At 62.0% G+C, this 56666-nt stretch carries 52 protein-coding genes, 4 tRNA genes and 1 riboswitch (2 of these 57 only partly in view); of the genes, 39 read left to right on the top strand and 17 right to left on the bottom strand.

Going from position 1 to position 56666, the window contains the following annotated elements; translation table 11 throughout:
• The 4 genes from OC537_RS13985 to OC537_RS13970 all read left to right on the top strand — a co-directional run.
• Nucleotides 1–1858, top strand: the 3' portion of a protein-coding gene (locus tag OC537_RS13985) for a patatin-like phospholipase family protein (protein WP_111911098.1). 449 nt of this gene lie to the left of the window's left edge; the window shows 1858 of its 2307 coding nt (coding positions 450–2307); its start codon lies off the left edge, out of view; it ends in the stop codon at nt 1856–1858.
• A 229-nt stretch (nt 1859–2087) separates the two neighbouring features.
• Nucleotides 2088–4685 (top strand): bifunctional aconitate hydratase 2/2-methylisocitrate dehydratase, encoded by a 2598-nt coding sequence (gene acnB, locus OC537_RS13980; protein ID WP_262112077.1) that lies wholly within the window; start codon nt 2088–2090, stop codon nt 4683–4685.
• 238 nt (nt 4686–4923) lie between these two features.
• The gene (locus OC537_RS13975; RefSeq protein ID WP_262112241.1) at nt 4924–6501 is read left to right on the top strand and encodes a cyclic diguanylate phosphodiesterase; all 1578 of its coding nucleotides are present in this window, start codon (nt 4924–4926) and stop codon (nt 6499–6501) included.
• Between the two features lie 92 nt (nt 6502–6593).
• Nucleotides 6594–8177 carry an EAL domain-containing protein gene (locus OC537_RS13970; RefSeq protein WP_262112075.1) on the top strand — a complete coding sequence of 528 codons (1584 nt, stop codon included), beginning with the start codon at nt 6594–6596 and terminating at the stop codon, nt 8175–8177.
• 107 nt (nt 8178–8284) lie between these two features.
• Here the strand turns inward: OC537_RS13970 and OC537_RS13965 are convergent, their stop codons facing one another.
• On the bottom strand, nt 8285–9034 hold the full coding sequence (locus tag OC537_RS13965) for a 3-oxoacyl-ACP reductase family protein (protein WP_262112073.1): 750 nt from the start codon (nt 9032–9034) through the stop codon (nt 8285–8287).
• A 176-nt stretch (nt 9035–9210) separates the two neighbouring features.
• Here OC537_RS13965 and OC537_RS13960 point away from each other — a divergent pair, with 176 nt between their 5' ends.
• Nucleotides 9211–10134 carry a LysR family transcriptional regulator gene (locus OC537_RS13960; RefSeq protein ID WP_262112072.1) on the top strand — a complete coding sequence of 308 codons (924 nt, stop codon included), beginning with the start codon at nt 9211–9213 and terminating at the stop codon, nt 10132–10134.
• A gap of 69 nt (nt 10135–10203) precedes the next feature.
• Here the strand turns inward: OC537_RS13960 and OC537_RS13955 are convergent, their stop codons facing one another.
• On the bottom strand, nt 10204–11112 hold the full coding sequence (locus tag OC537_RS13955; RefSeq protein WP_262112070.1) for a LysR family transcriptional regulator: 909 nt from the start codon (nt 11110–11112) through the stop codon (nt 10204–10206).
• A 76-nt stretch (nt 11113–11188) separates the two neighbouring features.
• Between OC537_RS13955 and OC537_RS13950 the strand changes: the two genes are divergently transcribed.
• The 4 genes from OC537_RS13950 to mdtD all read left to right on the top strand — a co-directional run bounded on the left by OC537_RS13950 (nt 11189) and on the right by mdtD (nt 16060).
• A complete protein-coding gene (locus tag OC537_RS13950) occupies nt 11189–11806 on the top strand; it encodes a LysE family transporter (protein ID WP_262112068.1) in 618 nt (205 codons plus the stop codon).
• Nucleotides 11807–11922: 116 nt separating this feature from the next.
• Nucleotides 11923–13329, top strand: coding sequence for a D-arabinono-1,4-lactone oxidase (locus OC537_RS13945; protein ID WP_262112065.1), 1407 nt, complete (start codon nt 11923–11925; stop codon nt 13327–13329).
• 123 nt (nt 13330–13452) lie between these two features.
• Nucleotides 13453–14580: a CobW family GTP-binding protein gene (locus OC537_RS13940; RefSeq protein WP_262112063.1), complete on the top strand. Its 1128-nt coding sequence runs from the start codon at nt 13453–13455 to the stop codon at nt 14578–14580.
• Between the two features lie 61 nt (nt 14581–14641).
• Nucleotides 14642–16060, top strand: a complete 1419-nt coding sequence (gene mdtD / locus OC537_RS13935) for a multidrug transporter subunit MdtD (protein WP_163148435.1) — start codon at nt 14642–14644, stop codon at nt 16058–16060.
• 63 nt (nt 16061–16123) lie between these two features.
• Here mdtD and OC537_RS13930 read toward each other — a convergent pair whose 3' ends face one another.
• From OC537_RS13930 to folB, 3 genes are all read right to left on the bottom strand, one after another.
• Nucleotides 16124–17896 carry a methyl-accepting chemotaxis protein gene (locus OC537_RS13930; RefSeq protein ID WP_410050480.1) on the bottom strand — a complete coding sequence of 591 codons (1773 nt, stop codon included), beginning with the start codon at nt 17894–17896 and terminating at the stop codon, nt 16124–16126.
• A gap of 297 nt (nt 17897–18193) precedes the next feature.
• Complete coding sequence (folK, locus tag OC537_RS13925) at nt 18194–18712, bottom strand: 2-amino-4-hydroxy-6-hydroxymethyldihydropteridine diphosphokinase (RefSeq protein WP_163154556.1); 519 nt, start codon at nt 18710–18712, stop codon at nt 18194–18196.
• A gap of 52 nt (nt 18713–18764) precedes the next feature.
• Nucleotides 18765–19136 carry a dihydroneopterin aldolase gene (folB, locus tag OC537_RS13920; protein ID WP_106885677.1) on the bottom strand — a complete coding sequence of 124 codons (372 nt, stop codon included), beginning with the start codon at nt 19134–19136 and terminating at the stop codon, nt 18765–18767.
• A gap of 171 nt (nt 19137–19307) precedes the next feature.
• Between folB and plsY the strand changes: the two genes are divergently transcribed.
• From plsY to OC537_RS13880, 8 genes are all read left to right on the top strand, one after another.
• Nucleotides 19308–19970, top strand: a complete 663-nt coding sequence (gene plsY / locus OC537_RS13915; RefSeq protein WP_159392282.1) for a glycerol-3-phosphate 1-O-acyltransferase PlsY — start codon at nt 19308–19310, stop codon at nt 19968–19970.
• A gap of 47 nt (nt 19971–20017) precedes the next feature.
• Nucleotides 20018–20093, top strand: a tRNA-Phe gene (locus OC537_RS13910).
• 50 nt (nt 20094–20143) lie between these two features.
• Nucleotides 20144–20219, top strand: a tRNA-Thr gene (locus OC537_RS13905).
• Nucleotides 20220–20222: 3 nt separating this feature from the next.
• Nucleotides 20223–20298, top strand: a tRNA-Phe gene (locus OC537_RS13900).
• A gap of 8 nt (nt 20299–20306) precedes the next feature.
• Nucleotides 20307–20382 (top strand) — tRNA-Asn (locus OC537_RS13895).
• 272 nt (nt 20383–20654) lie between these two features.
• The gene (locus tag OC537_RS13890; RefSeq protein ID WP_111911078.1) at nt 20655–21659 is read left to right on the top strand and encodes an OmpA family protein; all 1005 of its coding nucleotides are present in this window, start codon (nt 20655–20657) and stop codon (nt 21657–21659) included.
• 326 nt (nt 21660–21985) lie between these two features.
• A complete protein-coding gene (locus OC537_RS13885) occupies nt 21986–23329 on the top strand; it encodes a potassium channel family protein (protein ID WP_262112054.1) in 1344 nt (447 codons plus the stop codon).
• 238 nt (nt 23330–23567) lie between these two features.
• A complete protein-coding gene (locus OC537_RS13880; protein WP_106885681.1) occupies nt 23568–24167 on the top strand; it encodes a Yip1 family protein in 600 nt (199 codons plus the stop codon).
• Between the two features lie 125 nt (nt 24168–24292).
• Here the strand turns inward: OC537_RS13880 and OC537_RS13875 are convergent, their stop codons facing one another.
• Both OC537_RS13875 and OC537_RS13870 read right to left on the bottom strand, forming a co-directional pair.
• Nucleotides 24293–24625, bottom strand: a complete 333-nt coding sequence (locus OC537_RS13875) for a hypothetical protein (protein WP_171276924.1) — start codon at nt 24623–24625, stop codon at nt 24293–24295.
• 357 nt (nt 24626–24982) lie between these two features.
• On the bottom strand, nt 24983–25849 hold the full coding sequence (locus OC537_RS13870; protein ID WP_171276923.1) for an EamA family transporter: 867 nt from the start codon (nt 25847–25849) through the stop codon (nt 24983–24985).
• 106 nt (nt 25850–25955) lie between these two features.
• Between OC537_RS13870 and OC537_RS13865 the strand changes: the two genes are divergently transcribed.
• Nucleotides 25956–26414 (top strand): Lrp/AsnC family transcriptional regulator, encoded by a 459-nt coding sequence (locus OC537_RS13865; RefSeq protein ID WP_163137562.1) that lies wholly within the window; start codon nt 25956–25958, stop codon nt 26412–26414.
• Nucleotides 26415–26540: 126 nt separating this feature from the next.
• On the opposite strand, the gene OC537_RS13860 is transcribed toward OC537_RS13865, so the two are convergent.
• The 4 genes from OC537_RS13860 to treR form a co-directional block, all read right to left on the bottom strand.
• Nucleotides 26541–27152, bottom strand: coding sequence for a sugar O-acetyltransferase (locus OC537_RS13860; RefSeq protein ID WP_171276921.1), 612 nt, complete (start codon nt 27150–27152; stop codon nt 26541–26543).
• Nucleotides 27152–28816 carry an alpha,alpha-phosphotrehalase gene (treC, locus tag OC537_RS13855; protein WP_262112048.1) on the bottom strand — a complete coding sequence of 555 codons (1665 nt, stop codon included), beginning with the start codon at nt 28814–28816 and terminating at the stop codon, nt 27152–27154. Before treC ends, OC537_RS13860 begins: the two co-directional genes overlap by 1 nt.
• Nucleotides 28817–28898: 82 nt before the next feature.
• Nucleotides 28899–30329, bottom strand: coding sequence for a PTS trehalose transporter subunit IIBC (gene treB / locus OC537_RS13850; protein WP_005323487.1), 1431 nt, complete (start codon nt 30327–30329; stop codon nt 28899–28901).
• 187 nt (nt 30330–30516) lie between these two features.
• Complete coding sequence (treR, locus tag OC537_RS13845) at nt 30517–31464, bottom strand: trehalose operon repressor TreR (protein ID WP_106885687.1); 948 nt, start codon at nt 31462–31464, stop codon at nt 30517–30519.
• Between the two features lie 135 nt (nt 31465–31599).
• Between treR and OC537_RS13840 the strand changes: the two genes are divergently transcribed.
• Complete coding sequence (locus tag OC537_RS13840; protein WP_106885688.1) at nt 31600–32550, top strand: AEC family transporter; 951 nt, start codon at nt 31600–31602, stop codon at nt 32548–32550.
• A gap of 131 nt (nt 32551–32681) precedes the next feature.
• Here OC537_RS13840 and OC537_RS13835 read toward each other — a convergent pair whose 3' ends face one another.
• Nucleotides 32682–33974, bottom strand: a complete 1293-nt coding sequence (locus OC537_RS13835) for a PTS sugar transporter subunit IIC (protein ID WP_106885689.1) — start codon at nt 33972–33974, stop codon at nt 32682–32684.
• A gap of 263 nt (nt 33975–34237) precedes the next feature.
• Between OC537_RS13835 and OC537_RS13830 the strand changes: the two genes are divergently transcribed.
• From OC537_RS13830 to ansB, 9 genes are all read left to right on the top strand, one after another.
• Nucleotides 34238–34543 (top strand): PTS sugar transporter subunit IIB, encoded by a 306-nt coding sequence (locus OC537_RS13830; protein WP_041204936.1) that lies wholly within the window; start codon nt 34238–34240, stop codon nt 34541–34543.
• Between the two features lie 40 nt (nt 34544–34583).
• Complete coding sequence (locus tag OC537_RS13825; RefSeq protein WP_262112041.1) at nt 34584–35909, top strand: PTS sugar transporter subunit IIC; 1326 nt, start codon at nt 34584–34586, stop codon at nt 35907–35909.
• Between the two features lie 54 nt (nt 35910–35963).
• Nucleotides 35964–37349, top strand: coding sequence for a glycoside hydrolase family 1 protein (locus OC537_RS13820; protein WP_262112039.1), 1386 nt, complete (start codon nt 35964–35966; stop codon nt 37347–37349).
• Between the two features lie 69 nt (nt 37350–37418).
• Nucleotides 37419–37730, top strand: a complete 312-nt coding sequence (gene chbA / locus OC537_RS13815; protein ID WP_106885692.1) for a PTS N,N'-diacetylchitobiose transporter subunit IIA — start codon at nt 37419–37421, stop codon at nt 37728–37730.
• A gap of 11 nt (nt 37731–37741) precedes the next feature.
• Entirely contained in the window at nt 37742–38671 is a 930-nt protein-coding gene (locus tag OC537_RS13810) for an ROK family protein (RefSeq protein ID WP_262112036.1), read from the top strand.
• A 226-nt stretch (nt 38672–38897) separates the two neighbouring features.
• Nucleotides 38898–40037, top strand: coding sequence for a carbohydrate porin (locus OC537_RS13805; protein WP_168235880.1), 1140 nt, complete (start codon nt 38898–38900; stop codon nt 40035–40037).
• A gap of 127 nt (nt 40038–40164) precedes the next feature.
• Nucleotides 40165–41127: a LacI family DNA-binding transcriptional regulator gene (locus OC537_RS13800; protein WP_106885695.1), complete on the top strand. Its 963-nt coding sequence runs from the start codon at nt 40165–40167 to the stop codon at nt 41125–41127.
• A gap of 62 nt (nt 41128–41189) precedes the next feature.
• Entirely contained in the window at nt 41190–41384 is a 195-nt protein-coding gene (locus OC537_RS13795; protein ID WP_106885696.1) for a heavy-metal-associated domain-containing protein, read from the top strand.
• A gap of 129 nt (nt 41385–41513) precedes the next feature.
• Nucleotides 41514–42572: an L-asparaginase 2 gene (gene ansB / locus OC537_RS13790; RefSeq protein ID WP_163137572.1), complete on the top strand. Its 1059-nt coding sequence runs from the start codon at nt 41514–41516 to the stop codon at nt 42570–42572.
• 95 nt (nt 42573–42667) lie between these two features.
• Here ansB and OC537_RS13785 read toward each other — a convergent pair whose 3' ends face one another.
• Complete coding sequence (locus OC537_RS13785) at nt 42668–43654, bottom strand: sodium:calcium antiporter (protein ID WP_262112028.1); 987 nt, start codon at nt 43652–43654, stop codon at nt 42668–42670.
• A 4-nt stretch (nt 43655–43658) separates the two neighbouring features.
• A riboswitch (yybP-ykoY riboswitch) is annotated at nt 43659–43850 on the bottom strand.
• Nucleotides 43851–44054: 204 nt separating this feature from the next.
• On the opposite strand from OC537_RS13785, the gene OC537_RS13780 reads away from it, so the two are divergent.
• Nucleotides 44055–44642, top strand: a complete 588-nt coding sequence (locus tag OC537_RS13780; RefSeq protein ID WP_025328396.1) for a superinfection exclusion B family protein — start codon at nt 44055–44057, stop codon at nt 44640–44642.
• 63 nt (nt 44643–44705) lie between these two features.
• On the opposite strand, the gene OC537_RS13775 is transcribed toward OC537_RS13780, so the two are convergent.
• From OC537_RS13775 to OC537_RS13765, 3 genes are all read right to left on the bottom strand, one after another.
• Complete coding sequence (locus OC537_RS13775; protein WP_162520173.1) at nt 44706–45164, bottom strand: methylglyoxal synthase; 459 nt, start codon at nt 45162–45164, stop codon at nt 44706–44708.
• A 315-nt stretch (nt 45165–45479) separates the two neighbouring features.
• Nucleotides 45480–45959 carry a bacterioferritin gene (gene bfr / locus OC537_RS13770; RefSeq protein WP_262112025.1) on the bottom strand — a complete coding sequence of 160 codons (480 nt, stop codon included), beginning with the start codon at nt 45957–45959 and terminating at the stop codon, nt 45480–45482.
• A 140-nt stretch (nt 45960–46099) separates the two neighbouring features.
• On the bottom strand, nt 46100–46306 hold the full coding sequence (locus OC537_RS13765) for a bacterioferritin-associated ferredoxin (protein ID WP_262112023.1): 207 nt from the start codon (nt 46304–46306) through the stop codon (nt 46100–46102).
• 139 nt (nt 46307–46445) lie between these two features.
• Between OC537_RS13765 and OC537_RS13760 the strand changes: the two genes are divergently transcribed.
• The 6 genes from OC537_RS13760 to OC537_RS13735 all read left to right on the top strand — a co-directional run bounded on the left by OC537_RS13760 (nt 46446) and on the right by OC537_RS13735 (nt 53405).
• Nucleotides 46446–46760, top strand: a complete 315-nt coding sequence (locus OC537_RS13760) for an HlyU family transcriptional regulator (RefSeq protein WP_262112021.1) — start codon at nt 46446–46448, stop codon at nt 46758–46760.
• Nucleotides 46757–48829, top strand: coding sequence for a tRNA(Met) cytidine acetyltransferase TmcA (locus tag OC537_RS13755; RefSeq protein ID WP_262112018.1), 2073 nt, complete (start codon nt 46757–46759; stop codon nt 48827–48829). The genes OC537_RS13760 and OC537_RS13755 overlap by 4 nt, the downstream gene beginning before the upstream one ends.
• A gap of 404 nt (nt 48830–49233) precedes the next feature.
• Nucleotides 49234–50361 (top strand): cytochrome c oxidase subunit II, encoded by a 1128-nt coding sequence (coxB, locus tag OC537_RS13750; RefSeq protein ID WP_262112239.1) that lies wholly within the window; start codon nt 49234–49236, stop codon nt 50359–50361.
• Between the two features lie 9 nt (nt 50362–50370).
• Nucleotides 50371–51957: a cytochrome c oxidase subunit I gene (gene ctaD / locus OC537_RS13745; protein WP_163137577.1), complete on the top strand. Its 1587-nt coding sequence runs from the start codon at nt 50371–50373 to the stop codon at nt 51955–51957.
• Nucleotides 51958–51966: 9 nt separating this feature from the next.
• Nucleotides 51967–52521 (top strand): cytochrome c oxidase assembly protein, encoded by a 555-nt coding sequence (locus tag OC537_RS13740; RefSeq protein WP_025328389.1) that lies wholly within the window; start codon nt 51967–51969, stop codon nt 52519–52521.
• Between the two features lie 2 nt (nt 52522–52523).
• Entirely contained in the window at nt 52524–53405 is an 882-nt protein-coding gene (locus OC537_RS13735; protein WP_111911046.1) for a cytochrome c oxidase subunit 3, read from the top strand.
• A gap of 8 nt (nt 53406–53413) precedes the next feature.
• On the opposite strand, the gene OC537_RS13730 is transcribed toward OC537_RS13735, so the two are convergent.
• Nucleotides 53414–53620, bottom strand: a complete 207-nt coding sequence (locus tag OC537_RS13730) for a DUF2909 family protein (protein ID WP_005330432.1) — start codon at nt 53618–53620, stop codon at nt 53414–53416.
• An 81-nt stretch (nt 53621–53701) separates the two neighbouring features.
• Between OC537_RS13730 and OC537_RS13725 the strand changes: the two genes are divergently transcribed.
• From OC537_RS13725 to cyoE, 4 genes are all read left to right on the top strand, one after another.
• On the top strand, nt 53702–54364 hold the full coding sequence (locus OC537_RS13725; RefSeq protein WP_262112011.1) for an SURF1 family protein: 663 nt from the start codon (nt 53702–53704) through the stop codon (nt 54362–54364).
• Nucleotides 54361–54849 (top strand): hypothetical protein, encoded by a 489-nt coding sequence (locus OC537_RS13720; protein ID WP_262112009.1) that lies wholly within the window; start codon nt 54361–54363, stop codon nt 54847–54849. The genes OC537_RS13725 and OC537_RS13720 overlap by 4 nt, the downstream gene beginning before the upstream one ends.
• A gap of 70 nt (nt 54850–54919) precedes the next feature.
• On the top strand, nt 54920–55942 hold the full coding sequence (locus OC537_RS13715; protein WP_262112006.1) for a COX15/CtaA family protein: 1023 nt from the start codon (nt 54920–54922) through the stop codon (nt 55940–55942).
• Nucleotides 55939–56666, top strand: the 5' portion of a protein-coding gene (cyoE, locus tag OC537_RS13710) for a heme o synthase (RefSeq protein WP_262112004.1). It continues 178 nt past the right edge of the window; only the first 728 of its 906 coding nucleotides appear in the window; the start codon lies at nt 55939–55941; the stop codon falls past the right edge of the window. Before OC537_RS13715 ends, cyoE begins: the two co-directional genes overlap by 4 nt.

Below are 56666 nucleotides of genomic sequence, written 5' to 3'. Positions count from 1 at the left end.
TGACGGCTTCTTCCAGGGCCAATCCATGGCCAGCCTGCTGCGCCATGCCACCTCCAACCTGCCGGCGCAGAAGAGCTTCGACGATCTGCCCATTCCCTACCGCGCCGTGGCCACCGACATGGAGACTGTGACCCCCTTCGTGCTGGACAGTGGCAGCCTGGCCAAGGCGATGCAGGCCTCCATGTCCATCCCAGGCGCCCTCAAGCCCGTGGAGTGGGAGGGGCACATCCTGGCCGACGGTGGCACAGTCAACAACATGCCGGTGGACGTGGCCAAAGCCATGGGGGCCGACGTGGTGATAGCGGTGGACATAGGCGCCAAGCTGCGCACCAGGGAGTCGCTCAAATCCGGGCTGGCCATGATAGACCAGCTCACCACCTACATGACCCAGGTCGGCACCGAGAAGCAGAAGGCGCTGCTGGGGCCAAAGGATGTGCTGCTCAGTCCTGAGTTCGGTGACATGGGGATCGCCGACTTTGCCCGCATGCCGGAGGGGATCAAGCAGGGGGAGGCGGTGGCCGACCGCGCCTCTGCCCAGCTCGATGCCCTGTCGCTCTCCCCCGACGCTTACGCGGATTACCGCAACAAGAAGCTGAGCCGCCGCGCCGAGCGCAGCGGGCAGCCGGCCTACTACATCGACAAGGTGGAGATCCTCAACAAGTCGCGCCTCTCCGACGAGACGGTGCGGGCCATGCTCAAGGTGCGCCCGGACAAGGTGCAGACCTATGAGAGCCTGGAGGCCGGGATCCGCCGCCTCTATGCGTTGGAGTCGTTCGACCGCATCACCTACGAGGTGGAGGAGCGGGACGGCGAGAACGTGCTGGTGGTGGATGCCAGCGAGAAGAACTGGGGCCCGGGCTATCTCAACTTCCAGCTCGGCTTCTCCGATGACTTCGAGAGCAGCTCCAACTACAACGTCGGCATGTCCTATACCCTGACCAACGTCAACGACTGGGGCGCCGAGTGGCTGACCGAGGCGTCGCTCGGCACGGCCAAGCACCTCAAGACCGACTTCTACACGCCGCTCGAGCCTTCCCAGACCTTCTATGGGGAGGCGAGCCTGGCCTATGACAAGACCCAGCGCCGGGTCTTCTTCCCGGAGGAGGATGTCAAATCGTCCGGGGTCCGTTATCTGGACTCCGAGTACAGCTTCACCAGCATGGATCTCGCCGTCGGCTGGAACCGCCAGCCCTGGAGCAGATTGTCCCTGGGGCTGGAAGGCCAGGTGGGCGGCGTCGATGTCCAGAACCTGTCCGACGCGAACGCAGATGCCACCGCCTGGGGGCCCTACATTCGCTTCGAACACGACACCCTCGACAGTCGCTACTTCCCCTACGCGGGGGTCTACTGGGACATCAAGGGGGGCTACTCCCACATCAAGATAGAGCCGACCGGCGAGCCGACGGAGAACACCGAGGGGCTCAACTACCACATGGCGATGATCAAGCCCTGGTCATGGGGGCGGCACAGCCTCAACCTGATGCTGGAAGGGGGCGGTTCCTCCTCGGAGGAGGAGGTGCCGTTGTTCGTGCAGGATCTCGGCGGCCTGTTCCGGCTCTCCGGCTTCCAGCACTACCAGCTGAGCGGCCGCTACAGCCTGTTCAGCGGTCTGCGCTACATCTATCGGGTGGCGGACAACGACTTCGGGGCCATCAAGGCACCCCTGTTCCTCGGGGGCTCCCTCGAGCAGGGCGGGGTCTGGAACAAGGGGGCCGACATCAGCCTGGAATCTTCCTATACCTCGGGCTCCGTCTATGTGGGGGTGGAGAGCTTCCTCGGCCCCATCTTCCTCGGCTATGGCATGGCGGAGGGGGGACACGACATGTTCTATCTGCAATTGGGCACTACGTTCCAATAAGGGTGAAATGCTGACTTTTTGTTAACTTGTTTGTGCTGTGTCTCTTGTCAGTTTAAAAAAACCTAACCGGCTTATATGGTTATGCTGGTTTGGTGAATAACTGCACAGGGTTTGGATTTTAATTACTCGTTAAAACTTATATAGTGGGGGGCACCCTACGGGTGTCCCGCAAGGACGATCGCCGCGAGCTTGGGCGAACCCCAAAAAAAAGACCAAAGAGGAATTAGTCGTGCTTGAAACATACCGTAAACACGTCGCAGAACGTGCCGCCGAGGGCGTGGTTGCCAAACCTCTGGATGCAGAGCAGGTCGCCGCCCTGGTTGAACTGCTCAAGAACCCGCCCGCCGGTGAACATGATTTTCTGAAAGAACTGTTGTCCTCCCGCGTTCCCCCGGGTGTTGATGAAGCGGCCTATGTCAAAGCCGGCTTCCTCACCGCCGTCGCCAAGGGCGAGGCCCACTCACCCATACTGACCGCCGCCGAAGCGGTCGAGCTGCTCGGCACCATGCAGGGTGGCTACAACATCCAGCCGCTGATCGATCTGCTGGATGACGCCTCCCTGGCTCCTCTTGCCGCCAAGGGGCTGTCCCACACCCTGCTGATGTTCGACTCCTTCCACGACGTGGAAGAGAAGGCGAAGGCGGGCAATGCCCACGCTCAGCGGGTGCTGCAATCCTGGGCCGATGCCGAGTGGTTCCAAAGCCGCCCCGCCCTGGCCGAGAAGATCACCGTCACCGTGTTCAAGGTGACCGGCGAAACCAACACCGATGACCTGTCCCCGGCACCGGATGCCTGGTCCCGTCCTGACATCCCGCTCCATGCCCTGGCCATGCTGAAGAACGCCCGCCCCGGCATCACCCCGGACAAGGACGGCGTCATAGGCCCGGTCAAGGCCATCGAAGAGCTCAAGCAGACCGGCTTCCCGCTGGCCTACGTCGGTGACGTGGTCGGTACCGGCTCCTCCCGCAAGTCCGCCACCAACTCGGTGCTCTGGTTCATGGGCGACGACATTCCCTTCGTGCCGAACAAGCGCGCTGGCGGCGTCTGCCTCGGCGGCAAGATTGCCCCCATCTTCTTCAACACCATGGAAGATGCCGGTGCCCTGCCCATCGAAGTGGATGTCTCCAAGCTGGAAATGGGCGACGTGATCGACATCTTCCCCTATGAGGGCAAGATCACCCGTCACGGCACCGATGAGGTGCTGGCCCGCTTTGAACTGAAAACCGACGTGCTGATCGACGAAGTGCGCGCCGGTGGCCGTATTCCGCTGATCATCGGCCGCGGCCTGACCGACAAGGCCCGCGAGGCCTTAGGGTTGCCGTTCTCCACCGTGTTCCGTCGCCCTGTGCCTGTGGCCGACACCGGCAAGGGTTACACCCTGGCCCAGAAGATGGTGGGCAAGGCGTGCGGCGTGCAGGGCATACGCCCGGGCACCTACTGCGAGCCGCGCATGACCACGGTCGGCTCCCAGGACACCACTGGCCCCATGACCCGCGACGAGCTGAAAGACTTGGCCTGCCTCGGCTTCTCCGCCGATCTGACCATGCAGTCCTTCTGCCACACCGCGGCCTATCCCAAGCCCATCGACGTGCAGACCCACCACACCCTGCCGGACTTCATCATGAACCGTGGCGGTGTCTCCCTGCGTCCCGGTGACGGCGTCATCCACTCCTGGCTGAACCGCATGCTGCTGCCGGACACCGTGGGTACCGGCGGTGACTCCCACACCCGTTTCCCCATCGGCATCTCCTTCCCGGCGGGCTCTGGCCTGGTGGCCTTCGCCGCCGCCACCGGCGTCATGCCGCTGGACATGCCGGAATCCGTGCTGGTGCGCTTCAAGGGCGAGCTGCAACCGGGCATCACCCTGCGTGATCTGGTTCATGCCATCCCCTACGCCGCCATCCAGAAAGGGCTGCTGACCGTCGAGAAAGCGGGCAAGAAGAACATCTTCTCCGGCCGCATCCTCGAGATCGAGGGTCTGCCGACCCTGAAAGTGGAGCAAGCGTTCGAGCTGGCAGACGCCAGTGCCGAGCGCTCCGCCGCCGGTTGCACCATCAAGCTGGATCAGGCACCGATCATCGAGTACCTGAAGTCCAACATCGTGATGCTGAAATGGATGCTGTCCGAAGGCTACGGCGACGTGCGCACCATCACCCGCCGCATCAAGGGGATGGAGGAGTGGCTGGCCAATCCGGTGCTGATGGAAGCGGACAAGGACGCCGAGTACGCCGAAATCATCGAGATCGATCTGGCCACCATCAAGGAGCCCATCCTCTGTGCGCCGAACGATCCGGACGACGCCCGCCTGCTGAGCGATGTGGCTGGCAGCCAGATCGACGAGGTGTTCATCGGTTCCTGCATGACCAACATCGGCCACTTCCGTGCCGCCGGCAAACTGCTCGAGAAGTTCCAGGGCGAGCTGCCGACCCGCATGTGGATTGCCCCGCCCACCAAGATGGACAAGGATCAGCTGACCGAAGAGGGCTACTACGGCATCTTTGGTCGCGTCGGTGCCCGCATCGAGATCCCGGGCTGTTCCCTGTGCATGGGCAACCAGGCGCGCGTGGCGGAAGGGGCCTCGGTCGTCTCCACCTCAACCCGCAACTTCCCGAACCGTCTGGGCAAGGGGGCCAACGTCTACCTGGCCTCTGCCGAACTGGCTGCGGTTGCCGCCATCATCGGCAAGATCCCGACAGTGGCGGAGTACCTGCAGTACGCCAAGACCCTGGACGCCACTGCGGCCGACACTTACCGCTACCTCAACTTCAACGAAATCGCCTCCTATACCAAGAAGGCCGATGCGGTGATTTTGCAACAGGCGGTCTAAGCCTGGCCGGTCTGACCACTGGAAATAACAATGCCGCGTCCTGACGCGGCATTTTCCATTTATGGGGGTTGCGCGATAATAGGCCGCCAATCTCCCGCCACTGCGTCGTCGATTCCTTTTACCAGCGCACTGCGTTAGGTTGTCTGGCCTGAATGGTCCCATTGTCTTCTGTGCGAGATGGGCGTTATTTCACTGCGGTGCTTGCCAGGGCAAGCCTGCGAATTGCGGCGTGGTTGCTATGTTCCTGTTCCGGATTGATCTTGCCCGTACGAGATGGCGCCTTGGCTGTGCCCTGCTGGTCTTGACCTTGCCACTGCTGGCGGGGGGCTGGATGGTGCACCGCAGCTATGAGCAGGAGTTGAAGAGCGACGCCAGCGCCTCCGCCTACAAGGCGAGAACCTTGCTTGAGCGCATGCTGGATCAGGCCGAGCAGGCCAACCTGGAGGCATTGCCGTTGGTGAACCGGCCCTGTACCGGCAACCTGCTGCAACTGCGCAAGAGAGTGGCCCTCGAGCCTTTCCTGCGCTCGGTCAATCTGGTGCGCGACGGGGTGATCAACTGCACCTCGCTGTTTGGAGCTGTCCATGAGGTGGATGACAGGTCGGTCTACACGCAAGACAAGTTGCTGCTGATGCGCGGCAACAGGGTACGTCAGAATCATCCGCTGCTGGTGGTGCGCCATGATCGCGGGCGCGATGCGGTGCTGAGCGCCATCGACAGCACCCAGCTCAGCTTCATGCTCGCCATGAGCAGCGACGCCAGCGAGCTTTATCTGCAGGTCGGGTCGGCCTGGATCGATGAGTCCGGTCATCACCAGAACCAGCCCCCCAGGCTGCACAGCAAGACTCGTCTTGCCCTATCCTCCCACCGCTACCCCTTCGCCATCCATGCGGGCTATGCCATGCCGCTCTACTGGCACTCACTCTGGGAGGCTCGCCATCTGGCCCTGCTGTGGCTGGCCGGCACCTCTGTGCTGCTCGCGCTGCTGGTGTGGTGGGTGCTTGGTCGCCCGGGCTCCCCGACGGATGAGCTGAGGCGCGGGTTGCGGGCGGGGGAATTCGTTCCCTACCTGCAACCCCTGATGGCCAGCAAGGACGACCGCATGGTGGGGGCCGAGGTACTGATGCGCTGGCAGCACCCGAGCTCAGGCCTGATCCGCCCGGATCTCTTCATCCCCCAGGCGGAAGAGTCCGGGCTGATAGTACCCATGACCACCCATCTCATGAAGGTGGTGGCCCATCGCCTTAAGCAGGTGCAGAGCCAGCTGCCCGAGGGGTTTCACATCAGCTTCAACATCAGCGCCGCCCACTGCCGGGATCTCTCCCTGCTGGCGGAGTGCCGCGCCTTCCTCGCCCACTTCCAGCCGGGGCGGGTGGCGCTGGTGCTGGAGCTGACCGAGCGGGAGCTGCTGGTGGCCAACCCCCATACCCTCTCCCTGTTCGCACAGCTGGACGAGATGGGGGTCAAGCTCGCCATCGATGACTTTGGCACCGGCCACTCCAGCCTGATCTACCTGCAGCAGTTCCATGTGGACTATCTCAAGATCGACCGCTCCTTCATCGGGCGGATCGGCACCGAGTCCCTCTCCGAACACATAGTCGACAACGTGATCGATCTCGGTCGCAGGCTGGGCCTGGCCCTGGTCGCCGAAGGGGTCGAGACCGAGCATCAGGCCGCCTATCTCAGGGGCAAGGGGGTGCATTATCTGCAGGGATTCCTGTTCGCGCGCCCTCAGCCGCTGCGTCAGTTCTGCCAGGGGCTGACGGCAGGGGAGGCGGATAGCCAGCCAGTTGCCGGTCGCGCCGCCTCCGCCTGAGTCCCGCAGTGTGGCTGCTCGTTATTTGACCGGTTAGGCCTGGGTTCAGCTTGGGTTGCTAAGATGGCGACCCTTTACGAACGGGATCCGCCATGCGTTATTGCTCCGCGGCCGACACGGCCAGACCCAGGCCAAGACTGCTGATCACCTTGCTGATGTTCGCGCTGCCCATGCTGCTCGGCAACTGGGCCATGCTCGTTCGCTATCGGGTCGATCTGCAGTGGGAGTCCCATCAGGCGGCGAGCCATACCCTGGCGCTGATGGAGACCATGCTGTCTCATGCCCAGGCGGCCAATCGCCAGGCCTTGCCATTTCTGGGCAAGCCCTGCGCCACTGCGCTGCCGACCCTCAGATCCCTGGTCGCCATGGTGCCCTTCGTGCGTTCGGTCAACCTGAGCCAGGGGGACAGCGTCTACTGTACCTCCCAGTTTGGCCGGCGCCGGATCCCCTATACCGCCGAGCAGTACAGTCAGGGCCAGCTGCGCCTGATGGAAGGGAACGAGGTGCGGCGGCATCATCCCGTCCTCTCGGTGCGCACCGGCACTGTGCAAGGGGCCGTGATGACCCTGATCGATGGGGATTACCTCAACTTCATGCTGAGCCTCAACCAGGGAGCCATGCCCCTGATGCTCAGGGTGGGCGATGGCTGGCTCGACGAGGAGGGCCACTTCTTCGCCGCTACGCCTTCCCTGGCGAGTCAGGAGCATGTCGAGCTCCAGGCTGCTGGCTATCCGCTCTCCATCTATGCGGGCTACTCCTCTGCTCCCACTCTGATGGGGCTGTGGCGGCATCATGGCTTCGGGATCTGGCTGCTGTTTGCCTTCAGTGCCGGTGTTGCCGTGCTCATGTGGTGGCTGCTGGGGCGCCCCCGCTCCCCGACCAGCGAGCTGGCCCGGGCCCTGCGAGCCAAAGAGTTCGTCCCCTACCTGCAACCCCTGGTGGAGAGCGGCAGCGAACGCATCATGGGGGTCGAGGTGCTGATGCGCTGGCAGCATCCTGACGTGGGCCTGATCCGGCCGGATCTCTTCATTCCCCAGGCGGAGGCCTGCGGCCTGATAGTGCCCATGACCAGCCTCATCATGGGGAGGGTGGGGCAGCAGCTGGTCGCAAGCCAGGCGCAGTTGCCCGATGACTTCCACATCAGCTTCAACATCAGCGCGGCCCATTGCCGGGACGACAGCCTGCTGGAGGAGTGCCGCAGCTTCCTCGCCCGCTTCGCACCGGGCAAGGTGACGCTGGTGCTGGAGTTGACCGAGCGGGAGCTCTTGGTGGCGGATCCCCATACCCTCTCGCTGTTCCAGGCGTTGAACGAGATGGGGGTCAAGCTGGCCATGGATGATTTTGGCACCGGCCACTCCAGCCTGGTCTATTTGCAGCAGTTCCATGTGGACTACCTCAAGATCGATCAGTCCTTCATTCGTCGTATCGGTACCGAGTCCCTCTCCGAGCACATAGTCGACAACGTGATCGATCTGGGCCACCGCCTCGGCCTGGCGCTGGTGGCCGAAGGGGTTGAGACCCGCGAGCAGGCGGAGTATCTCAAGGGCAAGGTGACCTATCTGCAGGGCTACCTGTTCGGCCGTCCCGTGCCCGTCCGGCAATTCTGTGACGAGCAGCTGGCGCAGGCGGCCTCGCCAGGGATTGAGGCCAAAGAGGAACAGCCTGAACCAGCCTGAAGCGGAGCTGCCACGCAAACCGCATCACGAGTGTGCGGCAGTGATGCCCCCTGATGAGCAAGCCCCGGCGAGTGCCGGGGCTTTTGTATCTGAGGCCAAAGGGAAAGTCAGGCAGAGAAGCCGCCATCTATGGTCAGGCTGGCGCCTGTGACATAGCCTGCTTCAGGTCCCGCCAGGTAGGCGACGAAGCTGGCGATTTCGTCATCCTTGCCGTAGCGGGCCAGCGCCATCATCCCCTTGAGCTGCTCCGCCGATTCCCCGTCAGCCGGGTTCATGTCGGTATCGACCGGGCCTGGCTGCACGTTGTTGACCGTGATGCCCTTTGGGCCCAGATCCCGTGCCATGCCTTTGGTCAGGCCAACCAGGGCCGATTTGCTCATGGCGTAGACGGATCCGCCCGCCATGGGGATGCGATCGGCATTGGTGCTGCCGATGTTGATGATGCGCCCCCCCTTGCCCATGTGATGAGCCGCCTCCTGACAGGCCACGAAGACGCTGCGGATGTTGACCGCCAGGGTGCGATCCAGGTCATCCAGAGTCAGCTCCTCAAGGTGGCCCCATACCAGCACCCCGGCGTTGTTGACGAGAATGTCCAGCCGCCCGAAGCGGGTGACGCTCTGGTGTATGGCGTGCTGTACGGCCACGGCATCCGCGCTGTCGGCACGGATGGCCAGGGCCTTGCCGCCCGCCGCCGTGATGGTCGCGACAAGCTCTTCTGCCTTGCTGGCGGAAGAGACATAGGTAAAGGCCACGGCGGCACCGTCGCGAGCGAGGCGCTTCACAATGGCGGCACCTATGCCGCGGGAACCACCTTGTACGAAGGCAACTTGTCCACTGAGGGGTTTGACGGTCAACATCTGATCTCTCCTGTCTGGTGATGAAGCAAGGTCTGAGGGAGTTGGGAACTCAAGGCTCTCCAGGCCACCCCAAGCAAGGAGTGGTGTTGAATGAACCTGTTTACAGTGTGATTGATTCCTTGAGGTTGATTAAGTAGCTATCATTCCAATCTCTAATTCCTTCAAGGACCGAGTAGATGACAGTACAGGACCCCTTTCTGAGCGTCAGACACTTTGTCGCCGTGGCTCGGACAGGCAGTTTTACCGCAGCGGCGCTGGGGCTGGGGCTGACCGGCTCGGCGTTGAGCAAGAGCATAGTGCGCCTGGAGGCGCGACTGGGGGTCAAGCTGCTGCACAGAACAACCCGTCGGGTGAGCCTGACCCCGGAGGGAGAGGCGTATCTGGCCAGCTGTCTTCAGGCTATCCGGGTGCTGGAGGAGGCGGAGCAGAACCTTGCATCGGGAAAGCAGAGCCCGTCGGGTCGCGTGCGCATCGATCTTCCCGCGGCGTTTGGCCGCAGGCACGTGCTGCCTATCCTGCTGGAACTGGCTGGCCAGCATCCACAGCTGGATCTGTCGGTGACCTTCAACGAGCGCAAAGTCGATCTCATCGAGGCCAACATCGATCTGGTGGTACGCATAGGGGCGCTGGAGGACCAGGCGGATCTCGTTGCGCGCCGTCTGGGGGAGCAGAGGCTCATCATCTGCGGGGCGCCCTCTTATCTGGCCAGGCGCGGGGTGCCCTTGACCCCGGATGAGCTGTCACGGCACGACTGCATCATCGACTGGCGAGCCGGCCATCGTCATGGCTGGCTGCTCAGCAATGGGGCGGGCAAAACGGAAGCCTATGACATCCCGGTACGCTACGAGATGGGGGATGGGGAAGCCGTGCGGGCAGCGGCACTGGCTGGCCTTGGGCTGGTGCAGGTGCCGACCTGGCTGGTAAACGAGCAATTGGGTTCGGGCTCCCTCGTCTCGGTGCTCGATGATCACTCCGGCGGCGAGATGCCGATCAATCTCCTCTGGGCCAGGAGCCAGCACATGCCGCTCAAGGTGCGCGTCCTGGTGGATGCCTTGCTGCTGGCGGCGCAACAGAGTGGCAGTGCCTTTCGGGCCAACTGAGCCAGGTCACGGCTGGCTGTCGTGAGCCCCCTAGGTCAACACTGCCGTGCGGGGAGGTGCAGTGAGCGCTCAGCTCAGGCTGTGCAACCAGTTTGCCAGTTTCTCGTGGGCGCTGCCGGGCTCGGGTCTGGCGGGGGCGAGCAGGTGGTAGCCGGTGCCATCAGGAACGAAGCCGAGCGGGGCTGCCAGTAGCCCAGCCTCCAGGTCGTCACACACCAGCCGGCAGGGGCCTATGGCGACGCCAAGGCCCGCCACGGCTGCCTGCAGGCTGAAGTAGAAGTGTTCGAAGGTCTGGGTCGGTGCCTCGTCATTCAGGGGTTGCCCTGCATTCTCCTGCCAGCGTGACCAGGCATCCGGGCGCGTCTTGGTGTGCAGGCGGGGGGCCGAGGGACGCAGGGCGGATTCTTCCCCTCGCGGCTCGAAAAACTGCGCCACCTTGCCCGGCTGGCAGACAGGCCCGGTCAGCTCCTCGAACAGCAGCTGGCTGTGCAGATCCTCGGGCCAGTCGAAGTCATTGCGCCGGATGGCGAGATCGATGCCGCTGCCAAAGCTGAGGGCGCCGCCCCCCGCCATCAGATGCACGTCCAGCTCGGGGTGCAGAGCCTGAAAGGCGGGCCAGCGCGGGATCAGCCAGCGCATCAGCAGGGTGGGCTCGCAGGAGAGCACCAGCGACTGGGGGCGGCTCTGCTGGCGCAGCGCCTGGGCCGTCTCCCGGATCTGGCCCAGCCCCTCCCTGACCGCCTGATAGAGCCGGTCGCCCGCCTCGGTCAGGAAGACCCTGCGCTGGCGCCGCTCGAACAGCCTGACGCCCAGATCTTCCTCCAGCAGGCGCACCGCCCGGCTGATGGCGCCATGGGTGAGGTGCAGCTCGTCGGCGGCGCGACCGAAGTGTTCGGTGCGGGCCGCCACCTCGAAGCAGCGCAGGGCCGTGAGGGAGGGCAGCGACAGGCTTTTCTGTGAATTTTTCTCACCGTTCATGTCAGAAGTTATCGTTCGTCATTGGGGTTATTGCCAAATAAAATAGCCGATATCCCATGTGATCAGGACTATTTTCATGACCGAACTGTTAGCCGTCGTCGCCATTACCTTCTTTGCCGTCATCAGCCCGGGCCCCGATTTCGCCATGGTGTCGCGCAACAGCCTGCTGCTCTCCCGTCGCACCGGCGTGCTGACGGCGCTCGGCATAGCGGCCGGGGTCTGCATCCACGTGAGTTACACCCTGCTGGGGGTGGGCCTGCTGATCCAGCAGTCCCTCTGGCTGTTCAACCTCATCAAGCTGGCGGGGGCGGCCTACCTCATCTTCCTCGGCATCAAGATGCTGCGGGCCCAGCCCGCGACCGGTGAAGAGATGGCCAGTCAGCCAGCCCTCTCCAGCCTGGGGGCACTGCGTACCGGGTTTCTGACCAATGTGCTCAACCCCAAGACCACCATCTTCATCGTCAGCCTCTTCATGCAGGTGGTGCAGCCGCAGACGCCGCTGGCGGTTCAGCTCGGCTACGGCGCCTTCATAGTGCTGGCCCACGCCCTCTGGTTCAGCGCCGTGGCGCTCTTCTTCTCCAGCGAGTCGGTGCGGGCTCGTCTGCTGGCGGTGCGCCACTGGATCGACCGGGTGTTTGGCTGTCTGCTGGTGGGATTCGGCATGCTGCTGGCACTGACCCAGCAATCACGCTGAGGGGAAGGGGGCTGGTCCCCCTTATCTACCCTCGACTGTAGGGGCTTGTTTTTCATGCCTTGGCGCTCGCTTTTCGGTAGAATTGCCGCTCATTTAGAAGTCAGATGAGGCGCGGTATGACGGTCAGGTTCCAGGCATTTCACAGCATCAAGGCGATTGGCAATCGGGAGGTGCTGTTCAACTGGTCCAGGACCAACCCCCTCGGTGCCCTGGATCAGGTGTGGCGCCCGAAGAATCGCGACGAGCTGCAGGCGCTGCTGCGTGAATACCCGGCGCGCAAGCTGCGGCTGATCGGCTCCGGCCTCTCCTTCGAACCCATTCACAGCGTCTATGCCGAGGGCAGTCAGGCGCTGCTGGTGGATTTGCACCATCTGCGCGGCCAGCTGGCGAAAACCGCCGATACCGTCACCTACCAGGCGGGCACGCCCCTCGATACCGTCTATGGGGATCTCATCGCCATGGATAGGATGCTGCCTGCATCCCCCGGTGTCATCGGCATCCAGACCCTGGGGGGCGCGCTCAGCACAGGCACCCACGGCCAGGGGCTGCACCAGTCCTCCCTGTGCGATGCGGTGGAGGCCCTGACGGTGATGCTGGCCAATGGGGATATTATCCAGGTGGATCGCGCCGATCCGCGCTTCGGCGCCTTCGTGATGGGCATGGGCATGCTCGGTGTGCTGCTCGACGTGCGCCTTCGCACTGTGCCAAACCGCATCATGCGCTGCGCCAAGTTCACCACCGACTACCCCTTCCTGCTGGAACACAATGAGCGGCTCAACCGCGAACACGGCTTCGTGAAGAGCTGGTGGTTCGCCTGGACCGGCGAGAGCCATATCTGGCTGGTGGATCCCGCCTCCGAGGAGGAGGTGGTCCGCTACCGCGCCGGAGGCAGCGAGCCACTGCTGCTGGAGGAGGGCGTTGACGGCGCCATGAACGCCGCTCTCAATGACACCATAGACGCCACCCTGCAGAAGATGGCGCGGGACACCAAGGACGAGGCGCGGGCCGGGGAGCATTTCGAGACGGTGCGCCGTTTCAAGGACGCCTCTGACCTGGTGGGCAACGTCTACCAGATCCTCTGCAAGGGGATACCGGCGCCCCAGATCAACTGCGAGGTGGCGGTGCCCCTCGAGCGCATGCAGGAGGCCCTCGAAATTCTGCAGCACTGGCAGGAGCGCAACCCGGGAGCGCTGCATTACCCCTTCATATTGCGCTGCACCGGCCCCTCCGAGGCCTGGCTCAGCGCCGCCTATGGCAAGTCGGTGTGCTGGATAGGGTTCCTGGTCTATCTGGCGGCGGACGGCACCTTCGTGGGCGGCTCCATGGAGCAGATGCGCGAGCTGCAGCAACTGCTGGTGCCGCTCGGTGGTACGCCGCATTTTGGCAAGCACCTGGCGATGGATCTCTACGACTTCCCGGCCCTGCTGCCGCGCTGGCACGACTTCCTGGCCTTGAAGCGCGAGCTCGACCCCCATGGCCGCTTCGAGAACCGCTGGCTCGGCGAGCTGTTCGCCAACCGGTGAGGATGGCCTCTTGGAAAGGGGCGATATTTTTTGCGCCCTTCTCCCCTGGTGGGAGAAGGGTTGGGGATGAGGGGAAGAGATAGCCTCTTCAAGCCCCATGACGACAGGCGCTAAGGATGTGACATGACAGACCCACAAGACACCAGAATTCCCGTGACCCTGCTGACCGGCTTCCTCGGCAGCGGCAAGACCACCTTGCTCAACCACTGGGTCAAGCAGCCGGAGCTCGGCGAGTGCGCCGTGCTCATCAACGAGTTCGGCTCTGTGGGGCTGGATCATCACCTGGTGCAGCAGGTGGACGAGCAGGTGGTGCTGCTCGATTCCGGCTGCATCTGTTGCTCGGTGCAGGGCTCTCTGGTGGAGGCGCTGCAGGGGCTCTTTATGAAGGCCATTCAACGGAAAATTAAGCCGTTCAAGCGACTCATCATCGAGACCACTGGCCTGGCGGATCCCGCGCCCGTGCTCTTTACCCTGAAGGAAGAGGGCTTCATCGCCCAGCGCTACCGCTTCGATGGCACAGTGACAGTGGTGGATGCCGGTCATATCGAACAGCAGCTGGCGGCTCAGTATGAAGCGGTGAAACAGGTGGCGCTGGCGGATCTGCTGGTGGTGAGCAAGGGGGATCTGGTGGAGGAAGAGACCCTGATGCGGGTCGAAAGCCAGTTGGCATCCCTCAACCCGGCGGCCCCCATCCAGCGGGTCAGCAATGGCGTGCTCTCACCCGTTGTGCTGGAGAAGCTCGGCGCCTACAACGAGGCGGCGGGGCGCGACGTGCGCCAACTGCTGGCCTGGCTGCGCACCGAGTCACCCCGACAGGGGCTGGCATCTCCCATGCAGCCGAAGATGCAGCCGTTCGCCGCCAAGGTAGGCACGGCCGCGCCGACCCATTTCGAGCATGGCAACATAGAGAGCTTCTCCCTGCGCATCGGCGAGCCGCTCAAGCCGTCCCGCCTGCTGGCCGCCATCGATGCGGTGCAGGCCCAGTATGGCGACGCCCTGCTGCGCCTCAAGGGGATCTTGCAGCTGGAGGGCGAGAGCCAGCCCGTGGTGATCCACGGGGTGCACGGCCAGCTCTATCCGTTGCAGGCCCTGGGGGAGTGGCCCGAGGGCAAGGCCCAGTCCCGGCTGGTCTTCATCGTGAAGAGCCAGGACAAGGCGGGAATAGAGCGGTTGTTCCTTGATACGCTCAAGGCCCCGGAGCCCAGTCTGGAAGAGCAGCTCAGAGCCATGCTCGGCCAGCCGGATGCCTGATATGCTGATATGACCCGCGCCCGTGCGGGTCTTTTCTTATCTGTTGAGGAGACAAAGACTCATGCCTGATAGCACTCACCTGGTGACCCCCGCCCAACGCAAGTGGCTACCCTGGCTGACCGCGGTCGGCTTCTTCATGCAGACGCTGGATGGCACCATACTCAACACCGCCCTGCCCAGCATGGCAGAGGCCCTGGGGGAGAGCCCGCTGCAGATGCAGTCGGTGATCATCGCCTACATGCTGACGGTGGCCCTGCTCATTCCCGCCTCCGGCTGGCTGGCGGACAGGTTCGGCACCCGCCGCGTCTACCTGGCCGCCATACTGCTGTTTACCCTGGGCTCCCTGGCCTGTGCGGCCGCCAATACCCTGCCCATGCTGGTCGCCGCCCGGGTGCTGCAAGGGGTGGGCGGGGCCCTGCTGATGCCCATAGGGCGCCTGGCTGTGCTGCGGGTCTACAGCAAGCATGAGCTGTTGCGGGTGATGTCCTTCGTCACCATCCCTGGTCTGCTGGGGCCCCTCATGGGCCCGGCGCTCGGGGGCTGGCTGGTGGAGGTGGCGAGCTGGCACTGGGTCTTCCTCATCAACCTGCCGGTGGGCGTGCTCGGCTTCATCGCCAGCTGGTACTTCATGCCGGACCTGCGCCAGCACACCGCCAGGTTTGACTGGCAGGGATTCGTGCTGTTCAGCGTCGGCATGGTGCTGGTGTCGGTGGGCTTGCAGGGGCTGGGGGAGCACAGCATCTCCACCGGCTGGGCGCTGTTTGCGTTGCTGTTCGGTCTGGCCGCCATGGCGAGCTACTGGCTCTATGCCGCCACAGTGGCGCAGCCGCTCTTCAGCCTGGCGCTGTTCAAGACCACTACCTTCGCCATCGGCATCTGGGGCAACCTGTTCGCCCGCCTCGGCAGCGGCGCCATGCCCTTCCTCACGCCGCTCTTCCTGCAACTGGGGCTGGGCTTCTCGCCGAGCAAGGCGGGCATGACCATGATCCCCACTGTGATCGGCGCCATGCTGACCAAGACGCTAGTGAACAAGCTGATCCCGCGCATCGGCTATCGTCGCATCCTGATCGGCAATACCCTGGCGCTGGGGGTGATGATCGCCAGCTTCTACTTCATCGACAACCAGGTGCCGCACTGGGTACTGCTGGTCTGGCTGGCGGTCTTCGGTGCCATCAACTCACTGCAGTTCTCCGCCATGAATACGCTGACCCTGCAAGATTTGAGTGCCGAGCACGCCAGCAGCGGCAACGGCCTGCTGTCGGTGGTGATGCAGCTCTCCATGAGCCTGGGGGTAGCCATCGCCGCCAGCCTGCTCGGGCTCTTCTCCGCCGGCCAGCCGGCACAGGCGAGCGAACGCTGGCTAGGTGGCTTCCACCTCACCTATCTGTGCATAGGTCTGATGTCCATGCTGGCGGCGCTGATCTTCGCCCAGCTTGCCAGAGATAATGTGAAGGAGGGTCGGCGCCAAGGTCCGGTCTGATGGCCACGCGGGTGGCGAGGCAAAAAAAGAGGGCGGCCCTGGCCGCCCTCTCTCATTGGGGGATCAGACCCTGAACTGATCGACCGCCCGGTGGAGCAGGCTCGCCTGCTCGGCCACGTTCTGGCTGGCGCGGCTGTTCTGCTCGGCCTGGGTCAGGGCGTCGTTGGCGATGTCGCGGATCACCACGGCATTGCGATTGATCTCGCTCGCCACCGAGCTCTGCTCTTCGACCGCCGTGGCTATCTGGGTGCTCATGTCCATCATCTGGTCCATCTGACGGGTGATGTTGGCGAGCTGGGTGCTTGCCTCTCCGGCGGCCTCGACGCTGCGTTCCCCCTGGGTGCGACACTCGCCGATCAGGGTGACCACGCTCTGGGTCCGGGCCTGCAAGCCGGAGACTATGGCGGCAATCTCGCTGGTGCTCTGCTGGGTGCGCATGGCCAGGTTGCGCACCTCGTCGGCGACCACGGCGAAGCCTCGTCCCTGCTCGCCGGCTCTGGCGGCCTCGATGGCTGCGTTGAGGGCCAGCAGGTTGGTCTGCTCGGCGATGGCCTGGATCACCTCCAGCACATTGCCCACCTGACGGCTCTCCTCGGCCAGGGCGATCACCTCCTTGCCCGAGGCCTCCAGCTTGGCGGAGAGGGAATGGATCACCGCCATCGTGGTCTCCACCCTCTCCCGGCCCTGCTGGGCGCTCAGGTTGGTGGTACGGGCGCTCTCGGCGGCGCTCTCAGTGTTGCTGGCGATCTCCTGCACAGTGCTCTCCATCTCTGTGGCGGCGGTGGCAACCAGATCGCTCTCCTGCAACTGCTGCTGGGTACCCTCCTGAGCGGCGTTGGCGTTGCGCTGCAATTGGGCTGTGAGGCGTTCCAGATCCGTGACCGAGGAGACGACCTGGCCTATGACCTGGTTGAAGTGCTCCAGCATGGTGTCGAAGTCGCGGCCCATGGCGCCAAATTCGTCCCTGGAGCCGATGCGGGCGCGCAGGGTCAGGTCGCTGCTGGCGGTGACCCGACGCATGGTGTCCGCCAGCCGTTGCAGGCCGGTCATGACGTCGCGGCCGATCAGCAGGTTGAGGCCGAGGGCGGCCAGTATGCCGAGGAGGCAGAGCAGTACCATGACCCTGAGGGTGCGTTCATGGGTGGCGTCGGCTTCCCGAGTCAGGGCCTGGGTCAGGGTCATGCCCGCCTGGCGCATCTGCTCGGCGCTGCGATTGAGCTCGCCCCTCAGCCCCTCGTTGGCACTCAGACCCAGGTGTTGCTCTTCTGTGACCAGGGCGAGGAAGTTCTGGCGGTAACGTTCCAGCAGGGCGGTGAGGGCCGGTTCACCGGCGAGCGCCTCGGCCAGGGGAGCCAGGTTCTGTTCGAACTTGGCACGATAGCCGATGTCGCGGCGCAGCATGAAGTCCTTCTCATCCCGGCGCAGTTGCAGCATCAGCAGGCTCTCCTGTTGCTGGCCCCGGGCCTTGAGCTCCTGTTCCAGTGCGTGGATGGCCTGACGCAGGGCGCCGTAATGGCCGCTGGTGGGGGTGAGCCCTATCTTCTCCTGTTGGGCGCGCAGGGTCTCGAACTGGCGGCTGTACTCCTTGAGCTGGGTGGCAAAGCCCAGTATGTCGGCCTGCTGCGTGCCCCCATGGTCTCTTGCCATCTCGGCGAGCAGGCGGCTGGCCTGGTCACTCTGGGTGGTGAAGGCGGTGGCGGCGGCGGGGTCCCGGCTCAACAGAAACTCTCTCTCCTGCAGGGTGAGGGCGACGAGGTCGGCCTCCACCTGCTTGGCCTGCAGCATTTCGGCGTTGCTGCGCGACTCCTGCCCGGAGAAGTAAAACATGACCCCCATGACGACGGCCTGGATCCCGGCCACCAGGATGGCGGATAACACAAGTTTCTGTTTGACGTTCACGACGACCTCAAGGGGCAAAGGAGTTGGCTAGCGTATCGGCGCTGAAGATATATTCTGAAGGTGGCTTTAGCATTTTATTCCGCCGGTTTCGCGTTTGGGATTCGATGGGTTCTGTCATCCCACTGTCATGTAGCGAAATAGTCTGGCGTTGCCCCTGACCTGAGGCGGAGCTAGTGAGGGAGGGCGAGGGCGCCCGGGCGGAGGAAACCGCCCGGGCGCCCATGCTGGCGTGGATCAGGCCTGGATATCGGCCAGGATGCCGCTCGGCGTCCAGTGGAAGGGGATGGGGTCGAGGCGCTGGGAGGCCTTGTCATAGCCTTGCCACAGCTCGCCCAGGGTGCGGCCATCGGTGGGATGGCGCAGGCCGGGGGCCAGCTCCGCCAGCGGCCAGAGCACGAAGGCGTTGGTGAGGATCTCGCCACGGGGCAGTACCAGAGGCTCGTCGCAGACCAGATCGCCGTAGAGCAGCAGATCGAGATCCAGGGTGCGGGGGGCAAACTTCTTGGCATCCGGCTCGCGGCCGTGGGCGAACTCCATGGCCCGCAGCCGCTGGCACAGGGTTGCTAGGGGCAAGTCGGTGTCGGCGCCGACTACCAGGTTATAGAAGGGGCGGCCGTTGAAGCCTACCGCCTCGCTCTCGAACACCCGGGAAACCTGCAACTCGCCAAACTCGGCATGCAGGGCATCGAGGCCGGCACGGATGTGATGCTCCCGCTCGATATTGGAACCCAGGCTGATGTAGATACGGGTCATGCAGCGCTCCCTGTTATCTGGTTCGATCCCAGGCTGATATAGATGCGGGTCATCAGCAGGCGCTCGCGGCCGGGGTCCGGTGGCGCAGGATCTCGACCCCGACGCCGGCGGCATTGGGCACGGCACCCGGCTTGGTCAGGGTGACCTTGACCCACTGCACCCGCTCGTCGGCCAGCACCAGGGCGGCCACCTGCTCGGCCATGGTTTCGACCAGCTCGACGACCTTGCTCTGGGCGTGATCACAGATCTTGCGGGAGAGGGTGGCGTAATCCAGTGCCAGATTGATATCGTCGGTTGCGGCGGCGGGTCGGTTGTCGAATCCCATCTCGAGATCGAAACAGAGCTTCTGGCGAATGCCTTTCTCCCACTCATATACCCCTATGGTGGTCAAAACCTCGAGTCCGCGAATAAACACCTTGTCCATGACAGTACTTCTTCTTTACTCTTGATGGGCTGTGAAAACAGCGCAGGGATGCAGGCCTGGCAAGCCGATTGCCGCTGGCGGCCGGTTTGGGCGACAGGCTTTCGGGCAAGCCCAGACCAGAGAATGTGGCCCGCATCATACCCCATTCATATCGTGGTAAAAACGACCAAGATGACGGCCCTGACGATTTTGATGATTATTCTGGCCTATCTGGGCGGCTCGCTGTCCAGCGCCGTGCTGGTTTCCCGCCTCACGGGTCTGCCGGATCCCCGCGACCATGGTTCCCACAACCCGGGGGCGACCAATGTGCTGCGCCTCGGTGGCCGGATGGCGGCGCTCATCGTCCTGTTGCTCGACGTGCTCAAGGGCATGGCTCCCGTCTACCTCGCCTGGTATCTGCAGATTAAGCCCGTCTACCTGGGGTTCATCGGCGTCGCTGCCTGTCTGGGCCACATGTACCCCATCTTCTTCCACTTCCGGGGGGGCAAGGGAGTCGCCACTGCGCTCGGCACCATGCTGCCCATCGGCTTTGCCATGGGGGGGGCGGCGATCGCCACCTGGCTGCTGGTGCTGCTGGTGAGCGGCTACTCGTCGCTGGCTTCCATCATTACAGTGCTGCTGACCCCGCTCTTTACCTACCTGCTCAAACCGGAATATACCCTGCCGGTCTCCCTGCTCTCCTGTCTCATCCTGGTGCGCCATCACGAGAACATCACCCGCCTGCTCAGGGGTGAGGAATCTCGACTCTGGGGCCGCCGAGGCGCGGCTTCTCCCACAGAAGTGATTAAAACGAGTGATGCTGCGCAAAAAAGAGACGAACGAGACGAAAAGTGAAATTTCCCGTTGACCACCCGCCTTAAAATCCGTTTAATAGCGCCCACGCCCAGATAGCTCAGTCGGTAGAGCAGGGGATTGAAAATCCCCGTGTCGGCGGTTCGATTCCGTCTCTGGGCACCAATTTTGGTGCCATGAAAGAAAAATTTGTTCATGCACAATAGTTTAAGTGTGCCGGCTTAGCTCAGTAGGTAGAGCAACTGACTTGTAATCAGTAGGTCACCAGTTCGATTCCGGTAGCCGGCACCATTTGCCCAGATAGCTCAGTCGGTAGAGCAGGGGATTGAAAATCCCCGTGTCGGCGGTTCGATTCCGTCTCTGGGCACCACTTACAATTCCTCCTTAGTTCAGTCGGTAGAACGGCGGACTGTTAATCCGTATGTCACTGGTTCAAGTCCAGTAGGAGGAGCCATTTCAAAAAGACCCTTGTCGCAAGACAAGGGTCTTTTTTTATGTGCTCGATAATCCCATGGCTCCTCAGGCTCCCGTATTTCAGGGCATGGAAAACCCGCTATCGAGTGAAAACGTTTTTCTGTTGAAAGCCGAGAAGTGCATGAAAAACAAGCAGTAAAATGGGCGGTAAATAGCCTGCGCTTAAGGTCCTGTACATGATTTCACCTATAAAATGGAGACCACATATAACAAGGGCCTAACGCCCGCCATTTAGTATTGATGAGGCTATAAATGAACTTAAGACTGACCCCTGTCTGGATTGCACTGGCATTGGCAACCACAGCAGCTCACGCTACCGACGACATCTACTTTGGTGCCGGTGTCGGTGCCGCTCACTTCAACGGCCTGAACAACGCTGCCGTCGAAACCGGCACTGAAGATGCCGCCGCGACCAACCTCTTCATGGGTTACAACTTCAACGAGACCTTCGGTGCCGAACTGGGTTACCAGTACGCTGGCCGTGGTAGTGCCGATGGTGAGCGTTACGAGAACCAGGGCGCGACCCTGTCCGGTATCGCCCGTCTGCCCCTTGGCGAAGATTTCTCCCTGTTCGGTGAAGCGGGTGCCTACTGGGCCCATACCGACGGCCTGGACAACAGCGACACCCGCGTCTCTCCGCTGGCTGGCGTCGGCCTGACCTACAAGCTGAACGATGCCCTGGATCTGCAGGCGCGCTACCGCTACATGTGGGACGTGGCCGATCTGACCACCTCTACCGGTGAGCAGTACAAATCCAACCAGAGCGTAGCGACGCTGGAAGCCGTATATCACCCGTTCCGTACCTCCTACGTTGAGCCTGTAGCTGCTCCTGTAGTGGCAGAAGCGGCCCCTGTGGTTGTCGAGAAGAACTTTTCCCTGAACTCCGACGTGCTGTTTGCCTTTGGCAAGGCAGATCTGAAGCCGGAAGGTGTGGAAGCCCTGAGCGGTCTGTACCAGCAGATCGTTGAATTCCAGCCGAAGGATGGCAGCGCCATCGTCGTTGGTTACACCGACCGTATAGGTTCCGATGCCCAGAACCAGCAGCTCTCCGAAGCCCGTGCCCGTACCGTGGCCGACTTCCTGGTGAGCCAGGGCCTGGCCACCAGCAAGATCGCCATCGAGGGCCGCGGTGAAGCCGACCCTGTCACCGGCACCCAGTGTGACGGCGTCAAGGGCAAGAACGAGCTGATCTCCTGCCTGGCACCGGATCGCCGTGTCGAAGTCCGCGTCTCCGGCGTGCAGGAAGTACAGCAATAAGCTGACGTCAGCTCAGCTGATGTGAAGAGGGGATGCCATGGCATCCCCTCTTGCTTGTCCAAGCCTCTCGCTTCCCGGATGGGCGAAGCCGCCTGGCAGGGCGATCCTGGTGCCTGTTCCCTCTTCAGCCCCGCGGCAGCTTGTCGCACCCCGCCCCTTATACCTTCCCTGTCAGTGAGTTACAGCCATCCTCTCGGCTAGTATGATGGCGTGACCGGCCTGTGCCCCCGTTTTCCTGCGAACTGGCATCTCTCTTTGGGCGTGTAGGCTCCTGATCCTCTCCCTCGGCACTCCTGGGAGGGACAAATCCATGATCGAGGTAATCTATGAATGCGACTGAGCTGTGGCAGCTGTCTCCCGAACAATTCAACGAGTGGCGACGGGAGAATGACTATCCATTGATCTGGGAGTTGCTGGTGGCCTCGCTGCCCCATTTCGACGACTGGATGACAGAGCAGAAAATAGAGAAAAGCGTCATCTTCCAGATCGGCATAGCCCGCTTCATCAGCTCGCGATCCGTGCTCAGCCTCTGCGTCTACATGAGCGACGACAAGATAAGGCTCTATGAGACCGCCTCGAGCGCGCTGGAGTCCCTGCGCAAGAGCGGCCTCGTCCGCTCCGAGACGCGCTTCGAGCCCTATGCCATGTGGCTGGCCGCCAGGCACGGCAAAGCAGAGGTGAAGCGGGTGCAGAGCCTGCTCTCCGTCTCCGAGAACAACAAGGGGGAGGCCCAGGTGCTGGGCAAGCATCGGCTGCTCAACATCGGCGGCGTCGAGCTCAAGAGCCCCATCATCTCCGGCCGTCTGCTGGACTTCACCTGCCTCGACGAGCTCTCGCTGGATGGCGCCGTCAACAACTCCAAGGTCTATCTGTGGCACTGCTCGGCCAAGGGGGTTCGCTTGAACGGCGGGGTGATCGGGCTCGATCTGTTCGATTCCCTGCTGTGGGATCACAGGGCCTGGGCCAAGAAGCGGGAGCTGGCGCTGGAGGACGGGGTGTTTCAGGACTTCACCATAGAGTGCGAGGAGATCCGCTTTCACTCCTCCCGGGCCGTGCTGAAAAACTTCAACGTCAGTGCCAAGAACTTCGATGCCACCATGGAGCACACCAATCTGGACAAGGTGCAGGTGGTCTACAACGAGAATGGCCGGATCGATCACAACGAGGCCAGCAAGCTGTACCGCAATGCCAAACGCATCTTCTCCAGCGTGGGTGACACCGTCGATGCCGGTGAATGCTATTACAAGGAGAAGCTGCACGAGATGAAATCCCTGGCAAGCCCGAGGGAGCTGTTCAGGGAGCGCTGGCTGCGCAGCGGCCTGATGACTAAGGGGTGGCTCTCCCTGCTGTGCTACCTCAAGTGCGCCAGCAAGTTTGTCAGCTTCATTACCTGGGGATTTGGCGAGCGGCCGATAAGAAGCCTGCTAATGTCGATGGGGGTCATATTGCTGGCGACCCTGACCTACTTCCTGGCGCCGGAGTCCGTGACCCATGGCCACCTGGGGCGCTCCCTCTACTTCAGCATAGTGACCTTCGTGACCCTGGGTTACGGCGATATCTCCCAGACTTCCTCTCCCCTCCAGTTGTTGTCGGCCATAGAGGCGTTCTGCGGCATGTTTCTGACCGGCCTCTTCCTCGCCGGCTTTGCTTCAAAGACCAAGCAGTATTGACGATAGCGCTGGCGGCGGTGCACCACTTGCCCCGCCGCCAGGGACTGGCCAACCGCCAGAACCCGCCAGCACGGCGGGGATGGCGTTCTTCCTTGACGCACCGGCAGTGGAGCGACTTTATTTAGAGTCATGGGTCGCGCTTGCGATGGATGGCGCACCGAATGTTGCACGAGAAAAAAACAAGGGAGCGAGAGCGGTATCGACCAGTCCACAATCGAAGCAGAGAAGGAATAACGCTATGATATTGAATCACTTATGGGGATTGTATGCGCATCCTCACACCGAATGGCATACCATAGACGAGAGACATGACAGTTTCCGAAACAGTCTGACTCATATCCTGATCGTGGCCCTTATCCCGCCCATCTGTGCCTATTATTCCGCCGTGCACATAGGTTGGAGCATTGGCGTCGGTGAGCCCATCACCCTGACCGCGAACAGCGCCCTCATGCTGTCGATCGCCATGTACGTGACGCTCATCATCGGCGTTCTCGCGCTCTCCTATCTGGTGCACTGGATGGGCCATACCTTCGGTTCGGATCCCAGCTACACGACGTCGCTAGAGCTCGCGGCCTACACCTCCACGCCGCTGTTCATGGTCGGTTTCTCCGCCTTCTTCCCGCACCTCTGGTTCATGATGATCATCGGTCTCATCGGGCTCAGCTACTCGGTGTACCTGCTCTATGTGGGGGTGCCTATTCTGATGCACATCCCCAAGGAGCAGGGGTTCATCTACGCCAGCTCGGTGGTCACCGTCGGTCTGGTGCTACTGGTCTGCGTGCTGGCAGCCACGGCCATTCTGTGGGGATCCGGCTTTGGCCCCGTGTTTACCCATTAGCCGCTGACGAGTCGGCAGAAACGACAAGGGCGCCTCTATGGCGCCTTTGTCATGGGGCTCACTCACGCTTTCTGGCCGGGTTGTGGCAACCGGACGGAGTGAAAGCGTTGGTCGCGAGGCCGGGATCAGCGCGGGTTGCCGCTGCCGATGCCAAAGGGGATGCGGTAGTCGCTGCTCTGGTCCCCCAGGCTCACTGTCAGGTTGCCCTGGGTGCGGCTCGGGATCTGCACCTGCTGGGTGCCCATCAGGTTGGCGTGGACTGAGGCCACCAGATCACCAGACTCGTCGCGTACCTCCAGCATGGGGTTGGCCTTGCCAGCCATGGTCGAGCTGGCGTGCCAGTTCACGAACAATACGCCAGGGGCGGCATTGAAATCGGCAGGAACCGAAGCCTGGGCAACACCGGCAGTCATCAGGCCTGCGACGGCCAGCATCTTGATTAGGTTTTTCATGTTCATTCACTCTCTTGATTTTTATGTCATTGGCAAGGCCGGAGAGGCCCGCATCAATGCATCCTTGCAAGAGGTTATTCAAATACTATGTAGTTCTTTTACTGACATCAGACACCCTGTTTTGGGTATCCCAGCCTGGAACAACTTGTTATTTGGCCACTTGGCGATCCTGCCTAAGCGATGAATGCATGGTAAACAGGTCATCGCTCGGTTGTTAGCGAGATAAACTGGTCTAGATATTCAAAAAACATGAACAAGATGTGAGGAGTCGCCATCCCGGGCCGCCAGCGTCGGAACTGCTCCCGCCAGCGGCCAGCAGGACTGTTGCCGTAATGAGGCCGGTCGCCGTCTCAGTTGAGGGGATCACGCCGGGTCGGCGCGCCGTCGTCCCCCATGCCAGGTGGTGCCCATCGAAGCGGTTATGATGGCGGCTATTCCCAGCCACTGGGACGGGGGCAGTTGCTCTCCCAGCAACAGCAACCCCATCAGGGCGCCCATGGCGGGCTCACCGCTGGTCAGTATGCCGTAGCTCTTGAGCGGCAACCGGCGCAGGGCAAACATCTCGAGGGAGTAGGGGATGGCACTCGAAAGCAGCCCCACCCCCGCTATGGTCAGCACCAGGGGGAGGGTGAAGCTGGCCTCGCTCGCCCCGCCGAGGCCGAAGGGCAGTACCAGCAGGGTTCCCACCCACATGCCAAGGGCCGGGGCCTGCGCCCCCAGCAAGGCACCGGCCCGCTTGCCGGTCAGCATATAGAGCCCCCAGAACACGCCGGCACCGAGGGCCAATGCGGCCCCCAGGGGATCTATGGCCTGCTCGGCGGCCCGCAGCGGCAGCAGCAACAGCAGACCGACGATGGCCAGCGCCAGCCAGATGAAGTCTTCCCGGTGGCGGGAACTGATCAGCGCCACCGTCAGTGGACCTATGAACTCGATGGCCAGCGCCACGCCGAGGGGAATGCGCTCTATGGCCAGATAGAAGAGCAGGTTCATGGCTCCCAGCGAGAGTCCGTAAGGGATGGCCCCCAGCAGGGTGCGTCTGTCGAGTGGCGCTCGCCAGACTCTAAACACCAGGGAGAGGAGGAGGGCGGCACACCCCAGCCGGAACAAGGTAGTGCCGGCTGCCCCGATCAAGGGAAACAGCGACTTGGCCAGGGAGGCGCCCAGGGTAATCGACAGCATGGCGAGCATGACCGCCAGCAGAGAGGAGAGGGCTGTGGTGGTCGGTGGCATCTTGTTCAAACCTGAGCAGGGAAGGGGAAGTAAAATATATCTGGCGATAGCCGTAATTTCGGTCTAAAACTGGCCCCACTCGATAATTTTTATCTCTTTATCCCCCATGACCGACAAGTTCGATCTGCTCATCCTCGCCGAGCTGCAGCAGGATGCCCGTCTGCCCATTCCCGAGCTGGCCCACAGGGTCGGCCTCTCCGCTCCCGCCTGTTACCGCCGTGTCCGGGCGCTGCGGGAGGCGGGACTTATAGAGCGGGAGGTGGCGCTGGTGGCACCGGCGACCATGGGCTGGCCTATCACCATGCTGGTGCTCGTCACCCTGGAGCGGGATCATGGCCGTATCGTCGATGAGATGATTGCCTGCCTGAAGGGGGAGCCTGAGGTCATGGACCTCTGGTATGTGACGGGTGAGCAGGACTTCGTGCTGCAGGTGGCCGCGCGGGACATGCAGAGCTACGAGCAGTTCACCCGGCGGGTGCTGCATGCCAGGGAGCAGGTGCGCAGCTTCAAGACCCTGGTAGTCATGGGGCAGCACAAGCGCTGCGGGGCCTTGTTGCCAGCCTGAGGTGGGGAATTCGTTGCGGGGTCGTGCCTGCACACCATTGGCAGGCTGTCGTGAACAAGAGTGGTTTGCAGGTCTTGGCCACAGGGCCGAGTACAAGCCGGGGCAGCATTAGCTGCCCCGGTCGTGTCAGATCTCCGCCAGCTCCTGCGCCGTCATGGGGCGCAACACCCGACAAGGGTTGCCGACCGCGACCACCCCCGCCGGAATATCCCTGGTGACCACGGATCCCGCCCCTATGACGCTGTTGTCCCCTATGGTGACACCCGGGCAGATGACGGTGCTGCCCCCTATCCAGACGTTGTTGCCGATGCGCACCGGCTTGCCGAACTCGACCCCCGCCACCCGGGGCGCTACCGCCACCGGATGGGCGGCTGTGTAGATCTGCACCCCGGGGGCCAGCAGCACGTTGTCACCAATGTGCACCTCGCACACGTCGAGGATGGTGCAGTTGACGTTGGCGTAGAAGTTCTCCCCCACGAAGATGTTGGCGCCATAGTCGCAGAAGAATGGCGGGTTGATGGCGCACAGATCGCCTCGGCCGCCGAGCAGATCATGGAGCAGGGCATCCCGCTCCGGCTTCTCCTGCCAGTTGGTGTTGAAGCTGTGATAGAGGCTGCGGCAGCGCTCGCGTGCCGCTTTGAGCTCGGGGTGGCCCGCATCATAGGGCTCTCCCGCCACCATCTTCTGCCATTCGGGGCAGCGCTTGGCTGCCTGCGGCGCTGTGATTGTCTCAGTCATCATTGTTCCATCAGCCAGATCAGGGATTCATAAGGGCGCAGCTTGCAGGATTGCGGGCGGGCCGGGCTGTCGGGGTAGTTGCCAAGCAGCAGGCGACCCTCTCCATTGGCCAGCTCGGCAGGCAGGGCAAACTCCACCGGCTCACCGTAGAAGTTGCTCACCACCAGCAGGGTCTGGCCATTGGCGCGGCGGGCATAAGCCCAGATCCGGGCGTGCCCCGCCAGCAGCTCCTGATAATCCCCTTGCGTGAAGATGGGATGATCCTTGCGCAGCCGGATCAGATCCCGGTAGTGCCAGAACACCGAGTTCTGGTCGGCCAGTGCCGCCTCGGCGTTGATCTCGGGGTAATTGGCAGCGGGCCTGAGCCAGGGCGTCCCTTGGGTGAAACCGGCGTTGGGGGCGGCGCTCCACTGCATGGGGGTGCGGGAGTTGTCCCGGGACTTGGCGCCGAGAATGGCGAGGATCTCGGCATCCTCCATCCCTTCGGCTTGCTTGATGGCGAAGATGTTGCGGCTCTCCACATCCTGATAGTCATCGATGCGCTGATAACCCGGGTTGGTCATGCCGATCTCCTCCCCCTGATAGATGTAGGGGGTGCCCTGCAACCCGTGCAAGGTGCTGGCCAGCATCTTGGCGGCCACCACCCGATGTTCACCCTCGTCGCCGAAGCGGGAGACGATGCGTGGCTGGTCGTGGTTGCACCAGAACAGCGCCGACCACCCCTTGCCGTGCATGCCGCTCTGCCAGTGGTTGAAGATGCGCTTGAGTTCGAGGAAATCGAACGGCGCCTTGGTCCACTTGTCGCCGTTGGGGTAATCCACCTTGAGGTGGTGGAAGTTGAACACCATGGAGAGTTCCGACCCGTCCAGCGCACCATAGCGCTGGCAGTGCTCGAGACTGGTGGAGGACATCTCCCCCACCGTCATGGCCCCCACCGGGGCGAAGACGTCGCGGCTCACATCCTGCAGGAATTCGTGGATGCGCGGCCCGTCGGTGTAGAAGCGGCGGCCATCCCCCACCTCGTCGCTCGGGAAGCGCTGATCCTTGGAGATGAGGTTGATGACGTCGAGCCGGAAACCGTCGACCCCCTTCTTCGCCCAGAAGTGGATGATCTTTTTGACCTCGGCGCGAACCGCCGGGTTTTCCCAGTTGAGATCCGCCTGCTCGCGGGCGAACAGGTGTAGATAGTACTGGCCGGTGGCCGGGTCCAGCTCCCAGGCGCTGCCGCCAAACTTGGACTGCCAGTTGTTGGGCACGCCGCCTTCCACCGGATCTTTCCAGATGTAGTAGTCGCGGTAGGGGCTGTTCTTGTCCCCCAGCGCCGACTTGAACCAGGCGTGCTCGGTGGAGGTGTGGTTGACCACTATGTCCATCACTATGCGGATGTCGCGCCCGTGGGCGGCCGCCAGCAGGGCTTCGAAGTCGGCCATGGTGCCGTAGGCCGGGTCTATGGCCAGGTAGTCGGCGATGTCGTAGCCGTTGTCCACCTGGGGGGAGACGTAGACCGGGGTCAGCCAGAGGGCATCGACACCTAGGGTCTTGAGGTAGTCGAGGCGGGCCATGATCCCCTTGAGATCGCCGGTTCCGCGGGCGGCGGAATCCTGAAAGCTCTTGGGGTAGATCTGGTAAATCACGGCGCTTTGCCACCAGGGTGTCTGTGTCATGGTTGGATCGCTCATTGGTTGAAACTGGGTTGAACAGGCCAATAAAAAGGGCGGAGCCTGGGCTCCGCCGATGTCTTGGGGATCAGGCGGTGGCCAGATCCAGCTTGCCGGCCGCCTGCTGGCGTTTGTAGACCAGCAGGGTCAGCACCACGGGCACCACTATGGCCACCAGCATGGCGACGGCGTAGATGGCCCAGTACTGGGGCTGGATGGAGAGGATGCCCGGCAGGCCGCCCACCCCGATGCCGTTGGCCATCACGCCGCTGAAGCCGCAGATGAGGGCCGCGAGGCTGGATCCCACCATGGCGCACAGCATGGGGAACTTGTACTTGAGGTTGATGCCGTACATGGCCGGCTCGGTCACGCCCAGGTAGGCGGAGATGGCGGCCGGGACCGAGATCTCCCGTTCGTTCTCCTTGCGGCTGATAAGGATGATACCGACGACCGCCGAGGCCTGGGCGATATTGGAGAGCGCGATCAGCGGCCAGATGGGGGTGCCACCCATGCTCTGCATCAGCTGCAGATCCACAGCGTTGGTGGTGTGGTGGATGCCGGTGATGACCAGGGGCGCATAGAGGAAGCCGAACAGGGCGGCGCCTATGGGGGCAAAGGACCCTGTCATGGCGGCCTTGGCGGCAAAGCCGACGCCCTCACCAATCCAGCGACCGAAGGGGCCGATGAAGGCGTGGGCCACTATCACCGCCAGCAGCAGGGAGATGAAGGGCACTATCACCAGGTAGAGGTAGGCCGGAATGATGCGCTTGAGGCTGGTTTCCACCCAGGCGAGGAAGACACCCGCCAGCAGGGCCGGAATGACCTGGGCCTGATAGCCCACCTTCTGGATGACGAAGAGGCCGAAGTCCCACACTTCCGGGGTTTGCTGACCTATGCCGTAGGCGTTCATCAGTTGCGGCGAAACGAGGGTGATACCCAGCACTATGCCGAGGATCTCGGATCCCCCCATCTTCTTCACCGCAGACCAGCAGACGCCTACCGGCAGGAAGTGGAAGATGGCCTCACCCAGCAGCCAGAGGAAGGCGTGCACCTGGGCCCAGAACTGGCTGATCTCCACCAGGGTATGGGTCCCGTCGTCGAACATCTTGATGTCGCCGATGACGTTGCGAAAGCCCAGGATCAGGCCGCCGGTGATGATGGCGGGCAGCAGGGGCACGAAGATCTCCGCCAGGTGGGAGATGCCGCGCTCCAGCGGATTCATGTTGTGGCGGGCCGCCTGCTTGGCGGCATCCTTGCTGGCGCCGCTCACCCCTATCTCCTCGGTGAGCGCCTTGTACCACTGATCCACCTCGTTGCCGATCACCACCTGGAACTGACCGCCCTGGGTGAAGCTGCCCTTCACCGCCGGTATGGTCTCGATGGCCTTGGGATCGGCCTTGGCCGGATCGGCCAGCACGAACCTGAGCCGGGTCAGGCAGTGGCTGACTGTGGTGATGTTGTCCTTGCCGCCGATCCGTTCGATCAGCTGTGCCAGATGCTGTGTGTTGACTTTTGACATGAGCCTTCCCTCTGTGACTCGATGAATAATGGTCGTTTCTTTGCCGGCTGGCCAATGACCGCCCGCTTATTGGTATCGTTCCCAATCAGCATGAAGCCAGCGGCCTTCATCAGCAATGGGAACGTTCCCAATTCGTGGCGGTGGTCACAAAAAGTGCAAAACGCCGGTAATGAGAGGAAAAGATAGACTACAGGGGCTGACAGGGGGCTATGGTGGCTCTGGGGGCCTGGCCCTCTTCAATCTGGTCTAGCAGCTGTCTGGCGGCCAGAATGCCGGCATCCTTGTAGCCGAAATCCAGATTGAGGGCGTTGGCAAACAGGAAGGTAAGCATGGGGTTGCTGCCGAGGCCACTGACCAGGATGTCGGTGCGCCCCTGCTCCTGCAGGTATTTGGCGGCGCCTATGGCCAGGGTGTCGCTGGCACAGACCAGCGCCTGGGTGCTGGGGGTGACCAGCTCGGCCGCCAGCCGGTAGCCGCTGTGCAGGCTGAGATCCCCGAGGGCGCTGTGGGGCGTGCGGCCCAGCGCCTCGCAGTAGTCGAGATAGGCCTGGTGACGGCGCAGGCCAGTGGTGAGATCGCTGCGCTCGACCCCCAGATAGGCCACCTGGTCTATCCCCAGCCCCCTGAGGTGCTCGAGCACGGCTCGCACCGCACCCTCGTCATCGTAACAAACGGAGGAGAACCCGGGGTGCTCGCGCACCATCAGCACCAGCTTCTCCTTGAGCGGCGCCATGGCGGCGTAGTCCAGATCGTTGAAGGCAAACAGAATGATGCCGTCCACCCCGCGCCGCTCCAGCACGGCCAGGTGTTCGCTCACCTTGGCGGGGGAGAACTTGCTCTCCATCAGCACGGCGTCGTAGCCGCGGGCGTAGAGGGTCTCCAGCATGCCGCGCACCGCCTGGTTTTCCGAGCTGGAGTCGAGGCGTGACACCACTATGCCTATCACCTGCTGGCTCTGGCTGCGCATGGCCCGGGCCGACTTGCTCGGCACGAAGTCGTGCTGGGCGATCACCGCCTCGACCCTGGCTCTGGTCTGGGCGTTGACCTTGGGATCCTGATTGAGCACCCGGGAGACGGTCGACTTGCCGACCCCGCTCAGGCGGGCGATATCGAGGATGGTCAGTTTCTTTTCCATGGGGGATCCGTGACAGGGGAGGGCGACAACCGGGATGCAGACATTGTTGTGATTAAGTCCTGTGAATACAAGCCCATGGCGTTAGAATGCCAATTTGCCCAGGCGACTCCCCCGCCATTGCACAGGACGCGCATCATGGATCTGTTGGCAAGTCTGCACTTCTCCCTCTCCATCACTGGCCCCATCTGCCTGGTACTGGTGCTCGGGATCTGGCTCAAGCGGCTCGGTCTCTTGCCCGACAGTTTCGTCGAGTCCGCCTCCCGACTGGTGTTTCAGGTCACCTTGCCTGCCTTGCTGTTCCTCAGCATGGTGCGCACCGACTTTTCCACCATGCCGAGCCCCTGGCTCATCCTCTACGGCCTGCTCGGCACTTTGGCCGGTTTCCTGGTGCTCGAGCTGCTGGCTGCCCGCTTCATCCCCGAGCGGCGTCTGCGCGGCATCTTCGTGCAGGGCAGCTTTCGCGGCAACATGGGGATCATGGGGCTGGCCTATGTGCAGAACGCCTACGGCCCCGAGGGCATAGGGGCCGCCGCCCTGCTGGTGGGCTCCATCACTGTGCTCTACAACATCCTGGCGGTGATCACCCTGACCCGCAGCCTGGGGGGCGGAAAAGGGATCAAACCCATCCTCAAGGGGATCGTCAGAAACCCCCTCATCATCGCCATACTGGCGGCCCTGCCGTTCGGCCTGCTTGGCATAGAGCTGCCCCAGCTGGTGATCACCACGGGCAACTACTTCGCCAGCATGACGCTGCCGCTGGCGCTGCTCTGCACCGGCGCCAGCCTCAACCTCAAGGCCCTGCGCGGTGGCGCCATGCTGACCGGCTGGGCCACCGCCAACCGCCTGTTCTGCATTCCGGTGCTGCTGGTGCTGGGGGCCTGGGCGCTCGGTTTCAGTCCCCAGGCCCTCGGCATCCTCTTCCTCATCAGCTCCACCCCCACCGCCGCCGCCAGCTATGTGATGACCCGCGCCATGGGGGGCGACAGCGCCCTGGCGGCGAACATCATCGCCACCACCACCCTGGGTTCGCTCGTCACCACCAGCCTGGGGGCGGCCCTGATGAACTATCTGGGGTTGATGGGGTAAGACACTGTCGCCATGTGACGGCCCGGCCATGGGGTGCACATTGGCTGCGAGCCTCATTGCCACCATCCCCCTGAGTTCGCTCGCCACCACTGGCCTGGGGGTTGAACAGCCTATCGCTCGAGCCCCGGCTCTCAGCTGCGTTCACGCTCCTGCTCCAGCACCATTTTTTCATGGGCCAGGAAGAAGGGGCGGTAGAGCACATAGCTGTTGAGGATGCAGACCAGGCTCATCAGGCCATTGCTCCAACTGCCGTTGGCCGCCCAGGCGGCACCGAGAGGAGAGGGCATTGACCAGGGCAGCAGGGCGATGAACTTGTCGAGAAACCCCCACTGGGTCAGCTGCCAGGCGAGTACGGCGTTGATCAGGGGGACGCCGATGAAGGGCAGGAAGAACAGCGGATTCATGATGATGGGAAAACCGAACAGCAGCGGCTCATTGATGTTGAACATCGAGGGTATGAAACCCAGCTTGCCCACCGACTGAATCGAGTGAGAGCGACTGCGCATGGCCATGAACACCAGTGGCAAGGTAGTCCCAATCCCCCCGATCAACAGGTAGTAGTCCCAGAACCCTTGCAGGAAAATATGGGGCAGGGGCTCTCCCGCCATCAGCGCGGCCTGGTTGGCGCTCACCCCGGCCATCCAGAAGGGTGACAGCAATCCGGTCACTATCAGGGCGCCGTGGATCCCCATGAACCAGAGCAGATGGGCGATCAGCAGGGTGATCAGCAGGGCGGGCAGGGTGTCGGCCCCCACGATCAGGGGCCGGAACAGGGCGGCCATGAAGTCCGGCAGACTGATCCCGAACTGCTGCTTCAACCAGAGCCGCAACAGGCTCAGCGACAGCATGATGAACAGCAGCGGCACTATCAGCTGAAAGCCCCGCCTCGTCATCACCGGCACCTCGTCCGGCATCTGGATGTACCAGCCCCGGCGATAGAAGAACCGGGTCACCTCCACCGAGTAGAACGCCATCAGCAGGGCCGTGAAGATCCCGGCTCCCCCCAGATAGCCAAACACCCCGGGTTGCAGCGAGCGAAAGTCGATCAGCATCAGGAAGGCCATGCAGCCCCCCAGGCCGCACAGGCGCTCCGGCATTTCGTATGCCTTGGCGAGGCTGGACGCCGCCCCGAAGGCGATGATCAGCGCCACCAACCCCAGGGTGTGGGAGTAGACGGGAAACAGGAAAGGATGCAGCGCCCGCGCCAGCCAGTGCAGCCACTGTCCGAAGGCGTGCGGCGTGTCGGGGGCTATGGGAGGATAGAGGATAGGGACCAGCAGGCTGCCGACGATGACGAAGGGCATGGCCAGCTGAAAACCATCGCGCAAGGAGAGCACATGGCGACTGCGGGTCAGCCAGTTGGCAAACGGTACCATGCGCTGCTCTATCATGCCGACCAGCATTGCCATCCATTGCAGATTCATCACGTTATTCGGTTCCTTGTCATCCTGATACCCCTTGTCATCACGGGGCTTGGACGCCATTTTGACGGCTTTGTGGTTTTGTTTCCGTAATATCCGCGACCATTTTGCCATTTCATTACCTCGCTCACACTTCCCGACCCCTTGAACCGGAAAAAGCCGATCCTTCTCACACATCAATGGATTTACTTTGGAAACCGGTTTCCAAGGTAAATCCATTCGATCCAGAATGCGCCATCCGTTATGAACGTCTGGAGAATCGGGAAATGAAAAAAATCATGTTGTGCTGCTCTTCCGGCATGTCCACCAGCCTGCTGGTCAAGAAGATGAAAGAGGAGGCGGACAAGCGGGGATTGGACGCCGAGATACAGGCCTTCGGTGCGGCAGAGTTCGATCTGCAGATGCCCCACTACCAGGTGGTGCTGCTGGGGCCCCAGGTCAAATACATGCAGGCCGAACTGCAGCAGCGAGCGGCGGCTCATGGCGTGCCTGTCGACACCATCAACATGATGGATTACGGCATGCAACGGGGTGACAAGGTCCTCGACCACGCCCTCACCCTGATCGGCTGATGCGCAGACCCCAACCAGTGAATGTCACAAGGAAACCTTCATGAACACCCTTTACGAGCACTTTGTCAGTACCATAGAGAACCGGGTCAGCCCGCTGGCCGGCCGGATCGGCCAGCAGAAATACGTGCAGGCGATCCGTGACGGCTTCATCGCCGCCTTGCCCTTCATGATCGTCGGCAGCTTCATGCTGGTGTTCATCTTCCCCCCCTTCTCGCCCCAGACCCAATGGGGATTTGCCCGTGCCTGGCTCGACTTCTCGTCGACCTATCAGTCCCAGTTGCTGCTGCCGTTCCAGTTGAGCATGGGGCTGATGACCCTGTTCATCTCGGTGGGAATTGGTGCCAGCCTGGCGCGGCAGAACGGTCTGGACCCCGTCACCACAGGCCTGCTCTGCCTGATGTCCTTCATGCTGGTGGCCGCCCCCGTCAAGGATGGTGCCATCTCCATGCAGTATTTCTCCGGCCAGGGGATCTTCACGGCCCTGATCACCGCCATCTATGCGGCCGAGGTCTATGCCTTCCTCAAGCGCAACAACATCACCATCAAGTTGCCGCCCCAGGTCCCGACGGGGGTCGCCCGCTCCTTCGAGGTGCTGGTCCCGGTGCTGGTGATCATCCTGACCCTGCACCCGCTCAACCTGATCCTGGAGAGCACCACCGGCATGATACTGCCGGAGGCCATCATGTCTCTGGTCAAGCCGCTGGTGGCTGCCTCCGATTCCCTGCCTGCCATGTTGCTGGCGGTGCTGGTATGCCAGGTGCTCTGGTTCGCGGGGATCCACGGTGCCCTGATTGTCACCGGCATCATGAACCCGTTCTGGATGGCCAATCTGGCCAACAACCAGGCCGCCATGGCGGCGGGTGAGGCGCTGCCCCACATCTTCCTGCAGGGCTTCTGGGATCACTACCTGTTGATCGGTGGCGTCGGCTCCACCCTGCCGCTGGCCTTCCTGCTGCTGCGCAGCAAGGCCGCCCACCTGAGATCCATCGGCAAGATGGGCGTGGTACCTGGCCTGTTCAACATCAACGAACCCATCCTGTTCGGTGCGCCCATAGTGATGAATCCGGTGTTCTTCCTGCCTTTCATCCTGGTGCCCATGATCAACGCCACTCTGGCCTGGTTTGCCCTGGATATAGGTCTGGTGGAGCGGGTTGTCTCTCTCACTCCCTGGACCACCCCTGGCCCCATCGGCGCCTCCTGGGCTGCCAACTGGGCCATCAGCCCCATGGTGCTGAGCCTGCTCTGCATGTGCTCCGCCGCTGCCATGTATTACCCCTTCCTGAAAGCCTATGAGCGCACCCTGCTCAAACAGGAAGAGCAGGAAGAGAGTCCGAAAACGCCGGAGCTGGCCGCCGCCACCCGTTGATTGCCTGCCGGGGCCGCCTGGCGGCCTCTTTTTTCAAGCTTGGAGTAACACGAGATGCAATACCTTTTTCCTGAACAGTTCTGGTGGGGCAGCGCCTCCTCCGCCGCCCAGGCGGAAGGCGCCAGCCTCCAGGGCGGCAAGGCACCAACCATCTGGGATCACTGGTTCGAGCAGTCCCCCAACCGTTTCCATCAGCAGATAGGGCCGGCGCAGACCTCAGGTTTTTATGAGCATTTTCGCGATGACATCCGTCTGCTGAAGCAGCTTGGTCACAACAGCTTCCGCACCTCCATCGCCTGGTCCAGGCTGATCCCGGCTGGCCGGGGAGAGCCCAACCCAGAGGCCGTCGCCTTCTACGACGCCATGCTCGACGAGCTCAAGGCCGAGGGGATAGAGCCCTTCATCTGCCTGTTCCATTTCGACATGCCCATGAGCATGCAGGCGCTGGGGGGCTGGGAAAGCCGGGAAGTGATTGAGGCTTACGCCGAGTTTGCCGAGACCTGCTTCAGGCTGTTCGGGGGCAAGGTCAAACACTGGTTCACCTTCAACGAACCCATAGTGCCGGTGGAGGGGGGTTACCTCTACGACTTCCACTATCCGAACGTGGTGGACTTTCGCCGCGCCGCCACCGTGGCCTATCACACCATGCTGGCCCACGCCAAGGCGGTGCAGCGTTACCGGGTGCTCGGCCAGGATGGTCAGATCGGCATCATCCTGAATCTGACCCCTTCCTATCCGCGCTCGCAACACCCGGCGGATCTGAAGGCGGCCAAGATTGCGGATCTGATGTTCAACCGCAGCTTCCTGGATCCGGCGGTCAAGGGGGAATACCCCGCCGAGCTGGTCGAGCTGCTGCGGGAATACGATCAGCTGCCGGCCTGCGAGCCGGGCGATGCCGCCCTGCTGGCGGCCGGCAAGATCGACCTGCTGGGGGTCAACTACTACCAGCCGCGCCGGGTCAAGGCGCGCAGCCACGCGGTCAATCCCGCCAGCCCCTTCATGCCGGAGTGGTTCTTCGACTACTACGAGATGCCGGGGCGCAAGATGAACCCGCACCGGGGCTGGGAGATCTACGAGCAGGGGATCTACGACATCCTGGTCAATCTGCGCGACCACTACGGCAACATCCCGAGCTACATCTCCGAGAACGGCATGGGGGTGGAGGGGGAGGCCAGGTTCAAGGGCGAGGACGGCCAGATCCAGGATGACTACCGCATCGGCTTCATCCGGGATCACCTCATCTGGCTGCACAAGGGGCTGTCGGAGGGCTGTCAGTGCCGGGGCTATCACCTCTGGACCTTCATCGACAACTGGTCGTGGAGCAATGCCTACAAGAACCGTTACGGCTTCATCGAGCTGGAGCTGGAGAGCCAGACCCGGCGCATCAAGAAGAGCGGCCAGTGGTTTGCCACCGCCGCCCGTGAGAATGGCTTCGACTGATTATTCCGTCACTTGACCCCTATAAAGAGCGCCAGCCCCAGGGCCGGCGCCCATCACCAAGGAGTGTGTATGTTCGATCTGGAAGAGACCGTCATGGGTCTTATCATCAATGCCGGCATGAGCCGCAGCCTCTGTTTCGAGGCGCTGCGTCAGGCCAGGGCCGGCCAGTTTGCGGAGGCCGATGACCTGCTGCGTCAGGCCGCCGAGGCGGCCAATGCGGCCCACGGGGTACAGACCAGGCTGATCGAGGCGGATGAAGGGGAGGGCAAGATCCCGGTCACGCTGATCCTGGTCCACGCCCAGGACCACCTGATGACCGCCATGTTGGCCCGGGAGCTGGTCACCGAGCTCATCGAGCTGCATCGCAAGCTGGCTGCCTGAGGAAGACGATCATGTTGCGACTCGGACTCGACATCGGGGGAACCAAGATCGAGGCTCAACTGCTCGATGGCCAGGGTGTCAGCCTGCTGCGCAGGCGGATCGCGACCCCGACCACGGGGTACGGCGATTTCCTGGCGGCCATCACAGATCTGGTGAGGGAGATACGGCAGGCGATGGACAGCGCCTTCACCATCGGCATCGGGCTGCCCGGGGCAATCGACCCGCAGACGGGTCGCATCAAGAATGCCAACTGTCTGTTTCTCAACGGACAGGACCTCAAGCAAGACTTGACCCAGGCCCTGGGCCAGCCGGTCTGGCTCGCCAATGACGCCGACTGTTTCGCACTCTCGGAGGCCGTCGACGGGGCGGGAGAGACGGGCAGGATGGTGTTTGGCATCATCCTCGGCACCGGCTGTGGTGGCGGCTTGGTGGTCAATCGCCAGCTCGTCGTCGGTCCCAACGCCATCACCGGGGAGTGGGGTCACAATCCGCTGCCCGGTTATGACCCGGCGCTTGATGGCCCAACCCAGCCCTGTTACTGCGGGCGCAGCAACTGCATCGAGCGGTTCGTCTCCGGGACAGGATTTGCCGGTCGTTTCGTGGAGCGTCATGGCCGCGGGTTGTCGCCGCTTGGGATCATCACGGCCGCCGCCGAGGGGGATGTGGAGGCCGAGGTCCACTATGACCACTTCATCCAGGCCCTGGCCCGCAGCGTCGCCAGCCTGATCAATGTGCTGGACCCGGATGTCATCGTACTGGGGGGCGGCCTCTCCAACATCGCCTCCCTCTATCGTGATCTGCCCGCGGCAGTGATTCCCTACCTGTTCTCGGCGCAGTGCCTCACCCCCATAGTGCCTGCCCGCTACGGGGACAGCAGCGGGGTACGCGGCGCCGCCTGGCTGCCGAGCTGCGTCGAAGGAGCCACCACATGGGCCATCTGAGCCTTGGCCGAGGAGAGAGCGCCGACTCGCCTGCCCCGGCGGGCTATGCCTGCCGGGGGCTGAGACACTGCCTCGGGCCCTAGTCCCCCACCCGATTTGATCCATGCCCTTTGCCCCACATTGCGTCGCGATGGGGGAAAGGCATGCCCGAATTTGTCCTCCCTTCGGGGGGACAGATAAATAAGTACTTGTTTATCAAAAACATAAAACTCAAGGAATGATAATAATGAAACTGACAAACCTGTCCGCCCAGCTCCTTGCCATCCTGGCCCTGAGCACCCCTTTCATGGCCAGCGCCGTGGTGGAGACCAACACGGACTTCGGGCGCCTGAGCCTGGGGGGCGATGCGGAGATCAACCTGAACGCGTCCAATACCACCCGTGGCAACGTGCTGGGTCAAACCAGCGAGACCCGCACCGATCGCTGGGACGAGGATGGTCGCCTGCTGCTGAACTTCCTCGGGGTACGGGAGCTGGAAGATGGTCGCTATGGCCAGATCCAGATCCAGCCCACCATAGGCACCAATGGCGGTGCCGGTGCCGATGATGCGTATCTGGGGTTCGGCCAGCGCAGCAACTGGGGGATGAAGGTCGGCCGTTTCGAGGCCTACGACATGTTCCCGCTGGGTCAGGACATCTTTGTCGAGCATTCCGGTGACAGCGCCAACGACCTCTACTCAGATGGCAATGGCTATGTTTACATGCTCAAGGAGGGCCGTGGCCGGGCAGGCAAGGGGGGTCAGCTGCTGCTCAACAAGGAGGCGGGCAACTGGTATCTGGAGCTCTCCACCCTGATCGGAGATCGCACCAATCTGTTTGCAGGCCAGCAATACCACGGCTATGCGCTGACCAAGGCCAAAGACTCCATCATAGTGCGTCCCGTCATCGCCTGGAAAGGTGAAAACCTGAAAGTCGCCCTGGGGGCCGAGGGCAATGTGATCAGCGACGCCATCGTCACCAGCGACGACGTCTCGGTGTCCGATCGCATGGGTTATGGCCTCACCACCAGCTGGACCCAGGATGCCCTGGTCATCAATGCCAACCTGGCCCGCATGGATGCCGAGGCTGAAACCGATACCACCCTGGGCGCCAACCTGCTCTGGCACAATGCCGGCCTGGGTTACGTCTACGCCATCAACGACATCAGCAGCGCCAATCTGAACAACACCAGCGCCGACTTCAGCAAGATGATCGGCAAGCACAGCATCAACACCGTCTACGCCTCCTACAAGATCCCGAGCGTGCTGGATCTCAGCAACTTCGATATCTATCTGGGAGCCTACTGGTCCCAGCTGAATGTCGACAGCGGCGAGGTGGACAACATGGATCGCTACGGTGGCCGGGTGCGTTTCAAATATTTCTTCTGATGGAAGCCAGGTTGGCAGAGGGGGGCAAGGGCCCCCCTTTTCCATTGGTCAGGCTGCCGGGCCTTACCGGAGGTCGCTGGCCTGTGCTAGGATGGAGGCCTGTTAACCGGTTACCGTTGATGAAGCCATGGCCAATATTACCGATGTGTCGCGCCTCGCGAATGTGTCTAAAGCCACCGTTTCCCGCGTCCTGAGCGGCTCGCGCGGCGTGCGTGAAGAGAGCCGGTTGGCCGTGCTGCAAGCCGCCGAGCAGCTGAATTTCCGACCCAATGCCACGGCCCGCTCCCTGGCGACCCAGGCGACGGATTGTGTGGGCATCATCCTCTCCCCCCAGCTTGGCAATCGTCTGGCCAGCATGCTGCCGCTGCTGGAAGGGGCGTTGGCCAAGACGGGCAAGAGCATGCTGGTGCGCTTTGCCGACGAGGCGCAGCAACAGCAGCTGGCGGTCGATGAACTGCTGGGAGGGCGTTGTGACGGCGTCCTGGTCCTCGGTACCAAGCAACCTCTGAATCCGGACCCGCGCCTCATTCAGCTCGATGGGGTGAGCGACACCGGCAACCTCAATCTCAGCTATGACCTGACCTTTGCCACCGAGAGCGCCTGTCGCTTCCTGCTCGGCAAGGGTCATCGCCAGCTGGTGCTGATGCTGGATGACAAACTATCCCCAGCCGGAAAGAGCGCCATCCAGGGTTATCAGCAGGCACTTCAGCAGCAATCCCTGCCCTATAACAGCCAGCTGGTGATCGACGGTACCGACAACCAGCAGGCGCTGCTCGGCTTGCTCAATCGCTACCTGCCCTTCACCGCGCTGGTGGTGCAGCAAGATGCCCAGGCTGCCGACGCCATGCGGCTGTTGCGCGAGTTCAACCTCCATATCCCTCAGGATGTCTCCGTCATCAGCTTGGAAGGCTCCTCCCTGGCGAGCCAGCTGACCCCACCGCTGACCTGCATCGAATACCCGAGTGAGCGGCTGGCCCAGGAGAGCGTGCGGGTGTTGCAAGCACAGCTGGCGCAGAGTCTGCGACCAGCCGATGAGCAGCAGAAATTCCAGGGACGCCTGGTGGTGCGTGAATCCGTGGTGGCCCGCTAGGGCTTGACCTTGCCGCGGGCGTCAGCTTTAGGCTGGGAACACATCCACAGAGGAGAGATCCCATGACCATAGAACTCACCGTCTCCGGCATGTCCTGCGGTGGCTGCGCCGCCAGCCTGCAGAAGGCACTGCTGGCCCAGAGTGCTGTCAGCCAGGCCCGGGTCGATTTTGGCAGCCGCAAGGCCGTCATCGAGAGCGAACTGAGCAAGGGCGAGTTGATCGCGCTGATCGAAGCCAAAGGATTCAGTGCGGAGTGATTTATCCCTATATGGGTAAAAATCAGACCAATATTCTGTTTACTTGTTTTTATTGTTGAGAGTGATCACTTAAAAACGATTTAAATTGGATGAAAATGCTGCAGTCAACTAACCCAAAAGGATTGCAGCATGACTCACCCTATCCGCAAGACCCTGCTCGCCGTCGTCCTCGGCATGACCCTATCCCCCCTGGCCATGGCCCTGCCGCAGGTTCATATTCTGGCGACCGGTGGCACCATAGCCGGTGCGGGGCAGTCCGCCACCCAATCCAACTATGAGGCAGGCAAGGTGGCCATCGAGACCCTGATCGCCGCCGTGCCCGAGATGAAGAACGTGGCCGAGGTGCAGGGGGAGCAGGTGGTCAAGATCGGCTCCCAGGACATGAACGACGAGGTGTGGCTCAAGCTTGCCAAGCGGGTCAACGAACTGCTGGCCAAGGATGACGTGGATGGCATCGTCATCACCCACGGCACCGACACCATGGAAGAGACCGCCTACTTCCTCAACCTCACCGTCAAGAGCGACAAACCGGTGGTGCTGGTCGGTGCCATGCGCCCCTCCACCGCCATGAGTGCCGATGGCCCGCTCAACCTCTACAACGCCGTGGTCACCGCCTCGGACCCCAGCTCCAAGGGACGTGGCGTCATGGTCGCCATGAACGATACTGTGCTGGACGCCCGGGACGTCACCAAGACCAACACCACAGGGGTGCAGACCTTTGCCGCCCCCAACTTCGGCCCGCTCGGCTACATCCACAACGGCAAGATCGACTACCAGCGCAGCCCGGCCCGCCTGCACACCAGCAAGACGCCGTTCGACGTGAGCAAGCTCGACAAGCTGCCGCAGGTGGGCATCGTCTACAACTATGCCAACGCCACCGATCTGCCGGCCAAGGCCATGGTGGATGCCAAGTTTGACGGCATCGTCAGCGCCGGGGTGGGTAACGGCAACCTCTACCACACACTGTTCGACACTCTGGCCAAGGCGAGCAAGGACGGCATCCGCGTGGTGCGCTCCGCCCGTGTGCCGACCGGCGCCACCACCCTGGATGCCGAGATCGATGATGCCAAGTACGGCTTCGTGGCCGCCGGCACCCTGAACCCGCAGAAGGCGCGCATCCTCCTGATGCTCTCCCTGACCCAGAGCAAGGATCCGGCCCAGATCCAGCGCTGGTTCCAGCAGTTCTGATCCCGGGGCTCAACCCGCGAACCTAACCCCATGAACAAAGGGCAGGATCAGATCCTGCCCTTTCTTATGACGCCATGTTCAGATGCCAGGTGTCCTCAGCTCACCATCAGCCAGCCGCAGAAACCCAGGTACACCACACCTATGCAGGCCAGTCTGCCCGCCGTCATCCGTCCACGGCTGAAGCCCCACCACAGCAGTACCACCGCCAGCAGGGCCACCAGCGAAGAGACCATCATGGTGCTGTCGAGCAACCAGGGGGTGAACAGCAGGCAGAATGCCTTGGGGATCGTGCCCTGGATCATCATGGCGCCGGAGATATTGGCCAGCGCCAGCCGGTATTTGCCCTGACGCACCCAGATCAGCACATTCATCAGCTCCGGCATCTCGGTCGCCACCGGGCTCAGTAACAGGGCCGCCAGCACGGGGGAGAGGCCAAACAGCTCGCCCATGCTCTCCAGCTGATGGACGAACAGCTGGGCCGCCAGCGCCACCACCACCAGGGCCCCCAGGGTCTGCAGCAGCACCTTGCGAAGGGCCGGGATCCCGGCTTTGGGATCCAGCTTGAGTGGCTCTGGCAACGGGGTCTCGTGGCTGTCGGTCTGTTTCAGCTCGCGCCGCACATAGACCAGATACACCAGCACGAACAGCGGGGCCAGCCAGGTTTTGCCGGTGAAGGCCACCATGCCGAGGGCCACCGCCACCAGGAAGATACCGACAAACCAGGCCTGATCCCGACCAGTCTCTCGCTGCACCTCGCCATCGATGGCCCTGTGTTCAGGGCTCATGCACAGCAGCAGGGTCAGGCCGACGGCGGCATAGCCTATGGTGGAGAGCACCAGGGGGCCACCGAGGGCGGCGCCTATCCCAATCTGTTGCTGGGCGGGGGCATCCCCCATCAGCAGCGCGGTCAGGGTAACTATGCATTCGGGCAAGGCAGTGCCTAGGGCCGCCAACAGGGAGCCGGTGGCACTCTGGGAGAACTTGAGGTGATGGCCGGTCCATTCGATGCCGTTGACGAAATATTCGCAGGCCAGGTAGATGGTGACGGCAGAGAGCAGAAATAACAGCAGGGTGATCAGCATAATAGGCAACCGCCAGGCGAGCAGAACAACCGATGGACCCGATACGGCTCGCCCGGCTGGCTTGCGTATCGAGGCCAAAGGTCTTGCAGGGCGATAGATGCTATCGCCGCCCATGCCATGGATCTGATGATCCAAGAATGTTGACATGAGCCCTGCCCGGATCACGGGCGGGTTGCTACTCCCCAATGACAGTGCGGGATTTTTACCAAGAGATGGGTTGCCCCACAAGGAAAATGGCGGCTCGTCCCCCCGGCAACTTGTAAGGGGATGTAACCTTGGCACCGACCAACCCCATCAGTTCTGCACTCCTGGATCCAGATCCCGCCCACAGGATCCTCGCCTTGGCACAGGGATTGCTATGAGTTGACTACTGTCCACATTGACTTGGGAAGGGTGAACGATGAAACGGTGGATCCAACATTTTTACCAGCTGAATCGCCTCAACTGGCTGATGGTCTGGCTGCTGCTCTGCTGCAGCATCATATTGCTGTTCCCGGCCGGGCTGATGAAAGGCGCCGTCAGTCAGTGGGCCACGGCTCACGCCGCCTGGCTGGGGGTCGGCATGCTGATTGCCATCTCCTACTTCTGCAGCCAGGGTTTCCTGATCGCCTGGGAATGGGCCTGTGACGAGTGGCAATCCCGCCGTCAACAGGATCAGCTGGCCCAGATGATAGGCTTCCTCGACTTCAACGAGAAGGCGGTGCTGCGCGAGTTCGTGCTGCAACGGAAAAGCGTCATAAACCTGCCGATCACCGAGCCTGCCGTCAAAAACCTGATGGATGCCGGGGTGCTGACCTATGCCTATGGCAAGCCGGTACGAGAGAAAGAGGACGAAAACCAGATCCGCGCCCTGATGATTGCGCTGCCGGCACGGCCGCTGCTGACCTACAAGGTGCTGGGGCTGTCGCGCGGCAAGATGAGCGACGAGCAGGTGGAGCAGATCATGAACGCCAGACCCAAGTTCGCCCAGAAGAGTTTCCAGCGCTGAGCCGCCACCATCCTTCAGACAAAAGAGCCGGACACTGTCCGGCTCTTTGCTATCTGGTTGGGGTTACTCGGTTCTTGCCTTGAGATAACCGGCGTAGTCGGGCACCTGTACGCTGAATGCCTGCTGCATGTGCGGGCTGTCCATGATGAAGTCCGCGGTCGCTTCGTTGGTGGCGACCGGGATGTTCCAGACAGCCGCGAGGCGCAGCAGCGCCTTTACGTCCGGATCGTGCGCCGCGGCATTGAGGGGATCCCAGAAGAAGATCATCACGTCGATCCTGCCCTCGGCAATCAGGGCGCCGAGCTGCTGATCGCCGCCCATGGGGCCGGAGAAGAGGCAGGTGATGGGCAGCTGCGCCTTCTTGCCGAGCAGGGTGCCCGTGGTGCCGGTCGCATAGAGGTGGTGGAGCTTGAGCTCCTCCTTGCGGCGCAGCACCCAGTTCAGCAATGGGGTCTTCATGTTGTCGTGAGCCACCAGGGCCACCCGCTTGTGGGGGGCCATCTCACGTGCAATCAGTTCCATGGAAATCATCCGTAGCAAAGTGATGGGAATAGGGCCGTATCCTAATCGAAAGCGGCGTGCGCTGCTCTGCCCTGCATCGTAACTGTGATCACTGCAATGGTTCAATCCGGCTTGGGGTGTGCCTCGTTCGCCTGATCCGGCGGTGTGCCCCGTGCCGTGAAGGGGGTTGGCGGACTTAGGGAAACACCCCGGTTGGCCAGCTGCCTGGCAGAGAGTAATGCCCGTATGTTTCAATTGCATGCCTTGGCTTCAAGATGGTGGCCCAGAAAAAACCCGCCTTGGCGGGTTGGGGACAGATCTTAATGGCATCCGCACTCAGGATGATTCGCTATGAAGCTGGGATTGCTGATAGTTTTCCAGGCCGATGCGAGCGATGAGGTCCAGCTGGGTTTCCAGCCAGTCGACGTGCTCCTCCTCGTCTTCCAGGATCTCCTGGAACAGGTCACGGCTGACGTAATCATGGACGGACTCTGCATAGGTGATGGCCACTTTCAGGTCGGGAATGGCATCCATTTCCAGTGACAGATCGCAGCGCAACATCTCTTCGACTGTCTCACCGATACGCAGCTTGCCCAGATCCTGCAAGTTGGGCAGTCCTTCCAGAAACAGCACACGCTTGACCAGCTCGTCGGCATGTTTCATCTCATCGATGGACTCATGATATTCCTTGTGCCCGAGCCCCTTGAGGCCCCAGTCATCGTAGATGCGGGCATGCAGGAAATATTGGTTGATGGCAACCAGCTCATTGGCCAGCACCTTGTTGAGGTGGGCAATGATTTTGGGATCTCCTTTCATCGACATTACTCCTCGTGTTCGAGCCTAGGGCACCGATCACTAGAGCGTAGTCGAGAAAAATGACCATAAGAAGAAGGCGAATCGGCTCCCCTGACAGGGGGAGCATCCGCTCGATGAGGTGAGGGTCGGGAAGAGGTGCTTCAGGCCACTTCGTAATAAAGGGGCACCTGCTCCGACTCCATCTTGTCGATCTCGGTGGCGATGATCTCCATCGCCATGCGCACGCATTTACCACATTGGGCACCGACTTCCAGCGATTGTTTCAGCTGTCTGAACTCGGTCTTGCCTGCCTGTACCGCCTTGCGGATCTGGTTATCTGTGATGCCGCGGCACAAACACACGTACATAATAGTGGACCTCATGCTGGAATGAGATGAAATCTAAATGAGAATGGTTCGTAGTGCAAAGAACGAATGGTAATAAGATCCCCTGCTTGCCAGTGATTCCCCCCTTGAGGAGAATGCAACCATCAGAGAGGAGACGAATATGCTCAAGAAACTATTCAGTGCCCTGTTCAAGGGGCAAGCTGCCCAGATAGCCGATGTCACGCCCACCGAATACGCCGGCTATCTCATTTATCCCGAACCCATGGCGGAAGGGGGGCAGTTCCGGCTTGCCGGGCGCATCACCAAGGATGTGGATGGTGTGCTGCAGACTCACCGCTTCATCCGCTCCGATCTGTTCTCCAACCCGGCCGACGCCGAGCGTTTCATGGTGCAAAAAGCCCATACCTTCATCGATCAGATGGGGGAGCGCATGTTTGAGCCACGGGTGAAGCCGGACGACAGTTCAGCCTCATGAGCCCAGCCGAGGTGGATCTCCTGCGCCAGGCCCTCGCTCGCACCGGTGAGCGTCGCCTGATCTGGCTGGAAGGGCTCGAAGCCGATTGCATCACCCGCGCCGAACCCTTGCTGGGGGAGGCGGTCTTCTGGCTGGGGGACGGCCCCGCATGCCATGGCCCGCTGCCTGCTGCCAAGGCGCTGCAACGGCTGGGTCAGGAGTGCGATACCCTGGTGTTCAACGCCTTCAGTGGTTTTCATCCCGATGCCTTCGGCGCCTTGGCGGGCACGTTGCGCGCCGGTGGCCTGCTGCTGCTGCTGACGCCCCCCAGAGAGACGTGGCCAGCCTACCCGGATCCAGACAGGCTGCGACTGGTCGCCCAGCCTGAGGATGCAAAGCTGGCGGGTCATGGTTTTATCGCCCGCTTGGTGCGGTTGCTGACAGGGGATCCTGCCCTCTCCTTGAACCCTCCCGTCGGCGGCGAGCCCTGGTGTCCTCTTGACGCAAGCCGGCCACTCAGCACCGATCAAGCCCGTGCGCTGCCAGCCATTCACAAGGTGTTGCATGGTCATCGTCGCCGTCCGCTGGTGCTGAGCGCGGATCGTGGCCGCGGCAAGAGTGCGCTGCTGGGTCTGGCCAGTGCCGATCTGCTGCGCCAGGATCCCGGCCTGCGGATAGTGGTGACGGCTCCTTCCCAGGCGACCGTCGCCACACTCTTTGCCCATGCCTCGACCGCGCTTGCAGACACGCCCGAGCGACTGGCGGGCCTGACCTATGTGTCGCCAGACCGAGCGGCTCAAGGGGATGTGCAAGCGGATTTGCTGCTGGTGGATGAGGCCGCCGCCATTCCGACCCCGCTGCTGGAAGCCATCCTGGCCAATCACAGCCGCATCGTATTCGCCACCACTGAGCACGGCTATGAGGGGACTGGGCGTGGCTTTCATCTGCGTTTCAAGCGGGTGCTCGACAGGCAGACCCCGGATTGGCAGGAGCTGCATCTGGCGGAACCCATCCGCTGGAGCCGGCATGATCCGCTGGAGCCGCTGATCTTCCGGCTGCTCGGCCTCAATGCCGACATAGTGGCACCTCAGCCCCCGAAGGCACCGAGCTGGCGACGGCTGGAACAGGCGGCGCTGGCCGGTGATGAGGCTCTGCTCAATCGGGTATTCGGCCTGCTCGTCCTTGCCCATTATCAGACCAGCCCCAGCGATCTGCGATATTTGCTGGAGAGCCCGGATCTCGACATCCACCTGCTGGAGCATGAGAGGGAGCTGCTCGGTGTTGCCCTGGTGGCCCGGGAAGGAAACATAGCGCCAGCGTTGGCTCATGACATCTGGGCCGGGCGAAGACGCCCCCGCGGTCATCTCTTGCCCCAGTCGCTGCTGGCACACGCCGGCTTCATCACGGCAGGGGAGCGCACTTATGCCAGGGTGATGCGCATCGCCATTCATCCCGCTTTGCATCGCCTGGGACTGGGTTCTCTGTTGCTGGCGCAGCTGGAAACACACTACCGCACGCAGGGATACGACTATCTGGGGTCAGCCTTTTCTGCGAGTCCCGATCTGCTGCCATTCTGGCTCAAGGGGAGCTTGACGGTATTGCGCATCGGCCTGCAGCGGGATGCGGCCAGCGGCAGCCATGCGGCCTTGTTGCTCAAACCGCTGAAAGCGGAGCTCGATTCGGAGCTGGCCCAATGGCGACGGCGCTTCGTGAACCAGTTGCCCACCCTGCTGGCAGGAGAGCTCAAGGGGCTGGATCCTGAGCTGGTCTGGCTATGCCTGAGAGGAAACGCGGCCGCAGAGGCGCCCGATCTGGATGAGTTCCAGTATCAGGAGATCGACTGCTTTGCCCATCATCACAAACCGTTCGAGCTGTGCCAAGCCAGCCTGCAACGCTGGCTGGCCAGTCGGTTGACTGTGCTGGATGAACTGCTTCCCGACGAGCGTCGGCTGCTGATCGCCCCCATCTGGCAGTATGTGCCCTGGGCCGAGTTGGCAAAGACGTTGGGTGTTGCTGGCAAGCCTGCGCTGATCAAGCAGCTGCGCAGCCTGCTGGCCCGGCTGTTGGACAAACCGGCGCCCATGGCCTGACGACGAACGACCTGGCCGCGGCGGCGCGAGAAGACGCCGCTGGTCACCATAGATGAACAAGGGGTCCGGGTGGCCCCTTCTCTTTTTTTGTCGAGCGCTTTGGCTGCTCGCTACCGGAGGGATCCTGTGATTGAGCGGTTCAGGGTGATGCCATGGGGCAATGGCTGCCGCCAGCACACCCCTCGTTTACCCCGGATAGGATGCCAACTGCTCTGACGAGTCCCTCGTCGGCTGGCATCACTTTGGTTTTTTCAGAATATCGACTAATACTTGAGTGTGACTGAACGTTTAATAAATGCATTATTTTCAGATGGTTAGCCTTTAAGCTGTCAATGCTTGCCATCTTTTCTAACGTGCACAGGGAGTGCAATGTGGGAAAAAATGCAATCAACCATGGCGCATGGATGGTGTGGCTCGCCAGCAGCAGTGTTTCCGCCAACGACATCACATTCAACATGACACGCGGGGCGACCGCCATCAGCCAGCAGGTGTATGACCTGCATATGACGATCTTCTATATTTGCTGCGCCATTGGCCTGATCGTCTTCGGGGCCATGCTTTGGTCCATAGTCCACCACAGAAAATCTCGCGGCGCCAAGGCCGCTCAATTCCACGAGAGCACCCGCATCGAGCTGTTATGGACCGCCATCCCGGTGCTGATCCTGGTCGCCATGGCGGCCCCGGCGACCTCGACGCTGCTGAAGATGGAGGATACCTCCAAAGCCGATCTGACCGTGCTCATCACTGGCTCGCAATGGAAATGGCATTACAAATACCTCGAGCATCCGGTGGAGTTTTACTCCTTGTTGGCGACCAGCAAGAAGCAGATCTCGGGGGACGAGCCCAAGAGCGGCACCTATTTGCTGGAAGTGGATCAGCCTCTGGTGTTGCCCATCGGCAAGAAGATCCGATTCCTGATGACCTCGGACGACGTCATCCACTCCTGGTGGGTCCCCGCCTTTGCCGTGAAGAAAGACGCCAATCCCGGTTACATCAATGAATCCTGGACTCGCATCGACAAGGCTGGCACCTACCGGGGGCAGTGTGCCGAGCTGTGCGGCAAAGACCACGGCTTCATGCCCATAGTGGTGGTGGCCAAAACGGCCGGGGAGTTTGATGGCTGGATCGCCAAGACAGCGGCAGATCAGGCGGCAGCCAAGGCCCAGCAGCAAGACTTGGCCAGTCAGACCATGACGCTGCCGCAGGCCATGGAGCTGGGGGAGAAGGTCTATCTGGGCTATTGCGCCGCTTGCCATCAACCTGCGGGGACTGGTTTGCCCGGCATTTTCCCGGCCCTCAAGGGCAGCAAGGTGGCGACGCTGCCAGAACATAGGGCCCAGCACCTGGATATAGTCCTGCATGGCAAGAGCGGGACTGCGATGCAGCCCTTCGGCAAGCAGCTGACGGCCCAGGAACTCGCCGCCGTCGTGACATACGAGCGCAATGCCTGGGACAACAAGACCGGTGATGTCATTCAGGCTGCAGAGGTGCAGTCCCTTCTGAACCCAGTCGATCCAAACAAGGACAAGTGAGGCGCCAGCATGAGTGATGGAATCACGGATACCCTGCACAGCGAGCACGCCCACCAACCTGCATCGGGCCTGAGGCGCTGGCTATACACCACGAATCACAAAGATATCGGCACCCTCTATCTGCTGTTCGCCCTGACCATGTTCTTCACCGGTGGCGCCATGGCCATGGTCATTCGGGCCGAGCTGTTCCAGCCCGGGCTGCAACTGGTCGAGCCCCTGTTCTTCAACCAGATGACCACAGTGCATGGTCTCATCATGGTCTTTGGCGCCGTGATGCCCGCCTTCACCGGCCTCGCCAACTGGCTGATCCCCATCATGATCGGGGCCCCGGACATGGCGCTGCCCCGGATGAACAACTGGAGCTTCTGGATCCTGCCGTTTGCGTTTCTTATCCTGCTGTCGAGCCTGTTCATGGAGGGCGGTGGCCCCAGCTCGGGTTGGACTTTTTATGCCCCCCTGTCCACCAAATACAGTGGCAACAGCACGGCGCTGTTCGTCTTCGCCATCCACATCATGGGTATCTCCTCCATCATGGGGGCCATCAACGTCATCGTCACCATCTTCAACCTGCGGGCACCGGGCATGGGCTGGATGAAGATGCCGCTGTTTGTCTGGACCTGGCTCATCACGGCTTTCCTGCTCATCGCTGTCATGCCGGTCCTGGCGGCAGCGGTGACCATGGTGCTGACGGACAAGTATTTCGGGACCAGCTTCTTCGATGCGGCCGGGGGCGGGGATCCTGTGCTGTTCCAGCACATCTTCTGGTTCTTTGGCCATCCGGAGGTGTACATCATGATACTGCCGGCCTTTGGCATCGTCTCCAGCATCATTCCCACCTTCTCGCGCAAGCAGCTGTTTGGCTATCGCTCCATGGTCTATGCCACCAGCAGCATAGCGTTGCTGTCATTCATGGTCTGGGCTCACCACATGTTTACGACTGGGCTGCCCGTGGTCGCCGAGCTGTTCTTCATGTACGCCACCATGCTGATAGCGGTGCCGACCGGGGTGAAGGTATTCAACTGGGTTGCAACCATGTGGCGGGGATCACTGACGTTCGAGACCCCCATGTTGTTTGCCATCGCCTTCATCACCCTGTTCACCATAGGCGGTTTCTCGGGGTTGATGCTGGCCATGATCCCGGCCGATTTCCAATATCACGATACCTATTTTGTCGTGGCCCATTTCCATTATGTGCTGGTCACCGGCGCCGTCTTCTCGATCCTGGCCGCCGCTTATTACTGGTTGCCCAAATGGACGGGGCACATGTATGACGAGCGACTCGGGCAGTGGCATTTCTGGTGCTCGCTCATTTCGGTCAATGTGCTCTTCTTCCCCATGCATTTCGTCGGTCTGGCGGGCATGCCCCGTCGCATTCCGGATTACGCGCTGCAGTTTGCCGACTTCAACATGCTGATCAGTCTTGGCGGTTTCGCCTTCGGGCTGTCGCAGTTGCTGTTCGTCTGGGGGGTGATCAAGTGCATCAGGGGAGGACGGCAGGCGAGCAATCAGGTGTGGGAAGGGGCGGAGGGGCTGGAGTGGACGCTCTCATCCCCCCCGCCCTACCACAGCTTCAAGACTCCGCCAGACGTGCGGTAAGGAGATCATATGGCTCAGGTCAATCACGGTCCCCTGCTCAGAAAGCTGGCCCTGGTGGTGCTTGTCATGTTCGGGTTCGCCTTTGCACTGGTGCCGCTGTATGACGTCTTCTGCAGGATCACCGGCCTCAACGGCAAGACTGCAGTACAGCCTGCCACGGCTGAGCGGGCGGTGATCGACAGCAAACGGACCATCCAGATCGAGTTTCTTGCTCATGCGGACACCCAGATGCCGTGGCAGTTCAGCGGCGAAACGGCGCGGTTGTCGGTGCGGCCGGGTGAAATGAAGCTGGTCAATTATCGGGTGTTCAATCCCACCGATCGCACCATGATTGGTCAGGCGGTGCCGTCGGTCTCCCCCGGTCCCGCCGCCGCCTATTTGAAGAAAGTGGAGTGCTTTTGCTTCAACCGTCAGGAGTTGCAGGCGGGGGAGAGCAAGCTGATGCCGCTCAAGTTTTATGTCGACCCCGATTTGCCCGACAACATAAACACCATCACGCTCTCCTATTCACTCTATGACATCACTCAGTCCACCCCAGCCCCGACGCTGGCGCAGAGGAAATAATCATGGCCAAAGTGAACCAGACGTATTATGTCCCGGACCAGAGCCGCTGGCCCATCATAGGGGCGGTGGCCTTGTTTTTCCTGGCTTTCGGGGCGGGGCATCTGGTCAATGAAGTGGCGAGCAAGCAGGACGGGGTCGGCCGGTATTTGATGATGGCTGGCGTTGCCTTGCTGGTCTTCATGCTGTTTGGCTGGTTTCGCCACATCATCCAGGAGTCCATGACCGGGCTCTACAGCGCACAGATGGATCGTTCTTTCCGGCAAGGCATGGTCTGGTTCATCTTCTCCGAGGTGATGTTCTTCCTGGCCTTCTTCGGGGTGCTGTTTTATGCCCGCCAGCTTGCCATGCCCTGGCTGGATGGCGCGGGCAACAAGGCGATGACGGCCCAGTTGCTGTGGCCGGATTTCTCCGCGCACTGGCCCATGGTCAAGACTCCGGGAGGGACCACGACCCAGGCCATGCCCTGGCACGGTATCCCCCTCATCAATACCCTGATCCTGCTCGCATCCTCCGTCACCCTGCTGTTTGCACATACCGGCCTGGAAAATGGAAAACGCAGTCGTCTCAAGGGAATGCTGCTGGTGACAGTAGTGCTCGGGTTGGCGTTCCTCTGGCTGCAAGGCTATGAATACCTGCATGCGTACCGGGATCTGGGGCTGCGACTGGACTCCGGCATCTACGGCAATACCTTCTTCATCCTGACCGGATTCCATGGCTTGCATGTCACCCTGGGGACTGTATTCCTGCTGATCATCTGGCTGCGGATAGTGCTGAAGGATCACTTCACCGCCGAGCGCCACTTCGCCTTCCAGGCCGCGGCCTGGTACTGGCACTTCGTCGATGTGGTCTGGCTCTGCCTCTTCGTGTTCGTCTACCTGCTTTGAGGTCGGGATCAGTAAGGACGCGGGTTGGGCTCCAGCCAGCCCATCATCAGGGAGAGCAGCAGAATGACGACCACCAGCAGGGAAAAGAACACCCGGCGCCCCAGGGGGGCCGACATCTTCTGGGGGTGACCCGTAGTCATCATCAACCAGAGGGCATGAAACAGCTGTCCTATGATGAGCAGCAGCATCAGTACCAGCACTATCTTGATCAACATGTTGGAGCCCTCCGTTATATGCGTGACATGGCAACATGGGATAAGCAGCGACCATGGCATCACAGGCGCTGGATCGTACTGATGTTCACTCTGGTTGTGACGGCCGGTTTGTGCAAGCTGTCGCTCTGGCAGTGGCAGCGCGGGATGGAGAAAGAGGCCTGGCAGGGACGGATGGCGGTGGCACAGCAGGTGGCACCAATGACGCTTGCCCGGATCGACTGGCACAATCTTGAGTCACTGGACGGCCTGTCACTGGGAGGGGAGGTCGAATGGGTGTCCCCTCATGTCTGGCTGCTGGACAACCAGGCGGTGGCGGGCGAGATCGGTTATGACGTCATCATACCGGTACGCGCTGGTGATGCCCGTCCCTTGTTGCTGGTCAATCTGGGCTGGGTGCCTGCGCCAGCCAGCCGGCAGCAACTGCCAAGGCCCGTCATCCCGGCAACTCTGGAACTCGATGGCTTGCTGCGCACGGCCCCCGGCGGCATCCTGCTGGGTCAGAACATCGAATCCGGCCCCTATCCTAACCGGCTGCAGTCCATCAGGGTGGATGCCCTGAGCGAGATCATCGGCTCGCCCCTCGCCGATGCCGTGTTTTATCAAAAACACACTCCCTTCCTCCATCACTACCAGCCGAATGTCATGCCGCCCGAGAAGCACAGGGCATATGCAGTGCAATGGCTTGGGTTGGCGCTGGTGATGCTGGTGGGTGGCCTGGTGCTGACAAGGAGGTTGTCCCCATGAACTCATGGTCAAGATGTAAGGTACCTGTCCTCTTTGCGCTGGTGATACTGCTGCCTGTGGTTCTGGCTGCACTGACCCTGAGGCAGGGCTGGTATGAACCCGGCACCCGCAACAAGGGGGCCTGGTTGGATCAGGAGGTCTATCTGTTGCAGCCGCTCCCGCCCCATCAGAGCCAATGGCGGCTGGTCTATCTGGCCGCCCGGCGCTGTGAGGCGCAATGCCAGCAGGTGCCCGAGTTGATGTCGCGGATCCACAGCGCCCTTGGCCGCAATCTGGACAAGCTGGATCTGGTGCAACTGACCGATGCGCCGTCTGGGGGGGCGAACGGAGCTGTTCGGGTGGGTGACATGATGCTGGTGGACTCGCAAGGGCTGGCCATCCTGCGCTACGAGGTACCTGCCAGCACGGCGGCGTGGCCACTGCTGGGCAAGGCAGTGCTGTCGGATCTGCAGCAACTGCTCAAGTATCAGCGAGGCGTGCAATGAAAACGCGTCTGAGGCCTGTGTTGTGTGTCATGTCGCCATCATCCGGATGCAGGCGTCAGCGAGGTGCCGTATGAAGATACAGAAGCGGCTGGCATCGATCGCCATCGCGCTGGCGGTGCTGGTCATCGTGCTCGGGGCCTATACCCGACTGACGGATGCCGGGCTGGCCTGCCCCGATTGGCCCGGCTGTTACGGCTCCCTGGCCGTCCCCCAGTCCGCACATATGGAGCGGGCGGCCCAGCTCTACCCGGACACGCCGCTGGAGCCCCACAAGGCGCGCAGCGAGATGGTGCACCGCTACTTTGCCGGTGTGCTGGGCGGTGTGATTGCGCTGCTGTTCGTGATGAGCTGGCGCGTAGGCGGCCGTCTGCGTCGCCTCTCGGGGGCCTTGCTGGTGCTGGTGGTTGGGCAGGCTGCCCTGGGTATGTGGACTGTGACGCTGGCGCTGCACCCTCTGGTGGTGACCACCCACCTGCTGGGTGGGTTCGCCATCCTGACCCTGCTCTGGCTCTATCGGACCGAGCTTGCGCGCTCCCCCGCGAACCCGCCCGTCTGCCGCGGTCAGGGCTTGCCCTGGCTCGGCAATGCGGCCTGTGGCGTGCTGCTGCTGCAGATAGCGCTGGGTGGCTGGACGTCGGCGAACTATGCGGCCATGGCCTGCGTCGAGCTGCCTCTCTGCCAGGGGAGCTGGCAGGCGCAATTGAACTGGGAGGAGGCCTTTCATCTGCCGCTCGGCCACGCCAGCTATGAGTTCGGGGTGCTGAGCAAGGAGGCGCGCCAGACCATACATATCGCCCATCGTCTGGGGGCCCTTGCCACCGCCCTGCTGGTGGGGGGCTTTGCCCTCGCCCTGATCCGCCAGGGAGCCCCGTTGCGCTTACTGGGCGGGCTCTTGCTGACCCTGCTGCTGGTGCAAATTGCCTTGGGGCTGGCGAACGTCCACCTGGCCCTGCCGCTGGCGAATGCACTCGCGCACAACCTGGTGGCGGCGCACCTGCTGGTGTGTTCTGTGCTGGCCCGTGGGCGGCTCTCTCGTCCTCGGCCTCGGCTTTCCCCTTCACTGTCGCCTGAGGCGATCAGGAGTCAGACATGAACAGCAAGCCCTTGGCACGCGTCATCGACCCCCGGCTGCTGCGGGATTATTACCAGCTGACCAAGCCCAAGGTGGTAGCCTTGCTGTTGCTGACCGCCTGGGTCGGCATGCTGCTGGCCGAGCCGACCCAGGCCTCCCTGGACGAGATGGTGCTGGGGCTGGCGGGGATAGGGCTGCTGGCGGCCGGGGCCGCGGCCATGAACCACTCTCTGGATCATGGCATCGATGCCCAGATGCGCAGAACGCGCTGGCGACCGGTCGCCATGGGGCGGATCGGGCCCAAGTCTGCGATGGCGTTTGCACTCTGGCTGGCGTTGATGGGCTTCGTCCTGCTCTATTGGGGCGTGAATCCCCTGACCGCCTGGCTGACCCTGGCCAGCCTGTTTGGCTATGCGGTCGTCTATACCATGGTGCTCAAACGGGCTACGCCACAGAACATCGTCATCGGCGGGCTGGCGGGGGCCATGCCGCCCCTACTGGGCTGGACCAGCATCACAGGAGGACTCTCGGCCGAACCCTGGTTGCTGGTGATGATCATCTTCACCTGGACGCCGCCCCACTTCTGGTCCCTGGCCATCCACAGGCGTGATGAGTATGCCGGCGCGAACATTCCCATGCTGCCCGTCACCCACGGTATAGCGTTCACCAAGACGGCCATACTGCTCTATCTGCTGATCCTGACTCTGGTCTGCCTGCTGCCCTACCTGATCGGCATGTCCGGGCT

The sequence above is a fragment of the Aeromonas sp. Marseille-Q5825 genome, assembly GCF_946892685.1.
Classification (GTDB): Bacteria; Pseudomonadota; Gammaproteobacteria; order Enterobacterales; family Aeromonadaceae; genus Aeromonas; species Aeromonas rivipollensis.
The sequence above is the reverse complement of the archived record's forward strand: the minus strand, read 5'-3'. Positions and strand labels throughout refer to the sequence as shown.

Coding starts and splice junctions, on each gene's coding strand:
- OC537_RS13940 (WP_262112063.1), top strand. CDS start 13,453: ATGACAGACCCACAAGACACCAGAATTCCCGTGACCCTGCTGACCGGC.
- OC537_RS13740 (WP_025328389.1), top strand. CDS start 51,967: ATGGCTCAGGTCAATCACGGTCCCCTGCTCAGAAAGCTGGCCCTGGTG.
- OC537_RS13805 (WP_168235880.1), top strand. CDS start 38,898: ATGAAACTGACAAACCTGTCCGCCCAGCTCCTTGCCATCCTGGCCCTG.
- OC537_RS13820 (WP_262112039.1), top strand. CDS start 35,964: ATGCAATACCTTTTTCCTGAACAGTTCTGGTGGGGCAGCGCCTCCTCC.
- OC537_RS13795 (WP_106885696.1), top strand. CDS start 41,190: ATGACCATAGAACTCACCGTCTCCGGCATGTCCTGCGGTGGCTGCGCC.
- OC537_RS13775 (WP_162520173.1), bottom strand. CDS start 45,164: ATGGAACTGATTGCACGTGAGATGGCCCCCCACAAGCGGGTGGCCCTG.
- OC537_RS13840 (WP_106885688.1), top strand. CDS start 31,600: ATGGATCTGTTGGCAAGTCTGCACTTCTCCCTCTCCATCACTGGCCCC.
- OC537_RS13800 (WP_106885695.1), top strand. CDS start 40,165: ATGGCCAATATTACCGATGTGTCGCGCCTCGCGAATGTGTCTAAAGCC.
- chbA (WP_106885692.1), top strand. CDS start 37,419: ATGTTCGATCTGGAAGAGACCGTCATGGGTCTTATCATCAATGCCGGC.
- treR (WP_106885687.1), bottom strand. CDS start 31,464: ATGGAAAAGAAACTGACCATCCTCGATATCGCCCGCCTGAGCGGGGTC.
- OC537_RS13885 (WP_262112054.1), top strand. CDS start 21,986: ATGAATGCGACTGAGCTGTGGCAGCTGTCTCCCGAACAATTCAACGAG.
- OC537_RS13975 (WP_262112241.1), top strand. CDS start 4,924: ATGTTCCTGTTCCGGATTGATCTTGCCCGTACGAGATGGCGCCTTGGC.
- OC537_RS13965 (WP_262112073.1), bottom strand. CDS start 9,034: ATGTTGACCGTCAAACCCCTCAGTGGACAAGTTGCCTTCGTACAAGGT.
- OC537_RS13830 (WP_041204936.1), top strand. CDS start 34,238: ATGAAAAAAATCATGTTGTGCTGCTCTTCCGGCATGTCCACCAGCCTG.
- OC537_RS13810 (WP_262112036.1), top strand. CDS start 37,742: ATGTTGCGACTCGGACTCGACATCGGGGGAACCAAGATCGAGGCTCAA.
- coxB (WP_262112239.1), top strand. CDS start 49,234: ATGGTGTGGCTCGCCAGCAGCAGTGTTTCCGCCAACGACATCACATTC.
- OC537_RS13765 (WP_262112023.1), bottom strand. CDS start 46,306: ATGTACGTGTGTTTGTGCCGCGGCATCACAGATAACCAGATCCGCAAG.
- bfr (WP_262112025.1), bottom strand. CDS start 45,959: ATGAAAGGAGATCCCAAAATCATTGCCCACCTCAACAAGGTGCTGGCC.
- ansB (WP_163137572.1), top strand. CDS start 41,514: ATGACTCACCCTATCCGCAAGACCCTGCTCGCCGTCGTCCTCGGCATG.
- OC537_RS13930 (WP_410050480.1), bottom strand. CDS start 17,896: ATGGGGGTCATGTTTTACTTCTCCGGGCAGGAGTCGCGCAGCAACGCC.
- treC (WP_262112048.1), bottom strand. CDS start 28,816: ATGACACAGACACCCTGGTGGCAAAGCGCCGTGATTTACCAGATCTAC.
- OC537_RS13715 (WP_262112006.1), top strand. CDS start 54,920: ATGAAGATACAGAAGCGGCTGGCATCGATCGCCATCGCGCTGGCGGTG.
- OC537_RS13755 (WP_262112018.1), top strand. CDS start 46,757: ATGAGCCCAGCCGAGGTGGATCTCCTGCGCCAGGCCCTCGCTCGCACC.
- OC537_RS13865 (WP_163137562.1), top strand. CDS start 25,956: ATGACCGACAAGTTCGATCTGCTCATCCTCGCCGAGCTGCAGCAGGAT.
- OC537_RS13735 (WP_111911046.1), top strand. CDS start 52,524: ATGGCCAAAGTGAACCAGACGTATTATGTCCCGGACCAGAGCCGCTGG.
- OC537_RS13835 (WP_106885689.1), bottom strand. CDS start 33,974: ATGAATCTGCAATGGATGGCAATGCTGGTCGGCATGATAGAGCAGCGC.
- folK (WP_163154556.1), bottom strand. CDS start 18,712: ATGACCCGTATCTACATCAGCCTGGGTTCCAATATCGAGCGGGAGCAT.
- OC537_RS13950 (WP_262112068.1), top strand. CDS start 11,189: ATGACCGAACTGTTAGCCGTCGTCGCCATTACCTTCTTTGCCGTCATC.
- treB (WP_005323487.1), bottom strand. CDS start 30,329: ATGTCAAAAGTCAACACACAGCATCTGGCACAGCTGATCGAACGGATC.
- OC537_RS13780 (WP_025328396.1), top strand. CDS start 44,055: ATGAAACGGTGGATCCAACATTTTTACCAGCTGAATCGCCTCAACTGG.
- ctaD (WP_163137577.1), top strand. CDS start 50,371: ATGAGTGATGGAATCACGGATACCCTGCACAGCGAGCACGCCCACCAA.
- folB (WP_106885677.1), bottom strand. CDS start 19,136: ATGGACAAGGTGTTTATTCGCGGACTCGAGGTTTTGACCACCATAGGG.
- OC537_RS13870 (WP_171276923.1), bottom strand. CDS start 25,849: ATGCCACCGACCACCACAGCCCTCTCCTCTCTGCTGGCGGTCATGCTC.
- OC537_RS13720 (WP_262112009.1), top strand. CDS start 54,361: ATGAACTCATGGTCAAGATGTAAGGTACCTGTCCTCTTTGCGCTGGTG.
- OC537_RS13945 (WP_262112065.1), top strand. CDS start 11,923: ATGACGGTCAGGTTCCAGGCATTTCACAGCATCAAGGCGATTGGCAAT.
- plsY (WP_159392282.1), top strand. CDS start 19,308: ATGACGGCCCTGACGATTTTGATGATTATTCTGGCCTATCTGGGCGGC.
- OC537_RS13825 (WP_262112041.1), top strand. CDS start 34,584: ATGAACACCCTTTACGAGCACTTTGTCAGTACCATAGAGAACCGGGTC.
- OC537_RS13760 (WP_262112021.1), top strand. CDS start 46,446: ATGCTCAAGAAACTATTCAGTGCCCTGTTCAAGGGGCAAGCTGCCCAG.
- OC537_RS13960 (WP_262112072.1), top strand. CDS start 9,211: ATGACAGTACAGGACCCCTTTCTGAGCGTCAGACACTTTGTCGCCGTG.
- OC537_RS13725 (WP_262112011.1), top strand. CDS start 53,702: ATGTTCACTCTGGTTGTGACGGCCGGTTTGTGCAAGCTGTCGCTCTGG.
- OC537_RS13730 (WP_005330432.1), bottom strand. CDS start 53,620: ATGTTGATCAAGATAGTGCTGGTACTGATGCTGCTGCTCATCATAGGA.
- OC537_RS13875 (WP_171276924.1), bottom strand. CDS start 24,625: ATGAACATGAAAAACCTAATCAAGATGCTGGCCGTCGCAGGCCTGATG.
- OC537_RS13785 (WP_262112028.1), bottom strand. CDS start 43,654: ATGCTGATCACCCTGCTGTTATTTCTGCTCTCTGCCGTCACCATCTAC.
- OC537_RS13955 (WP_262112070.1), bottom strand. CDS start 11,112: ATGAACGGTGAGAAAAATTCACAGAAAAGCCTGTCGCTGCCCTCCCTC.
- mdtD (WP_163148435.1), top strand. CDS start 14,642: ATGCCTGATAGCACTCACCTGGTGACCCCCGCCCAACGCAAGTGGCTA.
- OC537_RS13890 (WP_111911078.1), top strand. CDS start 20,655: ATGAACTTAAGACTGACCCCTGTCTGGATTGCACTGGCATTGGCAACC.
- OC537_RS13970 (WP_262112075.1), top strand. CDS start 6,594: ATGCGTTATTGCTCCGCGGCCGACACGGCCAGACCCAGGCCAAGACTG.
- OC537_RS13860 (WP_171276921.1), bottom strand. CDS start 27,152: ATGACTGAGACAATCACAGCGCCGCAGGCAGCCAAGCGCTGCCCCGAA.
- OC537_RS13880 (WP_106885681.1), top strand. CDS start 23,568: ATGATATTGAATCACTTATGGGGATTGTATGCGCATCCTCACACCGAA.